This window comes from Draconibacterium mangrovi (genome assembly GCF_010586825.1).
Lineage (GTDB): Bacteria > Bacteroidota > Bacteroidia > Bacteroidales > Prolixibacteraceae > Draconibacterium > Draconibacterium mangrovi.
This window is the reverse complement of record NZ_JAAAGB010000005.1, coordinates 403,701-448,401: the sequence shown is the minus strand read 5'-3', so window position 1 is coordinate 448,401 and position 44,701 is coordinate 403,701. Positions and strand designations below refer to the sequence as shown.

Here is a 44,701-nt window from a genome sequence, read left to right as displayed (position 1 = left end):
TTCAACCCGTGCGCGGTTCCAGCTGTTTATGCCGTTAAATCGTTTCTGCTGGAGATTTGGATCATAAAACTTTCCGTTGGCCGGAATCAGATCGTAAAGGGATGCGAGTGTGCGGTTGCCCAGCACTCCTTTTTTTGCATCGGGGTGTTTTTTGTCGTCAAGGATCTGGAATTCGCATCCAATTGCTGAACCTTCTCCTTTGTTCAGGTTTCCCTGCACAAAATATTTTATTCCGCTGTTGGCACCTTCAGTCAGGTTAAAATCAACTTCCAGAATAAAGTTCTTATACATTTTTTCGGTAACGATATCGCCGCCATTTCCTGATTCTGCACCATCGGCTTTTTCAACCACCAAAGTGCCGTCTTCAGTGTGCCAGCCTCGTTGCGGGAAGTTATCCAGTTTTACTCCGCGCCAGCCTTTTGTGGTTTTTCCATCCCAAAGCAATTTCCAGCCATTGCTCTTTTCTTTTTCGGTAAGCGTATTGGTTAAATAACTCACTTCCCGAACTTCTTCCGGCATTGGCATACGGGCGCTTTCCAGGTCTTCAGTTTTAATTCGGATATTTTTCCAGCGAATGGTTTTGCCTTCCTTTTGTTTGTTTTTAATTTCGTGAATCTGAAGTGCGATAAAACCGTCGGCAGTTAAATCGTCAACCAGGTTGGCAACAGGCTGTCCGTTTATCCAGGTGCGAATGGTATTGCCAATGGCTTCCACACGGTATTTATTCCACTCGCCTTTTTTATAAGCCTTTTTCGCCGGCTGGTTGTATTCCAGCGGGTAAAGCCAGCCGCGGCGTGCCTCATCGTAAATTCCTCCCGACCAGCGTCTTTCTGAATCGTCGCACTCTACCTGGTAGCCGTGAACGCGGCCATCTCTGTAATCTTTCAGACTGTTGCTTCGAATTTGCACTCCTGAATTCAATCCGGCTTCCATTTTCATTTCGTATTCCAAAATAAAATCGCCGTAGTTTTTTTCAGTAGCTAAAAATGTGTTTGGAGTACCTGCTTTACTGGTGCCGATTATCTCGCCATCTTCAACTTTATACTCGGCTGTTCCGTTTAATACTTTCCAGCCATCAAGATTGTGACCATTGAAAAGCTTTTCCCACTTCTGGTTATTTTGTGGTATCGCCCAACTTCCCAGGTTAGTTAGAACGATTAATATTGACAAGATCAGTTTTTTTGAATTCTTCATTATTTAATTTTATTTACGTTACATATACAATTCTTATGATTTATATATAATCTCCGGGACCAGCTGTAATGGAATGAGAATAATTCTTGGCAGTAATTGCTTTTACAATTTCCAACAGTAAAGGTTTTAATTCAGTATTCCAGCTACAAAACTTTGTTTGACATTCACTAAAAACCAGTACGATTTATAACGCAAAGCATATTTTACCAAACCGCTTTCTTTTTGCAGGTTCTATTTATTTATCTTTTTAGAAAAAGCATATTTTCTCTGAATTTCGTATCGAATCCTGCTAACGATATAATATAATTTCCTGGAGACAAGTCACTAACCGACAAGCCCACAATGGTATTATTGGAATACACCCTCTGTTTTTGCATTGAAATTGCTTTTCCGGCCATGTCAAATACTGAGATATTGAGCTCAATGTCTTCCTGACTATTCAGTTTGATATGCACAATATCGTTTGATGTCGGATTTGGATACAAAACAGCGGAAAATCTCTCTTCCATCCTAAAATCAGTCACAGCTGTAGTCAATGAATCGGTATAATTAATACGCATTAACCCAAGATAATAAAATCCTAATGAGTTAGTATTATTTGGTCCCGGAGATACATTAATAACAATTGAATCACCGTCAGGTAGTATGTTCTCAACCATAGCGAATTCAGATGTATTTTTTGTTGTATTAAGCAATACTTCATCAGTGGTTTTACCAACTACCTGATATTTGGTCTCCCTGTTATCGTTAACCCCCATACGCGAAGCAAAAAAGGTAAATTTGTACTCAATGTTGGGATTTAAACCGTAGAGCGTAATTCCACCTGTTGGTTCTGTCTTCCCACCAAAAGCCCCTGTATTACCATAAAAACTATCACCTGTGGCAAGAGTATCAAATTCCGATGAAGCGTCAGGAGTCCTAGTCCCACTTGTATTGACTCCATTAAACGAGTCGTGAATTTTTAAGCTCATGCCTGTAGTGCCTAATTCGGAATTAGTCAAATTTACAATTGAAGTGTAATATGTAAATATGTTGTTCCAGTCTACCCCGGAAACCATTGCCGGGCCGCCAAAATCAACGTTAACGGTGTTTTCTCCCCCAGCAATAGCAGGCGTTTCAATATCTTCTAAAACATCCTTCTCTTTAACGCGATTAAACAATATTAGATGAGCTGTATCATTTAAATGAACTCCGTCACCCGGATCGAATAGAGGATTAATAGTGCCATCCTCACTAGCGAGATCTGTCCAAAAATCGATGGCATATTCCCCAAAATAGTTATTTATTGAGTCACGTAGGGCAATCGATTCATTTCTCTTCTCCTCTGTAAAATTTCTCGGTTGGGAAGTTGCAACGTAAAATTTTATACCGCTGGCTTCAGCTATATCACACAAGGCAATGAAATTACCCATAACTTCTTCTACTGAATAACCACTAGCTACGTCGTTAGTCGGCAAATTTACAATGATGACGTCAGGTTGATAATAAAGTGCTTTAGTAATGTTGTGTTCTACATCAACAACGGGACGCCCGTCAGGAGTATCAAAATCAGTAGGCATAACGTCGTAAGTTGTAAATCCTCCGACAGCTAAATTAATGACTACGTTTGACGGATCAGTGGGTGTTACATGATAGCGGTAACGATTTACCCAGGCGTTGTTAGTTTCGAAACAACCAGTACCAAACGCTGTTGATGATCCGATTACAACCACCCGACCGGCAATTGATGTTCCAACACAGAACATCATTAACATTAAGAAAGAACCAAGTAAAATCTTAAATTTCATAATTTTACTATTAAAAATTATTACTAATTAAATTTTGAAAAATTAACGCATCACTACAAATCGGCAATAAAAAATGTTTATTGCCTGTTAGGTGCATTTTCTAACAATACTTTTTTTATTCGATAATACGCTTGAGTTGGCTTACGTTCATCATCAAACAAACCGGCAAAAGAACCTTCTATTCTACGCCTGCGGTGTTTCAATGCCCAGCAATTAATTGTTACTGCACCTTTGCCAATTTTTTTCAGCATGGTTTCTGTGATTGCAGCATAAGTGTCAGCTATTTCCTTTTCTTTTTGAACGAAAATCGAATCATCAACATTTTTACCCACATTTACGTCAATTTCAGTGACATGAAACTCAAGATCATTCTGATAACACCAATCGATTAGCTCATTCAGCTGTTCCATCTTGCCATTCACATTTTCGAAACCAACAGGGACATGTGCCTGCCAGCCAATTGCATCAACGCGCAAGCCTCTATTTCGCAGATAAAGCACGGTTTGTTTTATTTTATCCCAGGCTTTCTCTTCCAGTTGTCCGTGATGATTATACAGCATTTTAACGTTAGGCGCATTTTCGTTCGCTATCTCAAAGGCCCGTATTATATATGTAGGAACGTTAAGTTCAGAATCGAATTCATACCCAATGGTTGTCCAGGGGTTTTGCCAACGGCGGTCACCGACTAATGGTCCGTACCAATCACCTGTTTTGTAGTGATATACTGAATCATAAATGTTACCTTCTGTTACCGTTTCGTTCACAACATCCATCCATCCGATAATATCACGATTGGCCTCTATAGCTTTGCTTACATGGTCCATATAATCCTCCATAACTGCCTGTAACTCCTCAGGAGTTCGATCATCTGCCATGGCCCATCTTGAACACTGTGGAGAAATTGGAGCGTGAGCGCGCATTATTTGGTTGCTTTTACGGGCCATTTCAATCAATCCCAGAAAATTATCATCTCTCCAATTGCTATCTGGTTCAGGATAGACTCCCGACTGTTTAAATTCGTTTTCAGGGACATTGTACGAAAACTCTTTCAGGTAAAAGGCCACGTCAGGATTATCTTCTTTCAAATAAATGGCCTTTGATATACAGCCAAAATTGAAATTAGTGTTGCCATAATATTTTTCGATTATCTGACGAATGGTCAAATCCTCGTCTGCAATATCTTTGTTTTTCTTTCCTCCGCCAAAAATAACTGCTGACTGGCTTACCACTAATAGAAATACAAGAAAAAGTCGTGTTGTTTTTAGTTTTTGATTATTCTTCATTTTAACAGTTTTTGATTTACATTTCCAAGAAATTATTCAATTTGACAAGCAAGTCTTTTCTTACTTTTGAGTACGATTTTTATCGATAACTTTCTATTAATTCTTTTATCTCGTAATAGGCGGGTTTTGGCTCGTAGTTATCATCAAAAAGGCAGCCATCCCTGTCTTTGTTTTGCGTATCGTTTGCACGAATATGCCAAAAGTTAATTCCCACTATTCCATTGTACCTGTTGTCGAGAACAGTTTTGGTAATTGCTTTAAAGGTTGTCGCCTGTTCGTTTATTTTTCCGGCATTTTCATCTTTTAGCCAAACGTTAAACTCAGTAATGTGAAATTCAAGATCATTGTAGTGGCACCATCTGACAATTTCACCCAAGCGCTCAATGTTACCGGGGATTTTCTCCCAGCCTAAATCAATGTGTGCCTGCCAGCCAAGTCCATCAATGCGAAGATTATTTTCGCGCAAGTAAGCGACTAAAGCTTTCATCTTCTCCCATGTATCCTTATCCAAAGCGCCATGCTGGTTGATTATTTGTTTGACATCGGGCGCATATTGGTTTGCAAGCGTGAAAGCTTGTTTGATGTATAAAGGTGGTTTTAAGGGATGCGATTCGTCGTATCCAATTTTGGGCCATGGATTTTCCCATTTGTCAGTTCCGGGTTTGGGGCCAAACCAATCGCCAGTTGTATTATCAATGGTTTCATTAACTACATCTAACCAATGGATATTCGATGTTCCGTTATATCTTGTCCAAAGCGCCATTATATATTCTTCAAGCATTGATTCCATCTCTTCGGCAGTACGGGCATCATCTTTTACCCACTGCGAACATTGCGGACTTATTGGCGCATGCATTCGAATTACCTGTGTATTTGTTTTACAGAACTGAACCCAATCATCCGATTTTTCATACTTATATTTCCCGGGTTCCGGATGAATATAGCTTTGCTTAAAATCATTTGCAGGTGTTACATAACTAAAATCACGTTTAAGGATTTCTCCCGATTTTGTTTCCATTAAGTTATGATGACAAGCCGCACCTATATAAACATTTCCTTCAGGAAAAGCTTCTGCAACCAATTCTCTTATGGAATTCGTTTCTTCTTTAGGTTCATCTAATGAAAAATTGGCATCATCGGCAGGACAACCGGTAAGACTTACCGAGACTATAAGTATGAGCAATGGTATTTTATTTTTCATTTTTCTGAATGGCATTGACATAACTTTTTTCAACTATTCAATTTTGTATAAAAGTCATTCGTCAACCTTTCCCCTAAAGAAGCCAAATTATTTATAGCTTTTTAATAAGTCTAATATCGCATAATAAGCTGGCTTTGGCTCATAATCTGCATCCCACATGGAACCATCCCATTCTTTAAAAGAATCACTTTCTATGTTTGAAATATTCCAAAAATTGATACTTGTAATTTTACTGTTTTGGTTGTCTAAGAGTACTTTGGCAATGGCTTTGAAAGTATTGGCTTGCTCGTTGTGTTTCCTTGCATCTTTTCCTTTTAGCCAAACGTTAAATTCGGTAATATGAAATTCAAGGTTATTTGACTGGCACCACAGAATTATTTCTTTTAAATAATCCAGATTTCCGGGAATCTTTTCCCAACCCAAATCGACATGTGCCTGCCAGCCGATTCCATCTACTCGTAAATTGTTTTCGCGAAGGTAGGCAACCAATTGTTTCATCTTAACCCACGATTCCTTTTCCAGCCCGCCATGTTGATTGATGATTAGTTTTAAGTCGGGGGCAAATTCATTGGCTATTTCAAATGCCTTTTTTATATACAATGGCGGTCTCAGCGGATGCGATTCATCGTATCCAATTTTAGGCCATGGATTTTCCCATTGGTCGGTTCCGGGTTTAGGCCCAAACCATTCACCTGATCTTTCAATGGTTTCATTCACCACATCAAGCCAAAGGATTTCAGGTATGCCATTGTATCGTTTACAAAGTGCTGTCATGTATTCAACCAAATTTGTCTCTAGTTCTTCCGGTGTTCGAGAATCGGTTCTTGCCCATCTTGAACATTGAGGACTAATAGGTGCATGCATGCGAATTACCTGGTTGTTTTCACGACAATGTTGCACCCAATCGTCTGCTTTTTCGTAATTATATTTCCCGGGTTCGGGATGTATGATGCTTTGCTTAAACATGATGCCTGGAGTGGCATAACTAAATTCACGATCAAATATTTCAAAGACTTTTGTTCCAAAATACTTATGTTGAGCTGCGGCACCAATAAATACATTTCCTTCGGGAAAAACTTCGGCAACAACTTCTTTAATCGATTGCGGGTTCTCTTTTGGTTCATCGGATACCACTGCTTCACTATCCGAACAGGTAGCAAGAATAGTAAGAGTAAACAAAATTGATTTAAACGTAAGTTTCATAATACTGAATTAATTTTTTCTTTCAAATTCGGAGATCTTGCCAAAATCGATATTGGTAATGGCGCGTAAATCATTAAGCGATTTATTATTGCCATAGTATTCCATTTGTTTTGCAAGATCAATTTTCATGTCTTTAATAATATCAATGTATTCCGGTTCATACACATGAGGGCAGAGAGCAAGTACTAATTAATTCCGGTCAAGGGAATAACTCCGTTCGTAAATACTAGTATGCTCTTGCCCTGGAGGGAAATATATCCCCGCTTTTTATTATTAATTGGGTTTTGTCTATAGAAATCAGTAGTGTTATTGTTTAGATATTAAAATTATTTATAGCTTTTTAATAACTCTAATATGGTATAATAAGCTGGCTTTGGCTCATAATCTGCATCCCACATGGAACCGTCCCATTCCTCTGCATTAACATCAATAGCTGAAATTCCCCAAAAGTTGATACTTGTTACTTTATTGTTATGGTTGTCTAAAAGTACTTTAGCAATGGCTTCGAAGGTATTGGCTTGCTCGTTGTGTTTCCTTGCATCATCGCCTTTTAGCCAAACGTTAAATTCGGTAATATGAAATTCCAGGTTATTCGACTGGCACCACAGAATTATCTCTTTCAAATAATCCAGATTCCCAGGAATCTTTTCCCAACCCAAATCGACATGTGCCTGCCAGCCAATTCCATCTACTCGTAAATTGTTTTCGCGAAGGTATGCCACTAATTGTTTCATCTTAACCCACGATTCCTTTTCCAGCCCGCCATGTTGATTGATGATTAGTTTTAAGTCGGGGGCAAATTCATTGGCTATTTCAAATGCCTTTTTTATATACAATGGCGGTCTCAGCGGATGCGATTCATCGTATCCAATTATAGGCCATGGATTTTCCCATTGGTCGTTTCCAGGTTTAGGACCGAACCATTCGCCCGATCTTTCAATGGTTTCATTCACCACATCGAGCCAAAGGATTTCGGGTATGCCATTGTATCGTTTGCAAAGTGCTGTCATGTATTCAACCAAATTTGTTTCCAGTTCTTCCGGGGTACGCGAATCGGTTCTTGCCCATTGTGAACATTGTGGACTAATAGGTGCATGCATGCGAATTACCTGGTTGTTTTCACGACAATGTTGTACCCAATCGTCTGCTTTTTCGTAATTATATTTCCCGGGTTCGGGATGGATGATGCTTTGCTTAAACATGATGCCTGGAGTGGCATAACTAAACTCACGATCAAATACTTCGAAGACTTTTGTTCCAAAATACTTATGTTGAGTCGCGGCACCAATAAATACATTTCCTTCGGGAAAAACTTCGGCAACAACTTCTTTAATCGATTGCGGGTTCTCTTTTGGTTCGTCGGGCAACACTGCTTCATTATCCGAACAGGCAGTAAAAACAGTCAGAGTGAACAAAAATGATTTAAATGTAAGTTTCATAATACTTAATTATTTTTTTTCAATTTCGGAGATCTTGCCAAAATCGGTATTGGTAATGGCACGTAAATCATCAAGCGATTTATTATTGCCATAGTATTCCATTTGTTTTGCAAGATCAATTTTCATGTCTTTAATAATGTCAATGTATACCGGTTCATTAATGGCATTGTTCAATTCGTTGGGATCTTTCTCCAAATCATAAAATTCCCATATATCTATGTTGTAGTAGAAATGAATGAGCTTATATCGCTCATTTCTGATTCCATAATGCGGTTGTACATGATGCCAAAAAGGGAATTCATAATAATGGTAATACATCGATTTGGTCCAATCATCGGGAGTGTTTCCCTGTAGATTGGCAAAAAAACTACGTCCCTGAATTTCTTCAGGAGGTGTAATTCCAGCCACTTCCAATAACGTTGGGGCAAAATCGATGTTGGTAATAATATCCTTGTTTGCTGTTCCTGCCTCTATTTTTGCAGGATATCTTACGAGAAAAGGCATACGAAGCGATTCTTCATACATGAAACGTTTGTCGAACCAGCCGTGTTCGCCTAAATAAAAACCCTGATCTGAAGTATAAATGACAATTGTATTTTCAGCGAGGCCGTTTTTATCGAGATAGTCCACAACTCTTCCGACATTATCATCAACCGATTTAATACAAGCCAGATAATCCTTTATATAAGTTTGAAATTTCCAGTTCCTGTTTTCTTCCGGGCTCAAACTTTTATCCGGGTAAACATTTTCATCTCTTTGATTTCCAAAACCATACCAAGAAGACAATTCTTTCCCTTTTAAATTTTCTGGTGGAGATAACTTCATGTCATTTCGACTAAAATCGTTCATTTCCATTTCTGTATCACCAGCAGTTTTTTCACGAGTTCTATAATTGTCATTGTAGGTGTCTGGGTAAGGCATACTGATATCTTTCCACAAATCAACATATTTTGTATCGGGCTCCCAGCTTCTATGAGGTGCTTTGTATTGAAGCAACATACAAATAGGCTGATCTTTTTTTATTGCCTGGTCAAGCCATTCGAGTGCGAAGTCAGTAGTCAGGTTGGTCGCATATCCTTTTTCGGTAACAGACACTCCGTTTTCGTTGTAAACCGGATTCCAGTAATACCCTTGTTGTCCCGCTCCTTCGTGGTATTTGAAAAAATCAAATCCGCGTGGTTCGGAGCCTAAATGCCATTTACCAAACAATGCAGTTTGATAGCCATTTTTTTGTAGCTCTTCGGGAAAAGTCCACTGATTTGCATTAAACTGCCCTCCACTTTCGTTTTTATAATAACCGTTTATGTGACTGTATTTCCCTGTTAAAATAGTTGCTCTGCTCGGGCCGCAAATGGCATTTGTGCAGAAAACATTTCTCATCATCATCCCTTCGTCTGCCAATCGATCTATATTTGGTGTTGGGGCCAGTGAATCATAAATGCCGCCGTAAGCAGAAATAGCTTGCGATGCATGGTCATCTGACAAAATAAATACGATATTCGGGCGTGCATTTGCGCCTCCGCCATCATTTTTTATTTTACAGGCACTAAGAAGCATCAAACAAAATGCTACCAAGTAAATAATCTGTTTCATAAATTTTATTTTCCTAAAAATCTTACAGTCCTTCATTTTAATTCCTCCTCTTTCATCAAAACATCGCTCGTTACAACCGATAGGCAGCAACTGTTTCCATTAAAATATTTAGCAAAGCAGGATGCCAAATTAATGGCACCCTTTTTTTACTAATTAACCAAACCAAACTATCTATTCTGAAAGCTGTATTGTAAACTCTTCGAAAACAACATTTCTATCTCTAACTACCAAGGTATCTTTTACAGCGTGTCTTTCATTGTTAGCTGCATCAGTATAGGTATAATCCAGATAAATAACATCATGTTCCTTCCCTCCCCACATATCTCCATTTTCAACAAATTTTCCAGAACCGGAAACATTGTAGCCATCATCACCAAAACTTCGAATGGTACAATTACCTTCATCGCTAAAAACCAATTCAATGTTAACATTACCCGGGCTTGACTCTGAGCCTCTGCGAACCAGATTTGACAATTCCACATTATTTTTACCTATAGTAGTAAGGGTAACCAATTCATCCTGCTCAACATACTTCGCGTGGTATGTGCTACTAACTGTTTCGCTCGCTGCATTTGTCATTTTATCTACGCCGCGACGTAAATAAATTGCCTGATACTTATTCATGAACTTGATACCAAATAGCGTATAGTCCTTTGGGGTTATTTCCCAATCTTCCGCGTTCACTCTTGAAGGATTGCTACTGATAGGAACACCTACCAAAAGTGTATCCAGGTTTTCGATCTCAGTGATTAAAAGAGGAATCGCATAATGTGCTTGATTTAATCCAGCAAATGAAAGCGTATCGTTAAAAAACTGGTCGGTAAGCTGAACTTTAATTCTACCTTTTATGGATCCTACCGGTATAGTTACCGGACTCTCTGTTTCGATGGTATAATAACTTGCCGGCAAGGCTTTTACATTTTCAACCCCTGAAAGTAATTCGGGAGCTACCTTGAAATGTACTTTTCTGTCTTCATCGTTGGTATAAATCCCAGCCATGGTCACACCAATTTCAAATCGATGATTGTTGTCGTTTTCATTATCCCCTAAATCATAATTACCCAAAATTAATGTCCTGATAGGAGTCTGAAAAGGGAAATAGACGGACGTAATGCCAAAATCTGCAAAGTCCAGATCCTGATTTTCGCAGGCAACAATGCTAAGCACTATCGCCAGAAGTATCAATAATTTTTTCATATCTAATATTTTAATCTTTTTCATATTGAATTCTCTAATCACTCCTACCAACCTTCATTTTGTTCCAGTGCTGAAAATTTCAACGTTTCGTTGTATGGAATTGGCATATAAGTTGCATACGAAGGATAACTTCTTGTTTCTACAGCAGGAAGTTCAACATACTCTGAGCCGTTGTAAAAATATCCGGTTGCAGTTTCATTTAAGGATAATCCCCATCGTCTCAAATCCCAGAATCGATGACCTTCAAAACACAATTCCAAACGGCGTTCGTTGCGGATAAGGTCCCGCATTTGTTCTTTTGTTGTCACCGTTTGTAAATATTCATCGGGTTGCGAAATTCCGGCTCTTTCGCGAATGGCGGCTATGACATCCATGGCTGACATCCCATTGATCTGGTGCAGCGGTCCCCCAATTTCATTGGCAGCTTCTGCAAAAATTAAAAAGAGTTCGGTATAGCGGAAATAGACGTTGAAATGCTTTTTTTCCACTCTGGTTCCATCGTCGTTTATTCGTACATCAGGACGAAGTAATTTCCGCAGGTAATAGCCTGTCGTCGTCGACTGTTCAGGAATAGAATCCGTTCGATCTACACCACCTCCTACGCCAGTATTAATAGTACCACCTCCAATGTAATGACCATTTAGTACAAGATATTTTGCCAAACGTCGGTCTCTGTTTGCAAAGGGATTTTGCGGATTAAAACCATTTTCAATAGTAGCCGGATACCCGTTTAACATTGGGAAAGCCATGGCTAAATTGTGAGTAGGATTAATTTCTCCATTTCCATTTCTTGATGGTGGAAAATGTCTTTCTTCCTGGTATGAGCTGTTGCTTCCTATCGAAGCCCTCCATAACATTTCATTACTGTTTATTCCATCGTCTGTTTTGTAAAATTCAAGTCCGTCAGCTGCTAATCCTGCCACTCCACCTATTGATTCCAGCACTTCTCCGGCAACATCTGCAGACTGTTGGTAATAGCCGGCACCATTTAAATACGAAGGACTTGCAGCAAACAGCGCTAGTCTTGCTTTAAGTGCCTTGACAATCCTTCCGTTGATTCGCAGATTGTATTGTGCACCGTTCACTACTTTGTATTTATTAAATTCTATTCCGGCATACCGGGGAAGAACATCAGCTTCATCATCAGAATACACTTCCGGTAACATTTCCAATGCTTTATCAAAATCAGTGTCAATGGCTTCTACTGTAGCTTCAAACGATAAACGCGGTTGATTAAAATCTCCGTCGGAAGGAACAAACTCCTTAAAATAAGGTACTCCCAATAATTCTCCGGAAGTTCCTTTCCCCGCGTGAGCTTGTAAAACATAAAAGTGGTATAAGGCTCTCAAGGCGATCGCTTCTCCTTTTAACCGTTCAGCAAAAAGTTGATTAATCTCCTCATCTCTGTTCCATTGAACAGTACCTTCGTCTACAATGGCAATAAATTTATTCAGGTAAAAAACCTCTTCATATTTATTCCAGCGTGAAGCAGGATTATACTGAGCAGTTAACTCGCCATTGGCCATTCGTTTATAACTATTATCCAATTGATTATTAACTGCATCATCGGTTCCTCCTTCTGAGAATGAGTATTGATTTATTAAACCGGTATATCCATGTAACAATACGCCCTCTGCCGATTCCGGATCTGTTCCGATATACTCGGTTGTTAGCCGATTCTCATCAACCGGTTCCAGCATATCACAAGAAAAGAAGCCTGCGAAAACCAGAACTGTTATGTATATTATTAACTTTTTCATTTAATCTTAATTTTTTGATTGAATTAAAATGATGTTCTTAAACCAAGCATAAAGTATCTGTATTGTGGATCTCCCCCAATGTTCAACTGGCGGATATCACTATTCTTTGAAACTTCCAGAAGATTTGATCCCGCAACATTTACACTTAGGTTCTTCATTCTCAGTTTCTGGCATACTTTATCCCCAAATTCGTAAGTTAGCTGAGCCCTGTTTATAGAAAAGAAGCTATTATCATACATCCAAAATGTTGAGGTTCTATAATTATTATTATTAACCCCGGCTGATAATCTTGGATAGCTAGCGATATTGGCGGTTTCCGGTGTCCAGCGGTTCATAACTACTTCAGAGTACTTATCGCTACCATCCACCCAATAGTAATCACCATTCATAATTGACTCTCCACCAAACTGGCCTGTACCCAATACGAAAAAGCTTAAGCCTTTGTATTGCAACCTTAGATTAAGACCATACGACCACGGGTTCGTCCATCGTCCAATGTTTTCTTTGTCGTTATCATTAACAATACCATCGTTATTTTTGTCAAGGTATTTTATGTCTCCGGGTTGCACTGCTCCATAAGCTGGAGCTGGCATATCATCTTTTAAGATGTATTTACCATCGTCGCCGATATTAAAATCGTTCTCCGAATAAAAACCTTGATCAACAAGACCATAAATACTCTCAACAGGATTACCAGCTCGATACTGATATTGGTATTCGTAAATTTCGTCGCGTTTTACTACTTCTGATTGCGCATACAATAAATTACCACCTAATTTAATGGTAAAGTCGTTGAAAGTTTTCGAATAATCCACTCCCAATTCAAAACCACGGTATGTATCTTTATTGTAATTATCGTAAGGTTTAAAAACATTATAGTAGGATGGATATTTATTATTCAATGTAACCAATTGTTTATCCATGTCGGTTTTGAAATAGTTAAATTCCAACCAAATTGATTTCATCAAATAAGTTTCAAAACCTAGATTCAAATCAACGCGTTCTTCATATCCCAGTAGGTTGTTTGCTCCCTGCGAAATGTCTTTTACACGATTTTGACTTGCGCCATCGGCCCAGTTGTACCATGCACCATCCGAATAGGTCTCGGCATACAAGTAGTAGTTATCAATTCCCAGGTCAGATTTTACAATCCCACCTGTTGCTTTTAACTTCAAAAAATTGATGAAATCGATATTTTTGATAAACTCCTCTTCACTAAGAATATAAGCAACTCCACCAGTTGGCGAGAATCCGCCGCGGTTACCTTCCGGCAATTTATTGGAATTTACATAAGCTGAACTAAAATCAACAAACAACTTATCTTTAAAAGCATACGAAACTTGAAGTCCCAAATGTGCATTATTGGTAGGTTGTATCGTATTGTTGGTCTTATGCGAATTTACATACCCTAAAAAAGTCGATTGAATGGAATGATTTTCGTTTATCTGTTTCTGATAGTTGATCAATCCATAAAACCCCAGGCGAGTTACATAATCAATAGTGTTAACATTTTCAGTTAAATCTTTCTGATCCACATCACCGTAAGGTGTCAGGCTGATAATTTCATCCACATCCCATGTTGGTTCGTAAACCGAATACTTGTTATTGACTGAAATCCTGTAAGCATCGTAAAAATCAAAACTTAAATATGTTTTTGCCGATAAACCTTCTGTTATCATGTCCAAATCAAAGTCAACACTATTGTTGAACTGTGTAGAACGGAACATTCTATTTTGATATCCCCCGGCAATTACATTGGCCACAGGTGTATCATCTTTAAACTGTTGTGATCCACCAAGAAGCATTCCTCCGTATATACCAGCTGCATTTAACTGTGCTGCCAGTGCGGGGTTACTTGCTGTATCAATCATCGATATCGGTAGCAATGGAGCGTAAGCATTGGGTTTGAAACTGGCCCCTTCGGATAACAGGTTACTTAATGATGATTTATTACTGCTTAATATCGCTACCGCATCAACACTACTTTTAATAAAATCGTTTACCTTAAAATCGATATTACCTCTAACATTAAATCTATTTGAACCAGCATTTGCATCCGGATTAATATCAACAAGAGACTGACTGTAGTTCCACCCCATATTCACATAATATTGAGTCTTGTCATTTCCTCCCGAGAATTCTGTTGTTATATCTGCAGTAGTTACCATTGAACGCAAATAATCGTCAGAATAGAAATCGACATTGGGATACCGATAGGGATTGGTGCTGTTTCTATATTCTTCAATAAGCACGGGATCATATTGAAGATCCAATCCATCATTTGTTCTGGCTTCGTTGTAGAGTGTCATGTATTCGGCAGAACCAAGGTAGTTGGGCAAGGAGATCGGTGTTTTGAAACCATAACGAACATTTACATTCGCTAATCTTCTATTTGCCAAACCTCGTTTCGTGTTAATCACGATAACCCCGTTTTTTGCCTGGCTGCCATACAATGCAACTGCGTTGGCATCTTTTAGAACCGTAATCTGGTCGACCTCTTCCATGTTCAGGATATTTGGGTCACGACCGATTACACCATCTATTACAAAAAGTGCATTACCCAGTCCTCTAATGTTTGATGATCCTTTTACACCAAGTAAAAGCCCTTCAATATAGTCTCTTACCCATTGGGTATTGTCGTAAGTCATATGGTTTTTAGGCGTAATTGTTGAAGTCGCCCCAACCATTTCGCGTTTGTTTTTAGTACCGATTCCAAGTTTTATTTGGTCTTGGGCAGATTGAAGGAAGATTACTTCTTTCAATGTTATCTTATCTGACAGATCTGAAATATTCAGCAATTCAGAATTATATCCATCTCTTTCAATTACGATGGAAGATTTATCTTTTACCTGTATTTCGAATTTTCCGTCTGCATCAGTTACAGTTGATTTACCATTGGGAGCGAATATATTCACCCCTTCTATAGGATTTCCTTGCTCATTAAAGATCGTGGCAGATATGTTTGAGCTTTGATTTTGCGCACTTGACGTAGCGGCAAAACAAAATATTGCTGCACACCCCAGGATAAGCAGTTTATATATTATTTGTTTCATTTTATATTCTTTCGTTAATTAAAACTTTGTAAGTGAAAATTACCAACCCGGGTTTTGCGGGAAACCTTCATAAAACTGCGTTTGATTGGTCTCAAATGGCAGCCAAAAATGTTTCGGATATTCGCATACCCTTGTTTTAAGTTCAAATTCCTGGAAGTACGAGTGGTCCTTTGGAAAATCAAGCCCGGTTTTCATTCTATACTTTAGTTGATCGGCCAACACCCATCTGCGAATGTCAACCCAACGGTGTGCTTCGAATGATAACTCCACACTACGCTCACGCCTCAATTCGTCCATAAATTTGGATGGATTACTTACTATTGAGGCAGAAACATGAGGAACACCAGCCCTGTCGCGCATGATATTAACCACTTGCTCTGCCGTTAGATTGTATGAGCCAGGTGCTGTAGTTGAATTGTTCTTTGCCGCATGTAAAGCTTCAGCGTACATTAAATACACATCTGTAAGCCGCATTCGAATGCGCCAGGGGGAATTGTTAACAATCATCCCCGTATTCCATTTACAGTATAGTGTAGGTAAAAACTTTTTATAAAAATATCCAGTCTTTGACCCAGTGCCAGAGCTGCGGTGCAGTCCTCCGGTGTAAAGTTGTGCTATGGCATTATTTCCGGCAGCTGGTTTATCTGATAAAACGTCGCCATCAACGGTAATCCATTTATAAAACCGTGGATCACGATTTTCGAAGGGTTTTGTTGGGTCGTAAGTAGGGGTGCCATAAGTGCCACTTAAATCGTCTTCGATAGAAAGACCGTTCGCCATTCCAAAATTATTATAAATAAAGTTATGCGTCGGGCTTATCAAGACAGCACTTCCACCTGTAAGTTTATTATCCAGGGTGACGTCAGCTAAAGCCCTGGTTCGGCCAGCGCTACCCCCCATTCCATTAAAAATAAATTCGGTACTTCCGGGCCAAACCTTTTTACCAGATTTCCAGAATACTTCTTCGTATCTATCAAAGGGGACAAGATCGTAAACTCCTTGATCATCCAGTTTCAACACTTCTGCAAAAGCGTCAACTGCCATACTCGCTAATTCAGTATCATAATCGTAAGTGTCAGTACTTCCTTTCATTAAGGGGCTGGCAGCCATTAGTAAGTTTTTGCCTTGAAATGCATAGGCTGCACCTTTGGTAAGTCTTCCTTTGTTTTCACCCAATGTTTTTTGCCCATAGCTATGGTCATCCCAGTTTACAGGTAATAATTGTGCTGCCTTTTTAAAATCTTCATTGGCTTCCAGGGCACATTCCTTAAAAGTTTCAGGTCGGGGTAGTTGATAATCATCTGATAAAACCTCCTTGATATATGGGAAGCGTCCCCAAAACTTCATGATTTCAAAATGAAAGAAGGCTCTAAAAAAATAGGCTTGACCAAGAATTACGTCTCTTTCTTCCTGTGTAGCATTGATCATTAAATCAATATTCGCTATAGCAATATTTGCTTTACGAATTCCCATTAAACCACCATCCCAAATACCTGGTCTGTTAAAAGGGGCTGAATCGTAGGCATGTCCATTTCTGCCGCTACCAACAACCAAGTATGAGAAGTTGGAATTCCGCCAAAATGTGAGATTTCCGTTGTCAATTGATGCACTGGGCATCCAGGTATTATTTACAATCGCATCATCGCCATATATGTAATCAGTTTGCCAGTGGCCGCCTGTTCCATAATCAACCACAAATGCATACATTTCTTCAATAAATCCCTGCGCATGATCGAAGTCTTTAAAAACTTCCTCAGCGGTTAAAGTTGATTCTGGTGCTTTATCTAAATAATCCTCGCATGAGAATAAAAACAAAACAGCCAAAATGCATATTGATTTGAATATATAGCTTTTCATATGCTTATTATTGTCCTTTTTAATTGCAACGCATGGAACCTGCTTTATACAATCATGCTCATTTGTGTCACAATTTTTTAATGCTTGTTTCATTGCTTTTATTTTAGAAGTTTAAGTTTAATCCGAAGTTAAATCTCTTCATTGTTGGATAATCTCCCCTGAAATTCGAGTTCAGCGTGTTATTCCCGTTAAATTCCCTATCATCCGGCAAATCGGTCCACAAATAGAGGTTGTTACCATTGGCAAAAACTTTCAAACCGCTAATTCCAATTTTCGTACATATTTTTTTCGGAATATCATATGATATTTCAACTGTTTTAAGTCTTACCAATGAAGCGTCGTAATAGTTGCCGTAAGGATCAGTGGCTCCCTGTGACAGAGACCAAGATGGAAGTGTTGTAGTTCCGGTTGGGTTGTCTTTTGACCAATAGCCTAACTTATGAGCAAAAAACAAGTCAGTCTGTTTTTCAAAAGTTCTTGTGTCGTATTGTCTGGTGGCATTTTGTGTCCCATACAATTGTACCATTATATTAAATCCTTTATACCCTGCTCCAGCGGTCAGGTTCCAGGTTCTTTCGGGACGATTAGTGTAACCATAAGGAGCGTTATCATAGGCACCATTATAAGCACCATCAGCATCAAAATCTACATAATCGTAATAACCAATTCGGCGATACCCCTGATTTGACGCAAGCGGCGTTGACATATAAACATCGTCCCAGCTGGTCATTAGATCACCTGCTATAGGTTTTCTTGTTTGTCCGATAGGATATCCTTCCGCTTTTTGGTAGAATGGGCGCAAGGCAGGATCTTCTTTGTAGATTATTTTGTCTTTCGCATCAGTAAAACTATAGTTTACCCAAGTTTTAATTCCATTTTTGAATTTATAATTAAATCCCAGAACCAATTCATAACCTCTTACCTCTACCTGTCCGCTGTTAAAGTCTGGAGGTGCTGTTCCGTAAAAGTCGGGGACACTGCGTTGATTGCCTGAAATCAGAATGTTATCCCGGTCTTCCATAAAGTAGTCAAAATCAGCAGTAACCATGTTTTCCCACAGGGAAACCTCAAGCCCGATATTCGATTTTATGGCTGTTTCCCACTGCAAATCAGGATTACCAACACTTACCTCTTTATACCATAAATAAGGTGATCTCCCATCAAACTGGCTTGGTACCAGAAACGCATAATTACCACTTCCCCATTGGGTCATATATTTCCATCGGCCTGAAAAGTTGTCGTCTCCAACCAGACCATACGAACCTCTAATTTTAAGTTTGTCCAACCAGGTCAGACCTTTCATAAAGGTCTCGTTTGAAACCATCCAACCCAAAGCTGCCGAGGGGAAAAGATCGAAACGATAGCCAGTACCGAATTTCTCAGATCCATTGTAGGCTCCGTTTACATCGATAAAATATCTTGAATCATAATTATAAGTTATACGGCCGACCCAGTCTTCACGAAATCGTGGAAACATATTGCCAATCGCAAATTCTTCTCTTTTAAAAAGGAAGAGTGCTGACAGATTATGTTTTTTTGCAAATATTCGGTTGTAGTTCAGCGATAACTCATAATTTAATCTACGCATTCGAGTGCCGTTCTGCACCTGCATATTGTTTAATGTCCAGGGTTGTACAACAAAATCGAAATCGTTTATCCCTGGAGGCGAAATAATTAATTCTTCATCGCCATTGTACACTCTAAAGACTAAGTTTTCATAGCCACTAATAGCCGGATCGCTCAATTGTTGACTGCTTGTCATATCATTGTCATAAGACAACTTCCCTTTAAAACTTAATCCTTCGGTGATAAAATCCAGTTTTTGATCCAACAAAAAGTCACTGTTGATCTGAACCTTATTATAAGTATTGTATCCTGCACTGGTAAGGCTTACTATTGGATTTTTAAGGTTCCAATCAAAGCTAACCTCTGAACCATAGTATCCATCGGGATATAAAGGGGTATAAATTGATGGTGCCAATTCGTAAATCGAACTTACTGCCAATCTCAGATCTTCCTGAGGCTTTTCCTGTATTCCTAAGAACCCGGAGAGATTAACCGAGAATGTTGTGGTTTTGGTAATGTTAAAATCCAGATTACTTCTATAGTTAAACCTGTTGTAATTATAGCCACTTTCGTAACCTTTTTTGTTCGGGTATTTACTTCCGTTAAAAATATCGTTTATTGCCTGGTAAGATAAACTGCCAAAATATTTGGCAAAATCAGAACCACCACGAACCGATAAATTAACACGATAATCTGTCGCAAAATCCTTTAAAAGTTCGTCGGCCCAATCTATATTTGGGTACTGATAACCTTCTTCTATTGATGCAGGATTGCGGTATTTATCAGCAATTGTCATCGGTGTGTACTGATCCCATGAACCTGGAGCGTACATTAGCTCGCGCATGATAGACTCATTACCTATCATAATTGCATCATATGAATCCAGCTTGTTAGGTAGTTTCGATGGCATTTTTATTGTGGAGTTGGCTGACAAGGTAAGTTGGGCCTTTCCTGTTTTACCTCTTTTGGTGGTGATTAGGATAACTCCATTTGCACCTTTTACGCCAAAAACGGCAGTTGCTGAAGCATCTTTTAAAACCGAAATCTGGTCGATTTCATTTAAATCGATGTCGCTCATACTACGTTCAACACCATCAACTAAAATAAGTGGCTGGCCTGAACCGTTCCATGAGCTCTGCCCTCGAATGAAAATCTGCGGATCGCTTTCACCTGGTAAACCACTCGAGTATATGGTGGTTACACCAGGCAGTCTACCTTGCAGAGCTTCCCCCACGTTGGTTACACCACCGGCTTGAAGCAGTTCTTCTCCTGTTGCCTGGGTAATCGCCCCCACCACACTTTCCTTTTTCTGTACACCGTAACCTACCACAACAACATCGTCAAGCAACTCCGTTGCATTCTCCATCGTTACAGAAATCACGGTTTTGCCGGTTACAGGTATTTCTTGAGATGTCATTCCAATAAAAGTGAAAACCAGAATGTCTTCCTCATTTTTCGAACGTATTGAGTACTTACCATCAATATCTGTAACTGTTCCGGTTGTAGTTCCTTTTACATAAACCGTAACTCCGGGCATAGCATTTCCTTCAGCATCAACAACAACGCCTGTAATGTTTTTTTCTGCTTGCTCGGAATAATCATTTAGCCGGTCAATATGCTCTGGTTTTCCATTAGCTTTTTCATGGTTTTCGTTTGCATTAACAAAAACCAGAGGAGCTAAAAGAAAAAACGCAATGCAAACAGCTTTTCGGCTAAATTTGTTTCCCTTCCCGGTTTTGGAAGAAGGAAAAAACGTTAGTTTTTCTTTCATAAATTCATTTTTTGATGATTAATTATATTTAGTTAAGTTCCCGGTATCAGTGGTACTTAGACCATGTTTTGCTATTTTGCTTATCGTAGTATATCCGGTTTTGGTTATAGCCTGTTATTTTTCGTTTTTAGTCTTTCGAAAGCGTTGCATTTTTTCCCTCCAACAAATGGTTCATCTCATCAACTACCTTCTTATATTCAGGCATTTCTGCCACGTTAATATTCTCGGCTGGATCATTTTTTCGGTCGTAAAGCATTTGTGAAATAAATCTCCCGTCTTTCAGCCAAGTGGTATACAAAAACTCTTCAGTGATCACTGATTCACCATTGATATATCTGCTAAAGGCTACTTCTTTATGCTTTATCTCAGGATCTTTTAAGACCGGTTCAAAACTTTTGCCGTCTAAATGTGCCGGTTGTTTCAATCCGGTTAAATCGCAAAGTGTTGGGTAGATATCTATAAATTCAACGAGGGTATTTGTTTGGGCACCTTTTGCTTTTCCGGGCGCCTTAACAATTAAGGGAGCATTTAAAACTTTGTCGAAATTACAATGCTTACACCATAAACCGTGTTCTCCCAAATGCCAGCCATGATCGCCCCATAAAACCACAATCGTATTATCTGCCAATCCTAACCGATCGAGTTCATGTAGAACTTTACCGATTTGATTGTCGGTATAACTTACACAAGCGTAATAACCGTGAATCAGCTTCTTCGCCAAAGAATCAGAAACAGGTCCTTCTTTGGGTATACCATCATACACGCGAAGTTCATTCCATTGGTGAATTGCTGCTTTAGGTGCATTTTCGGGTATATAAGGATTATCAGCTACCTGTATTTCGGCTTCGTTGTACAAGTCCCAGTATTTTTTAGGTGCATTAAATGGCAGGTGTGGTTTCCAGAACCCTACGGCCAGAAAAAAAGGCTCGCCTGTTTTCGAGAAATGCTTTAAATCCTCAATGGCTTTCTCGGCCAGTAAACCGTCTGGATATTTATCGTCTTCGACGTTTGGAGATTCATATGCAGGACCAATAATCCGGCGGGGATTTAACGGATCTTTGTTTGATTCAACAATTTTTTTCGATTCGTCAGTAATATAGCTTTGCCAACCAATACCAACAACAGGCAAATATGGAGTTTCCGACCACGAATTTATGTCGTCGTTGTTATGATGGTAAATTTTCCCTAGAGATAAAGTAGTATAACCATTATTTTTAAACCACATTGGCAAACTTGGCACATCAGGGGCATCTTCATCTTTTTTCGTATAATAATCGATAAAGCGTGTTGGAGTTGGACGTAATCCTGACAGTAAACTTGCCCTTGATGCCCCGCAAACCGGCACGCTACAATATGCTCTTGAAAAAACGACCCCCTCACTGCCAAGCTTGTCCAGAGTTGGTGTTATCATTTGTGACTGACCATAAACACCAGCTTGCAGTCGAAGATCATCAACCGCAATAAAAAGGACATTCATTTTATCCTTTTCGTTTTCATCTTGCCTAATATTTTTAAACGAATAGTTTATTGATTGTATGGGAAGGATGAGAATTAATAGAAATCTCATATATTTCTTCATGGTCTATTTAGTTAAATTGATTGCGTTTTTTAATTCGGATGTAAAAGTATCTTCAGGCGGGATTAAACATCTTGAGGATAGATTTTGGAATCTTGAATTTTCAACCAATACATATGTTTTTTAACATGTTATAGCATTGATGAATCATATTTAAAGATTTATGGATGGATTTTAAAGATGGACTTTAAATTCGCGAAACGTTTGTAGCAAATTCTCCATAGAAGGAGAAATAAATTTGTATTTTGGTGCTGTCGAGCCTAGAATATGAAAGATAAACTGATAACAAAACCTTTCTTACTGTTTTGTTTTGTTGTAATACTGTTTGTAGTCATTTCACCACAACTGGTTTTTTCAACTGAACGAGGCAAATACATATATTTTACGGACATTGACGGACTTCCGCGAAATTTAGTTACCTGTATAGAACAGGACAAATATGGCTATTTATGGGTTGGAACAGGTAATGGTGTTGCGCGTTACAACGGAAGTGTTTTTCGTAATTATGAGCAGTTGAACGGACAAATAATCAGAAAGCTCATCATTGACCCCGATAATAATCTTTGGCTCTCAAGTGACCAGGGCTTATATTCATACAACCGCTTAAAAGACCGGTTTGAAATAAAGTATGAAGGTTTTATCGAATCCTTATCCAACTTCAAGAACGCTATCTATTTTGCGTCCCAAAACAAGGTATGGAAAGTGGAACCCGATGGATTGATTGAACTAATATCAGGTACTTATATTCGTGAATTTGTTGTAACGGAGAAAGGGATATGGTACACAAATGGATATGATGGGATTAAATTTCAGTCTGGCAATTCAGGAAAAGGTATCGAAAAGAATTATCTGGAAGGCAAGTTAGTTCCATTGATCAGGGAAATTGATGGTATTCTTTTTTTCGGATGCCACAACGGGCAGTTATTTGTAATAAACGAAGATAATAAAGAGACGGAAATAAAAATTTCCAACCACCATTCTATTTTGGAAATAGAAAAAGTAGATGATGAATTTTGGTTGGCGACTGATGGCAGCGGAATTATTATACTGGATGAAAAGCTTAATTATATACGGTCCATAAAGCACGGATATCCAAAAAATTCGAAACTACAAAGCAATAGTATTTATGATATTTATCTTGGCCAGGATAATGAAGTATGGATAGCCACATATGGTGCCGGCTTAGTGTGTATATTGGATGATACGTCACCATTTAAAAACATCATTCCTGAACCGGGAAACCGGAATTCGTTGGTTGCTAAAGAAGGAGTTTCGGTTTTTAAAAAAGGTAATAGAATCTTTTTGGGCACCAACTATGGCCTGTCAATTCTCGAAGAAAACACGGGCGCATTTTCCAATTTATTCATGAACCGAATAAAAAAAGATTTGAAGGGTTCGAAAGTTACAGCACTTCATAGCCATGAAGAGAATAATTTTTGGATAGGAACTTACGACGGATTACTCGGAAAATATACTTCTGACTTAAAGCTTATTCGCAGTTACAAGCCGTGTGGCGAGGATGGCACAAATATGCAGCGTATTGTATCATTACATCAATGCGAGGGGGATAATCTGCTGATTGGAACTCATTATACAGACAAAAATCTTCTAAATTTTAATCTGAAGTCAGAAAAGGTGACACCAATCACATTAACCATCGACGGACAACCAAGAAAAAATCTTGAACCAACTTCTTTAAGGGAGAATCAGGAAGGAGAAACATTGGCTTTATTGAGGGCTTATGGCTTGTACACCGTTAATTTAGAGAAAGGTATTCTTGAAAACAATTTTCCGGAAATTAACAACAGAATCACTTTCAAATTAAATGATTTCTACCACGACAGAAATGGATATTATTGGCTCGCAACGCAAACACAGGGCCTTATTCGAATGTCGGAAAATGGACGTGAGTTTGACAAATGGACAAGTGAACAAGGTTTGCCCACCAACACCTTACTTCGAATAGAATGTACCGATAATAAATACTTGTGGATAAGCACCATCGCCGGACTTTGCAGGTTCGAGATGGAAACCGGGGAAATACTTATCTTTAATCATGAACATGGTCTTTCGGCCAATGAATTTTCAGCACGTGCATCGGTAATCACCGACGAGGGGAAAATTATTTTTGCTTCAAACGCAGGATTTACTTTTGTTGATCCTGAAAAAGTAAAACCTGATACTTCTCAAACCCAGGTAATCATTTCCGATATCACTTTTCATAACCAAAGCATTAAACAAATAGATGATATCCCGGTTTTAAATCGCCCGCTTGAAGAAACGGGGGAAATTCATTTACCGTACAACAGAAATTCATTTACAATACATTTTTTCTCTAAAGACAAAAATTTACCCAAATACAATAATTACCGGTATCGCTTACAGGGCCTTGAAGAAGACTGGATATACCTGGGAGAAACAAAACATACTACTTACACCAATCTTTCACCCGGTAAATATACTTTTCAAGTTAAATGCACGAATAAAAGTAATGTGTGGAGCGAGATCCCAACCCAACTGATTATTCAGATTAACCCTCCCTGGTATTTAAGCTGGTATGCAATTGTTGGTTATGTTATTGGTGTTATTGCAATAGTATTTGGATCGATGTATGCCTATACAAACCGGTTGAAGTTAAAAAAAGAGGTTGAAATGTCGGAGTTTAAAGTGAACGCCGAGCGTCAGTTGACTGAGAAGAAACTGGTATTTTTTACCAATGTATCGCACGATTTAAAGACCCCTCTTACCCTGATCGATGCACCTGTTAATGAATTACTGCGCTCGGAAAACATACGTAGTTCTGAAAAAGAAAAACTGCTAATAATAAAGCGAAATGCAAAGAGACTTTACAAATTGATTACCGACCTCCTTGATTTTAGAAAGCTATCAAATAACCAACTTCCATTAAAAGTAGGGGAAACAAACATCAACTTATTAATAGAGAATATATATCAGGCTTTTGAAAAGGAATTTAAAAACAAAGCAATTCACTTTGAGCGAAATTCAACCGTTCAGAATAATGTATATATCGATTCAAAAAAAATCGAACAGATTTTGTGGAATTTATTATCGAATGCAAGCAAGTATACAACAGCAGACGGTAAAGTATTTTTAAGCGCAGAAGAGGAGAAAGTTGACAACCATATTTATCTGAAATTAAGTGTAAAAGATACAGGTGTTGGAATTCCGGATGCAGAACACGAAAAAATATTTAACCGGTTCTATCAATACGATAAACATGAAGGAAGCGAAATTAAAGGTACCGGGATAGGGCTTTCAATTGTAAAAGATCTGGTTGAGCTTCATCGCGGAACTATAGCACTAAATTCAAAAGAAGGCGTTGGAACTACATTTACGGTAAGTATTCCGGCAGAAAAACATTTATTTGTTGAATCTGAAATCGAAAAAGCAGAAACCAGTTTGCCGTTCAAACGTGAAGACGATACAGAAAACACATATGACTTTGAAAAAAACAAACATAACCGTTACAATTTACCTAAAGTGTTATTGGTGGAAGACAATCAGGAACTTCGCGAATACCTGGTTGATTTCTTTGATAAAAACTTTAAAGTATACAGTGCAGATGACGGCCAGCAAGGGTTGAAATTAGCCAAAGAGAAGCTTCCTGATATTATAATAAGCGATATTCTAATGCCGAATATGAACGGTTATGAGCTATGCAATGAAATACGAAATAATTTTGACACCTCACATATTCCGGTAGTAATGCTTACTTCTAACAGCACAACAGAGCAACAAATAAAAGGCCTAACTACCGGAGCAGATGCTTATATTACAAAACCATTCTCCATCGATCTGCTGGAAACTTCAGTTCTCGCAATCTTAAAAAACAGAAAAAAACTTCGCAACCGTTTCTTAGGCGTTGAACAAAGCAATGGAAACGAAAATAAGATCAGCAAAAGAGACATTGAATTTATCGATGCGTTGAAGTTGTTTCTTGATGATAACCTTTCAAATCAGAACCTCAATGTAGAGACAATTGCGAGGCATTTTTCAATAAGCAGAACCCAACTAAACCGAAAAATTAAGTCGCTCACCGGACAAACACCTAATAGCCTTATTAAATCCATTCGGTTAAAAAAAGCGTTTGAACTGATTAAAAATGAAGGATTAATGGTTTCGGAAGCGTCCTATATGGTTGGATTCACCGATCCGAATTATTTCACCATTTGCTTTAGTAAAGAGTTTGGTAAGAATCCATCGAAAATCGATCGTAACTAAACAACCAAAGTATTGACATTATAATGTCCCTTAAATACCATAATAGGAAACCAACAATATAAAACATAAATAATACCATTATTCAAGGTCTTACAACTATAATTTTTTATTCCAATTTATGTAAATTTGTTACAGAAATAGTATTGAATAATAGGAGAGACTTTATCGAGAACAAAAATTTCCAACTCTTGCAACATACTGACTTTAAGAGCATAACAAAATACAAAATCTTCCTTTACGGGGCACCGAGAGAGAATCATAAGCCAGTATAGATTAAAGAATTATACTGGCTTTTATTTTAAGTCATAGCCAGACAGACAATCTCAACTCTACTTTAGCTTAATACCTCCTATATTTAAGTTTATAGAACTTAGTTGTTCTTATTACATACAGAAAACTCCACCTAAAATAACAGATACCGGCTCTGCGGCATTAATCATTAACGTATAAAACCTTTTAATCTTTGGCTTCATTATTTATAATAAAATATAATTTTGAAAATCGTGTCGGATTAATACGACAGAACCAATTGAACTATGCATAAATAAATTCTATAAATCAAAATAATGAAAAAACACAATCAACTTTTTTATTTCTTAAGATTAAACCGGGTAGAGTTGTATCCCTTACTATTTATTTTCTTTGTATCGCTCCTGGTCGGATGTCAGGAGAAAAATGAAACTTACACCCGTGGTATTGGAATTTACCCGGGAAATCCGGCAGAAGATGCTTCGCCTGAAATGGTGGCTGCTGATGAAAATTACCGAAACCTGGCCAAAAACAGGCCGGCATACCATTCTTCAAGCTATGATTACAACCTAACAGCTCAGCTTATTACTGATGGCATTATTGAAAAAGAAGAGCCAAACTGGATTTCGGTATCAACCAACTCAGGTGTTGTACCTAAAAATCAGAGGGAATACCTACTTGACCACAATGTAGTTACACCAATAATTTTGGAAGGCAATGAAGTGTGGATACAATTCGAAACAGGTGGAGACACCGCGTTTCCTGAGATATCAGAAATTGATGTGATCGGCATGTTGGTGGCATCCGATAAAAAGAAATCGGGTAAATGGCAGTTTGTTTGTTCGGCATCTGATGATGGTGAAAACTGGACCGTTCTTGATGAAAAGCGAGGATCGAACATGTCGGGCCAGGCGATGTGTAATGCTGACGAAACTAAATTAAGTATTTCCAATCTCGACAGAATGCTGGGAGATCAGAAAAAAATAATCAACTCATTTAGTTTTTCACCAGTCTCATACAAATTCTACCAAATAAAATTATCTGCTCCAAGCGCTGAACAATGGACAATTACCGACCTTGACTTTTTTAATAATCAGAAGCAGGTTGAAATGGCACCTTCTCATTATTTCAGAAGCGCCTGGATGAGTTCAGGCAGTGAAAACGAGTGGGTAAATGTTGATTTGGGTGCAGTGTGCTCCATCGACCAATTTAACTTGCACTGGATAAAAAAGGCCGGAAAAGGACAAATTCAGCTTTCAGATAATATTTCCAAAGGCTGGACAGATGTAACATCATTCGATTCTGATGAAATATCAAATGAAATCAAACTCGACAGTCCTGTTAATGGAAGGTTCGTAAAACTTAAGTTGCAGGATGCCGCTCCTGGCGAAAAGATTATTTTAAGCGAACTGGAAGTATATGGAAAAGGCGGCTTAGCTCCGGTAGCAAAACCGGCACCTGCCTCGAATTCCAACTCAAAGTTGAATTTAACAAGAGGCGGATGGAAATTACAACGAGCATCGGAAGTTGGAGGTAACGGTAGTGAGATCTCACAAAAAGACTTTGACGATTCAGGCTGGATTCCGGCAACAGTACCGGGCACAGTTTTGTCAAGCTATGTTAACACAGAAGCTTTGCCCGATCCAAACTATAGTGATAACCAACTAATGATCTCCGAGTCGTTTTTCTATTCTGATTTTTGGTACCGCAACGAGTTTGATGTGCCTGCAGATTTTAAAAGCGACAAGCTGTTTTTGAATTTTGATGGCATTAACTGGAAAGCTGATGTTTTTGTGAACGGCAAAAATGCAGGCAAGATTGAAGGAGCCTTTATTCATAGTAAATTTGACGTTACTGATTTAATTGAACCGGGGCAAACAAATTCACTTGCTGTTTTAATTCACAAAAATGATAATCCGGGTGTTATCAAAGAGCAAACTCAAATCACTCCGGATAAAAACGGTGGTATATTGGGGGCTGATAATCCAACCTATCACGCTTCAATTGGATGGGACTGGATACCAACCATACGTGGCAGAAACATCGGGATTTGGAATGATGTATTCTTGTCAACTGTTGGGCCGGTTAGCATCGAAGATCCATTTGTTACTACTGATTTAGCACTTCCTGATACCACAGCTGCAGACATCAACATTGAATTGACACTTAGAAATACTTCTTCGGAAAACATTGAAGGAATGCTTAAAGGTTCTTATGGAGACATCACTTTCGAAAAAAATATTTCGCTTAATGCCGACGAAGTTCAAAGTGTAAAATTAGATCCGTCAGATTACCCTGCCCTGCATTTCGAAAATCCAAAATTGTGGTGGCCAAAAGGATATGGAAATCCATACCTCTACGATGTGAAACTGGAATTTGAGGTTGCCGGAACTGTTTCTGACGTGAAGGAATTCAAATCGGGAGTGCGAGAAATGAACTATGATGAAGAAAACGGGGCATTGAGGTTATTCATTAATGGCAGACGTTTTATTGGCCGTGGTGGTAACTGGGGTTTCTCTGAATCGAACCTGAACTACCGTGGCAGAGAGTACGATATTGCCGTTGCCTACCATGCAGATATGAATTTTACATTGATTCGTAACTGGGTGGGACAAATTGGTGATGACGAATTTTACGAAGCGTGTGACAAGTACGGGGTTATGATTTGGCAGGATTTCTGGCTGGCTAATCCATGGGACGGACCGGATCCGGATAACAATAGCATGTTTATGGCCAACGCCACAGATATGGTAAAACGGATTAGAAACCACCCTTCCATTGCCATTTATTGCGGAAGAAACGAAGGTAATCCTCCTGTTGAACTGGATACTGCCTTGAACAACCTGGTTCTTCAATCACATCCCGGGCTACATTATATTTCTCATTCGTCGCGGGGAGTTGTTAGTGGTGAAGGCCCTTACCGTGCGCTTCCGGTAAAAACATACTATTCAATAAATGGTCTGGACAAGTTCCACAGCGAAAGGGGAATGCCTAATGTGATGACTTATGAGAGCCTTAAACAAACGTTGCCGGAATCGGCACTGTGGCCGCAAAATAGTTTATGGGGAATTCACGACTATTGTTTGGAAGGAGCACAGGGAGCTGCCTCGTTTAACCAGATTATCGAGAAAGCTTTTGGAAAAGCTGATGATGCAAAAGAATTTACCGAGCTCGCCCAATGGATTAACTATGAAGGTTATCGCGGAATGTTTGAAGCAAGGAGCCAGTACAGAAAAGGACTCCTGCTTTGGATGAGTCATTCGGCCTGGCCATCGATGGTGTGGCAGACCTACGATTATTACTTCGAACCAACCGCCGCCTATTTTGGCTGTAAAAAGGCTTGTGAGCCAATTCACATCCAATGGAATCCGGTTACAGATGAAATTGAAGTTGTGAATAATTTTGGTAGAGACAGAAGCGGGCTTTCGGTTAAAGCGGAACTAATAAACATGGATGGAAATGTTGCCTGGAAGTCTGACGCAAAAATCGACAGTAAAGAAGATTCAACAGAAAAATGCTTTAAACTGGAATTCCCGGATAACTTGTCTGACGTTCACTTTATAAAACTCAAGTTAACTGAAAACGATAAGGTTATTTCTGAAAACTTTTACTGGCGCGGCACGGAAGAAGGAAATTACCAGGCACTAAATACACTTCCAAAAGTGAATTTAGAAAGCAACACTTCCGTTTCAGAATCGAACATCACCTGGACGCTTACAACTACAATGAAGAATACGTCAGATACTCCGGCGTTAATGGTTCGGCTAAACGTGGTTGGAGCTAAGACAGGAGATCGTATGCTACCTGTAATTTATAGCGACAATTACGTTTCGTTACTACCTGGAGAAGAAAAAGTGATAACAATGAATTTGAAGAATGAAGATACCAATGGGAATCAACCAAATGTTGAAATCAGCGGTTTCAATGTTCAATAAATTAAGACAATATGAAAATCAAAAGCTGGCCTTATGGTGGGCTTTGGTTTTCTCAAACAATTTATAAAAGTTCGCCCCAAAGCATAATAAATCAAACCATACACCTTTTCTGATCACAAAAACAAAACATTAAACCATTGTAATTCTAGTAATTACAATGGTTTAATGTTTTAATACCCCCCGCATACATGCCTTAAAAATCAATTACAGCACATTTTCTGTACTCAACTCCTCATTCAATCCCCTCCAATCTATATGTAACATTATTGTAACATTCGGTAGGGTAATCCTTCCCTCTCCTGTATAAAACACAACAATAAATTTTATTCACAACGTATGAAAATGAAGCAAAAAACAATTTTGATCTTACTGGGAACCCTCCTATTCTCATTCTCATTCTGGGCGTGCGATCTTACATCTCCAATAGTTGATGACGAAACTGATGATACAGAAGAAGCCGCAGCTGCCGCTGACAATGAAGATGAAATAACAGATGCAGAAGCCAACAACGATGGAGACCATGAAGAGACTTCAGATTATACATGGAGCAGCTCGGATGTTAAATCGATTACTTTAAATGGAAGTTCGGTTAGCGAGAGTCTAGATGATGTTGAAGTGAGTGGCAGCACAGTATCCATAACAGCAGCAGGCACTTATAGTTTTAACGGCAGTCTGAGTAACGGGCAAATTATTGTTAATGCAGCGGAAACCGACCTAGTTCGCTTGCTACTCGATGGCGTGGATATTAGTTGTTCAAACAGCGCTCCCATTTATATAAAGAGTGCGGAGAAAGTAATTGTAGTAGCTAACGCAAATACCGAAAACACACTTACCGATGGAAGCTCGTACGACTACGACGATGTTGAAGACGAAGAACCGAATGCCACTATTTTCAGCAAAACCGACCTTACGCTTTACGGCGAAGGCAAGCTGGTGCTGAACGGGAACTTTAACGACGCAGTTAACACGAAAGATGGTTTGATAGTAGATGTAAACCAATTGGAGATTAATGCCGTTGATGACGGAATCAGGGGAAAAGATTACCTGATTATAAAAGATGGAACCATCAACATTAATTCCGGTGGAGACGGATTAAAGTCGGATAATGACACCGACGAAACACGAGGTTACATAGAAATACTAACCGTCGATATCGATATTACTGCTGGTGGCGACGCCATCTCTGCGGAAACCGATATTCTGATTGAAAATGGAACCTTCGATCTTACTACCAACGGTTCCGGTTCATACTCCGACACGTCATTAAAAGGGCTGAAATCGGGAGTAAATATGATCGTAAATGCAGGAACGTTTTTGATTAATTCAGCGGAAGATGCGATTCATTCTGATCAAACCATTACGCTAAATGGCGGAACGTATACCATTTCGGCCAGCGACGACGGGATTCATGCAGACTACGACCTTACAATAAACTCGGGAGATTACACAATTACAAAGTCGTACGAAGGAATAGAAAGTACGTCTGGAGATTTGGCTATCAATGGCGGTACGTTTGATATTGTTTCGAGCGACGACGGGCTGAATGTTGCAGCCGGTGGCGACAGCATGGCAGGTGGCCCCGGAGGATGGGGTAAATCAGCCACTGCAAGTTATACCTTATACCTGGCACCCGAACGTTTGGTCGTAAATGCACAGGGAGATGGCCTCGATTCCAACGGATCGGTTGAGATGAGCGATGGTTTGGTGATCGTTAACGGACCAACAGGAAGTGGCAACGGAATTCTCGATTACGATGACTCTTTTGTACAAACAGGCGGAACATTAATAGGTGCAGGTAGTTCAGGAATGTTGCAGGCTCCAGGGTCTTCATCGAGTGTAAACTGCGTTGCTTTAGTTTTCCGAAGCACCCAACAGGCGGGCACGTTGTGCCACATCGAAACCAGTAATGGTGATGAAGTAGTGACATTTGAACCGGCAAAAGACATTCAGGCGTTTATTTACAGTTCGCCGGAACTGAAACAAGGCGTAAGTTACAATTTCTACAGCGGTGGCAAGGTAACCGGAACCGCTCAAAACGGTTATTACACCAATGCAACTTATACGGCAGGAACATTGCAAAAGACCTTTACGCTATCGCAACGGATTACAGGATATCAATTAAGCAATTAAAGCATGATATCAATAATTGCACTTACACAACAGTTTGATGCTATTTCGCTTAATGAGATGAACGAGGTAGCCTTACTCAACCGTTTTGATTCAAAATATCAGCTGTCGGCTGGCAAATTATACGAAGTCCTCGAAGCTATAAAAGACGATTACTACATTTTAGAAATAGACGGAAAACGAAAACACAGTTACCAAACTTTGTACTACGATTCGAGTGCAGATAATTTATACATCAATCATCATAACGGGAAATTAAACCGTATGAAGATCAGGAAGCGGGCCTATATGGATTCGGGCCTTGTTTTTCTGGAGATAAAGAAAAAAAATAACAAGGGTAAAACGAGAAAGCTGCGAATGATAGCAGAAAACAAAAATGCTTCGTTCTCGGCAAAAGAACTGCATTTTTTAAGCGAAAATACCGACTTCGATTTTCACCTGTCGAACTTTACGTTGCCGGTTAAAAATACCAACTCATTCGAGCGCATTACACTGGTTAATAAAGATTTTTCGGAGCGTTGCACGATCGATATTCACCTGGTTTCGTATTCCAGTTCAAAGAAACTGGAATTGGGAGATATAGTCGTGGTGGAACTAAAACAAGGAAGTATAAACGAAAAAACACCACTTTGTTTAGCACTGAATTACTTCAGAATTAAACCCGGTGGATTTAGTAAATATTGTATTGGCCGGGCTTTTCTGGAACCCGGTTTAAAAAGAAACTTATTTAAAGAACGATTGATTCAGCTTAGAAAACAATTTAAAAACGAAATCGCGTTAACAGCCCTGCACAAAAAGTCAACATTAACTTTCATCGAAAACAAAAATTATGGATCAGATACAGGATACGATTATCAGCGAGCCGCTCAGGTGGCTGGGCATTAAGGTTATTAATCCCGAAGATTTTACACAATTATTGGTACGTTTTGGATTAAATCTGCTGGTTATATTTGTAGTAGTTAATTATATCTACTCAAAAAACAGCAACCGTAAAGATTTTTATTTCAGCTACATTTCCATTAGCATCACCATATTTGTGCTTTGCTTTTTACTGGAGAGCGTAAAACTCGAGCTGGGATTTGCATTCGGTTTATTTGCCATATTCGGTATTATCCGTTACCGTACCGACCCCATTCCCATTAAAGAAATGACCTACCTTTTTGTAATTATCGGCATCTCGGTAATCAATGCCTTATCCAACAAAAAAGTAAGCCATGCTGAATTAATTTTCACCAATGTGGTTATTATGCTCACCCTGTGGATTCTGGAGAAGATACTGATTTTAAAACAGGAAATCTGCCTGGTAATTAATTACGAAAACATTGAGAACATCAATATTAAAAAGAAAGCAGAATTATACGCCGACATTCAGGAGCGCACCGGGATTAAAGTAAAACGAATTGAAATTGAAGAGGTAAACTACCTGCGCGATGTGGCCAAAATAAAGGTCTATCACGATATTAATGGTGCCAACGGCGAATCAAATACTTTTTAGTACATGAAGAAGATAATTTTAGTGCTGAGTGTTACACTCGCCTTTTTCCAGGCCTTTTCGCAGGATACCTGGTTCGAGACCGAATTTTCAACAGAAATTGTGAAAGACCTTGAATTCTCGGTTTCGCCCGAAATACGTTTTAAAGATAATTTTGAGCTGAACGAGTATTTTCTGCAAACAGGACTGGAATATAAATTCAGCAAATATTTTAAGCTGGGAGCCGGTTACCGCTTTGGTTACAACATAAACGGCGACGATGAACACGAATCCTTCGGGCGGTTCAATATCGACGTAAAAACCGGATTTAAATGGAAGAATTTTAGTCCAAAGTTCAGACTGCGTTTTACCAACGACGATGATTTTGCCGACAACAATGAAGCAACAAATTACCTGCGTTACAAAATCGGGCTGGAGTATAAAATTAAAAAGCTGAACCTGGAACCTTACATTCTAAATGAATGGTATCACGATCTGGACGCCAAAGAATTCAGCAAATCACGTTTTGAAGGAGGTTTGATGTACAAGATCAACAAACACAACAAAATAGGTGCTTATTACCGCATAAACAATTACCTAAATAGCACAAAGGACAACAAAAATATTCTTGGACTATCATACAGGTTTAGCCTGTAAATTAGAGTTATTATCATAAGTTAGTTTGAGGAGGCCAATGCGCCTCCTTTTTTTTGCAGAAGCAAGGCATATTGTCCAGGTTCATTTCCATTTTCCACGCTTATAATTAACCCTAAATCCACAAAAGGAACTTTTGCAGTGCACATAGAATAGTTTCGGACGATATTTGATACCAAAGATCTTATTCTCCTCCACCCTTATGCAGGTTTAAGATGGATCAGCTCAGCTTTCACGGGGATAGCCGGTAAGTTTTAAGCCCCCGGAATTTACTTTCTGCCCATAAACATTAGTTTAAAGCCCAAAAGGAACACCCGACAAGACTTAAACAAACCTTTAAGCCCTGAAAGGAACGCCGGAGAGCGTTTAAAACTTATGTTTAAGCGTCAAAAGGAACGCCGGAAGCAAATAAACAAACCTTTAAACGCTCGCCGGAGCTCCGCCAGCGTTTAAACTAAAGTTTAATCAAAAAAAATGTATTCTGCTTTAAACTTTAGTTTAAGCCACCAAACAGTTTTTTCTACTCTTAAAGTAAAACAATATTATTTCATTCAATATGAAACCAGAAGCTGTTTATATCCGCAACTTTCCCCTGAGGGAAGCATAAAAAAAGCGCTTATTGCTAAGCGCTTTTTATTCACAAGAAATATATAACTAACTGTCCTGTTCAGACATTATTAATTATCCTCATCATACTCTTTTCCCGGATCAAAAGTCCAGATATCATCGAAGTAGTAGGTTGAACTTCTGCCGGTGGTAATGTAACCTCTCGAACCAATTGCAAATCCTACAGCTTCTGTTCTTGATGTACCTTCAAACGATGTTTTTTCAGACCACAAATCCTGCTGCGGATCGTACTCCCAAATGTTACTTATCATCGATCCGGTACTACCGGTTGCAAGGTATCCTAATCCGTTAAGCGAAAATCCAACACCATTAATACGTGCAATCGATAAATATTCATCGTCATAGCTCAAATCGTCGTCATCGTCTGATATAGCTCGTTTTTCGGTCCAGTATCCGGTTGACGGATCGTACTCCCAAAGATCGTTTTCATAAACGCCGTTATCCAAACCCGACAATACATAAGCTTTGCTGCCAATTACAAAACACGAGGCATCGCGTCTTTTCGATCCGCCAATACTTATAATCTGCTCCCAGCTGTCACTTTCAGGAGAATAGGCATAAAAATCTTTCAGGTAATTTCCGTCGTAACCACTGCCGATATACCCTTTGCCGCTAACCGCAAAACCAACAGCACCATAACGTGCGCTTCCCATAAAATCTGCTTTCTGCGTCCAGGTATCAGTCGATGGGTTGTATTCCCAAAAATCGTTTAATTCATCTTCTCCACTATATCCGGTGCCAACATATCCTTTTCCGTCGATACTAAAAGCAACAGCTCCGTTCCTGGCGGCTCCGGGAAATGAAGCAATCTTTGTCCAGAAATTATTATCCGGATCGTACTTCCAAAAATCATTCAGGCGATCATCGCCATCGTATCCCAAACCAATGTAGGCATTATCATTTATTTCGAAACAAACGGCATCGCTACGGGGCACACCATCAAAATCCGACATTTCCCACCAGTCGCCGTCGGTAATTTCATCATCATCGTCGTCGGTGCACGAAACCAGCGTTGCCAGTACTATAAATAATGCATATAAAAGAATGTTTTTTCCTGTCTTCATCATGACTAAAAAATTATTTTAATTGTTCAATTCTGTTAGGCAAACCTAAGTCTGTTTGCATTGATAAAAAAGGAATTTGGACTATGGCGGAATAAGTATAGATGAACGGATGGTTTTTATCGTTAATCGCCGAATAATTGATGATTCACCCATATTTTATCGTTAAAAAGTTCTAAAAGAAATAGATTCCACCGAATGGTCTGTAACAATGTCCGTTTGGTATATATTCTTTTCCCGTACGGCATTTCTTTTCTTCATTTGAAACCGAAAACAGAAAATATACAATGAAGAAAAAAGCAATTATTGTCCTGGTTGGCTGGTTATTTTTATTGTCGTGCCACGATGATGAATCACTAATGGTCTCACTTGGCGACAACTACATTAATAACCAAACAAATGTTGCACTTATTGATACGATACAAATCCTTTTATCAACCGTAAAAATGGATTCAATCCCCACTTCCGAGAGCAGCTATTTATTGTGTGGAAGTTACACCGATGCCGATTTAGGAAAAATAAGCGCCACTGCCTATGCTCAAATTGGTATGCCATCGGCCGATATCGACGACGATGAAATTTTTGACTCGATAGTAATTTGTATGAACTACAGCGGAATGGCTTATGGCGACACGCTTTTACCACAAACTTTCAGAGTTCATCGTGTACGAGAAGACATTGAACCAAACGACGATTACGATGCCGAACCTTACCTTTATAATACCACCACCTTTAACTACGACGAAAATCCTTTAGGCTCGCAAACAATAGTTCCGAAACCCAACTTCCACGATACACTTGCCATTCGGTTGAATGATGCACTGGGACTGGAATTCCTGTCCTACCTTCGCGACGATGATGATGAACTGCAATCGACAAGCGAATTCCTTGATTATTTCCAAGGAGTAGCACTGGTTCCGGGAGATGAGAATAACTCGATATTAAGTTTTGATGTCGATACATCTTTTCAAATAAGGATTTACACTCACATTATCAAAGAAACCAAAGTAAATAAGTCGTACACATTTGTACATCAAAGCACATCGCACAATCATTTCAACAATGTTAGCAACGATGTTAGCGGCATGGCTCTGGAGCAAGCCATAACTCAAACCGGGGAAGTTTCTTCAGGCCTGTTAAACAAACGCTCTTACCTGCTGGCAAGCTTGGGTTATACCACGCGGATTGATTTTCCGGGTATCAGTAAAATTCTGGAGGTACAATATAAAAACATATTGTATAAAGCAGAATTGGTACTTAAACCACTATCGGGAACTTACAAAAATAAAGGAGAATTGCCTGAAAATCTCATTCTGTATACTTCCGACAAAAAAAATAATGTTGTTGAGGAGCTGACAGACCAAGATGACTATTCAATTCCGGCCACCTTTTATTACGATGAATTTTACGACGAATATACACAGTACATCTTCGATATTACCGATTTTATTTACACCGAGTTGAGCGATGGTTACGTTGATCCGGAAGACGGATTACTGGTAATGTTGCCCGAAACCGAATATGGCGGCACGCTCGACAACATTGTGTTTGATGCCCGCTCACTTTCCAATTACCGTCCTACCTTAAACCTGTACTACGTTTTTTACGAATAGCCAACAGGCTTAAATTGAATAAAATGAACAGATTAATTTCGATTGCTTACATCAGCATTATTTCTATACTTTTATTGATTTTACCATTTCTCGGGAACGCACAAAATACGGTATCGCCCTACTCTATTTTCGGGCCTGGAGAAATTCGCAGCGGAGGCTTTGGAACCAACTTAGGCATGGGGGGAACAGGAATTGCTCTCGAATCGGAGAATAACCTGAACTCGCTCAATCCGGCTTCTTACGCCGGAATGGACAGCCTGAAGCTGATTTTTGAGTTTGGACTTCAGGGGAAAACTTACAACATCAGCAACTCCAATCAATCACTTTCGGGTTTTGAAGCCAACCTCGCCTATTTTGCGCTGGGTTTTAAATACACGAGCTGGATGGCCGGCTCATTTGGAATGATGCCTTTCAGTACAGTTGGTTACTCAATAAACCGATCGAACTACATTGAAGGTACCAATGAGCAATATACCTCCAACTATGTTGGAAGTGGCGGAATAACCCGCTTTTACTTTGCCAATGCCATTAAGCTACTAAAAAAGTTATCGCTCGGCATAAACACTTCGTACCTGTTTGGGCCGCTCATTCAGGAAGAATATATAACGGGCTCGACGCTTGTTCCGGAGATGATGATTGAACGAAAAGATTTTCTCCGAAGCTTTTACTTCGATTTTGGACTGCAATATCAATTTAATACAGCACATACCAACTACTCGCTGGGTCTGACTTACGCACCTGAACAAAGTTTAAGCTCCAAGCACCTTATTACTGCCTACGACAGCGACTACTCGATTATACAGGGACAACAATACAATACCGAATACCTTGTTATTCCGCAGATTTTTGGCGCAGGAATTGGCTTAACACGCGACCGTTTAAAACTGGCTTTTGACTACACTTTTCAACAGTGGAGCAATGTTGAATACCCAATACAAGCCGAAGAGTTTAGTGATTCGCACCGGTTCTCGCTGGGAATTGAAACCAACCCGTGGGAACGCCGCGCAATAAATCCTGGATTCAAGAACTGGACCTATCGAATGGGATACAGCCACGAATCGTCGTACCTGAAATTCGGAAATACCACATTGGGAAGCAATGCTTTTACCATTGGTGCCGGAATTCCTTTATACGGAGCAATTTCGAATATGGACTTGTCGATAACCAGAGGAACTTACGGAAGCAACGCCGGCCACCTTACAAAAGAGAAATACCTGCTTTTCAATATTGGTTTTAGCCTGAATGAGATTGCGTTTATGAAACGAGTGATTGATTAATCGAACGATGAATATTGATTAACGATTGCACATTTAGGATTGTAAAAGCACAGCAAAATATGCTGCAACGGTTAATACATGAAGTAGATTTTTGGGGGTAGTAAAGAATATGCAAATTTTTTTAGATACGCAATTCTTCCATCCGCTGACTAAATACCGAACGATAACTTTCCCCAATCGGAATAAATTTGTCTTTTATCATTACCTGGGTTTTGTTGATAGCGTTAATATGATCGAGGCCAACAATGTAAGATTTATGTACTCTCGAAAATCGATCGGCAGGTAGGTTTTGCTGCAGCCTTTTTAATGAATTAAGCGTAATAACAGGCTTGTTATTTCCTGACGTATAAATTTTTATATAGTCTTTTAATCCTTCGATGTACAAAATATTGTTCAACTTAATCAGAATGGTTTTGTAATCAGTTTTAACCAGGATCGTTTTATGGCCTGCCTCCTGATGTTCAGGCTCCGAAACAAACTCCGAACGTTTTGTTTCTGTGGCACAACACTCGTAAGCTTTATTTGCCGTTTTCAGAAAACGATCGAAGCTCAAAGGTTTTAAAAGAAAATCAAGTGCATTTAGATTATAGCCTTCAACAGCCAACTCCGGCTTGTCGGACACAAACACAAAAAGCGGCTTTTGATCGAGGCTTTTAATAAAATCAATACCTGAAATTTTTGACAATACGGTATCTACAAATACGATATCAATTTTTTCTCTTCGCAAAATTTCGTAAGCATCAAAAACCGACGAGCAGTACGACATCAGGTGAAAATAAGGCACCATATTTACCATTTCTCGTAACGAACTTTGCGTATGAGGTTTTTCAAGTATAATACAATTCATTTCTCCAGTGGTTTTCAGTTTTTTGTTTGGCATTGCAAAATTGAAAGTTTGGCAACGCAATTTATGAACTAATACAGGCATTTTCCTAAACACCACACCCCAAAAAACCTTAAGATGTTTTAACAGGTGTTAATCGTTATGTTATTCAGGCCAAAAACATTTCCCAAGTGGAAAAAACAATCCGCCGGGTGAGGCGGATTGTGAACCAAACTGTTTCTAGTCTTCGGCCTCTGCCTGAAAACATCTATAATACAGGTAAGAATTTTTTTACCCTACCCAAAAACAATATTTATTTGATCCTTTTTACCCTCTCTCCTGTCTCTCCCTTCTTGAAGGGAAAGACGATTGGCCTCCACAAGTAACGACGAACATGAATTAATTGATTTAGACCTTCGCTGAACCACCAACCCATCGTCCTTCCTTACTTGCAGGGAAGGATAAGAGGATGGGTATAAATACATGAAGTAACAACACATTCCTAAAACAGCAAAAGCACAAATCCTCTTCAACAAGAAGAAATGTACTTTTGCAAAGTAGAGTACTTTTCGATCTTATGTTTCTACTTTTCTGTTTAACTAAACCTTTCTATGAAGTTTTTAAATGCTTATACCTTTATTACAGGCCTACGCTGAAATACCCTACTGTATATACAAAATTTCTTTTTAGAAACTGAAATTGACAAAAAAGTTAAGTGTAATATCCTGGGCTTTTATGCCGACTACATCGGTAATGTTTTCTCCATTAAAATTATATTCTCGAACATACACTCCCAGGTAATTCTCGGTATTAAAGGCATTCAGGATCGACAATCCCGGTTTAATATTTACCTTCTTTATGTTGAAGTTATAATTGGCCGAGAGATCGACTCTAAAATAATCAGGCAAACGTTTGTAATCACGTGTTACGTTAAAATCATCGTCTTCCGCTGTAGGTTCATAGTACGGATGTCCTGTGGTATATTGCATTACGGCCGAAAAATTCCATCGCTTATACGACAACATGTTGGTCCATTTTAGCTCGTGCGTTTGATCAAATGAAGCAGGAATGTCTGCGCCATCATTTATCTTATCGAAATTACGTATCGACTTACTTAATGAATAAGCTACCCAGCTACTAAAGTTTGCCGCCTGGTATTTTACCAGAAAATCAATTCCATAAGCTTTTCCATCGCCGGCAATAAATAGACTCAAAGGCTCCTCGCCGGGTTCTACTGAAGGCGTTTCTCCGGGAGTTCTGTCAGGCGCTTTGAATAAATATTCCTGGAGACCGCTCACACTTTTATAATACCCCTCAACATCGAAAAACAATTTCCCGGCAGTTATACTGGTACCTAAAATAAAATGATTAGACGAAACTACCGGGTTGCGGTCGCCATCAGCCAGAATCCAAAAATCGCGATTGTAACCATAGGTTTGTTCAGTTTCCGATTTATTCAAAAACTGGTAATATTTGCCGGTGGCCATTTTTAGCAGAATATTTTCATTTGCCTGGTAGTTAACGGCCAGCCTGGGCTCGAAATAAAACTTATCGGTTTCATCGTAAAAATTTATACGAAAGCCCGGTTTTACGGCCCATTTTGTGCTTAATGAGATTTTATCCTGTACAAAGCCGGTATACAACATAGCCGATTTCTCGAGCCTACTGTAAATCACATCTTCCTCGGCATCTTTGTAATAATTAAAGGTCGTGTAACGCGATGCTAAACCAAACTCCAGTTGATTAGCCGTATTCAGAAAGACAGTATTTTTATACGACAGAAAATAGTCGAGCAACTTATTCTCCTCGTTGGTTGCAGTATGTTCCCTTTGGTCAGGCACAGGAATTTGCTGATCGAGCGAATCGGAAAAAGTAGTATTATTGTAATAATCGTTGTAATAACCTGAATGCCCCAACTGTAGTTCGCTGAAATAATTGGCTTTGTGTTGTGTTTTCCAGGTTATTCCAAATCCGTAATTACCCCACTTATTTACATCTTCCGTATTAATCTCAACATTATTGCGATCCATTAAGTTGGAACTGTTCAAATTATCTTTTGCACCGTAAACACTGAAGGAAACAATATCTTTTTTGCTAGGCGTCCAGGTAAGTTTGGTATTAAAATCACTGAAATAAAATTCAGGTTCGATGGTATTATCGGCATCTGGCAAACGATTTCCCCGGCCTGTTTGTTTAGCCAAAATAGCGTCGGCCAGCCAACTGGAATATACATCGGAATATGCCCGGCGTCCGGCAGCTACTAACGATAGTTTTTCAGAAATCGGGATCTCAGCAGTCAGGTTTCCACTAATCATGTTTATACCACCATAAATTCGTGGTTTTGTTTTATCGCCACTCTTCCCGGTTATCTCTACAATGCCAGAAACACGTTCTCCATAGCGCGAATCAAAACCTCCGCGGTAAACCTGAATATCTTTAATTACATTAGGATTGAGTGCGGAAAAAACACCAAAAAAATGATCTAGGTTGTACAACGTAAAACCATCAAAAGTAACCAGGTTCTGGTCGGCAGAACTTCCCCTGATGTTTAATTGCGATGAGTTTTCCTGAGTGCTAATTCCCGGCAAAAGTTGCAGGGTTTTAAACACATCAGGCTCTCCAAAATTGGGTAAATCGGTAAAACGCCTCGGATTAAATGTAACATGACCGGCATCGTTACTTACTTCCAGCATTTCGAGTTTATGCCCAGGTACATCAATTGTGGCAATATTTTGTAGTTTTTGCTGCAATGCAAAGTTTAAAGCAGTATTCGCTGAGTTTATTGTAATTATGGTATCCAAAGTTTGATACCCCAGGTAGCGCACCTGGAAAAGACATTCTTCATTTTCTTTCAGTTTCACACTGAAAACACCATCAACCGTTGATGGAATAACTGCATTTTTCTGTCCAACAAATACGGTGGCATATGGCAAGCGCTCACCCGATTCGCCATCAGAGATATACCCCGACACATGAATTTCGGAAGGTTCCTTCTTTTGCTCATCCTCGCCGGATTTATAAATCAGCCAGGTATTGTATTTGAATTCTGCACGGTAGCCGGTTCCATCCAATATCCAGTTCAGCACAGTAGAAACACTGTCAGTTTCCAAACTATCATTGATTAAAAACTTTTCCATATTTCCGACATCAAAAGATATACGAATGTTGGTTTTGTTGGCCACCTCAAGCAATGCAGAGGAGACAGGTGTTTGATGGAAAGAAAATTTGAGTTGCTGAGCAGAGCTAAGAACAGGAAACAGCAACAAGAATAATACGACTAAAATATTAGGTAAACTATTTCTTTTCTGATATCGTAATTTTGTCGTTGTCAACTTCATATTTTAGCTCCATCGGGATACACACAACATCTAAGGCTTCCTGAAGATCTTTGTTGGAAAAGTCAATCGTTGCTTTACGTTCCTCGTTTCCATCGAAGAAAATCGTAACGTCGAATTGTCTTTCCAGCTCAGCAAAAATAGTGCTAAGCTTTGTTTCTTCAAAATGCAATATCCCCTCTTTCCACGATGCAGTGTTTTCTATCGTCTCTGAAGTTGTTTTTTGTAGCTCCTCGTCATCCAAACGAACCATTTCTCCGGGAGTAATTATCTGTTCGCTATCCTGGTGCCGAACACGTACTTTCCCTCTCAAACAGCTCACCCAAAATTCGTTACCCCTTGAAAATACGTTCAGTTGTGTTCCCAAAATTTCAACCTCGCCGTTTTTTGTTTCAATCACAAACTCATTTCCTTTCTGAACATCAAAAAAGGCCTCGCCTGTGAGTGTAAGGTAGCGTTTATCAGTAAAGTTTCGTTTGTTCCATTTTAGTTTCGATGCCGAATTCAGAATCACCTCCGATCCGTCGGGCAAGGTAATTTCCTGCTGCTCGGCGTTGGCAGTTTTAACTTGCTGGGCAAACAACAGCCCCGGAACCACTCTTACGGTTAGCAATATTATGGCTACAGCAGCCGCAACTTGCAGGTAACGTATAATCGGAAGCGTGCGCGTTGGCGAGTCCTCCTCCATTTTATCAAGAAGTTCGTTTAAAATGTCGTCCTGTGGTCTACCCTTGGGCGGAACAAAACCACTGGCCACATTCAGGATCTTATCCTCCGAACTCATTTTTCCGAATTCTTCCTGTGTTA

Annotated in this window: 25 protein-coding genes (1 of these 25 running past the window's edge); 8 read left to right on the top strand and 17 right to left on the bottom strand. The window is 39.2% G+C overall.

From position 1 onward, the window contains the following. The 13 genes from G4420_RS15105 to G4420_RS15045 form a co-directional block, all read right to left on the bottom strand. Window positions 1–1,194, bottom strand: a 1,194-nt coding sequence (locus G4420_RS15105) for a 3-keto-disaccharide hydrolase (protein WP_163324763.1), incomplete at its 3' end; no start/stop codon positions are given. A gap of 239 nt (window positions 1,195–1,433) precedes the next feature. Further along, window positions 1,434–2,981, bottom strand: coding sequence for a GDSL-type esterase/lipase family protein (locus G4420_RS15100; RefSeq protein ID WP_163324762.1), 1,548 nt, complete (start codon window positions 2,979–2,981; stop codon window positions 1,434–1,436). A 77-nt stretch (window positions 2,982–3,058) separates the two neighbouring features. Beyond that, complete coding sequence (locus G4420_RS15095; RefSeq protein ID WP_163324761.1) at window positions 3,059–4,264, bottom strand: endo-1,4-beta-xylanase; 1,206 nt, start codon at window positions 4,262–4,264, stop codon at window positions 3,059–3,061. A 79-nt stretch (window positions 4,265–4,343) separates the two neighbouring features. Beyond that, a complete protein-coding gene (locus G4420_RS15090; protein ID WP_163324760.1) occupies window positions 4,344–5,480 on the bottom strand; it encodes an endo-1,4-beta-xylanase in 1,137 nt (378 codons plus the stop codon). Between the two features lie 72 nt (window positions 5,481–5,552). Beyond that, window positions 5,553–6,668 (bottom strand): endo-1,4-beta-xylanase, encoded by a 1,116-nt coding sequence (locus G4420_RS15085; protein WP_163324759.1) that lies wholly within the window; start codon window positions 6,666–6,668, stop codon window positions 5,553–5,555. Between the two features lie 326 nt (window positions 6,669–6,994). Beyond that, a complete protein-coding gene (locus G4420_RS15080) occupies window positions 6,995–8,107 on the bottom strand; it encodes an endo-1,4-beta-xylanase (protein ID WP_163324758.1) in 1,113 nt (370 codons plus the stop codon). Window positions 8,108–8,116: 9 nt separating this feature from the next. Further along, window positions 8,117–9,700, bottom strand: a complete 1,584-nt coding sequence (locus tag G4420_RS15075) for a sulfatase family protein (RefSeq protein WP_204273706.1) — start codon at window positions 9,698–9,700, stop codon at window positions 8,117–8,119. Between the two features lie 171 nt (window positions 9,701–9,871). Then, window positions 9,872–10,897, bottom strand: a complete 1,026-nt coding sequence (locus G4420_RS15070) for a DUF5627 domain-containing protein (RefSeq protein ID WP_163324756.1) — start codon at window positions 10,895–10,897, stop codon at window positions 9,872–9,874. A 44-nt stretch (window positions 10,898–10,941) separates the two neighbouring features. Continuing rightward, window positions 10,942–12,657 (bottom strand): RagB/SusD family nutrient uptake outer membrane protein, encoded by a 1,716-nt coding sequence (locus G4420_RS15065; protein WP_163324755.1) that lies wholly within the window; start codon window positions 12,655–12,657, stop codon window positions 10,942–10,944. 23 nt (window positions 12,658–12,680) lie between these two features. After that, entirely contained in the window at window positions 12,681–15,710 is a 3,030-nt protein-coding gene (locus tag G4420_RS15060) for a SusC/RagA family TonB-linked outer membrane protein (protein WP_163324754.1), read from the bottom strand. A gap of 39 nt (window positions 15,711–15,749) precedes the next feature. Beyond that, the gene (locus G4420_RS15055) at window positions 15,750–17,660 is read right to left on the bottom strand and encodes a RagB/SusD family nutrient uptake outer membrane protein (RefSeq protein WP_163324753.1); all 1,911 of its coding nucleotides are present in this window, start codon (window positions 17,658–17,660) and stop codon (window positions 15,750–15,752) included. A 10-nt stretch (window positions 17,661–17,670) separates the two neighbouring features. Next, the gene (locus tag G4420_RS15050) at window positions 17,671–20,904 is read right to left on the bottom strand and encodes a SusC/RagA family TonB-linked outer membrane protein (RefSeq protein ID WP_163324752.1); all 3,234 of its coding nucleotides are present in this window, start codon (window positions 20,902–20,904) and stop codon (window positions 17,671–17,673) included. Window positions 20,905–21,031: 127 nt separating this feature from the next. Beyond that, window positions 21,032–22,483: a sulfatase gene (locus G4420_RS15045; protein ID WP_204273705.1), complete on the bottom strand. Its 1,452-nt coding sequence runs from the start codon at window positions 22,481–22,483 to the stop codon at window positions 21,032–21,034. A gap of 264 nt (window positions 22,484–22,747) precedes the next feature. Here G4420_RS15045 and G4420_RS15040 point away from each other — a divergent pair, with 264 nt between their 5' ends. The 6 genes from G4420_RS15040 (at window position 22,748) to G4420_RS15015 (ending at window position 35,161) form a co-directional block, all read left to right on the top strand. Next, entirely contained in the window at window positions 22,748–26,722 is a 3,975-nt protein-coding gene (locus G4420_RS15040; RefSeq protein WP_163324751.1) for a hybrid sensor histidine kinase/response regulator, read from the top strand. Between the two features lie 566 nt (window positions 26,723–27,288). After that, window positions 27,289–30,906 (top strand): glycosyl hydrolase 2 galactose-binding domain-containing protein, encoded by a 3,618-nt coding sequence (locus G4420_RS15035; RefSeq protein WP_163324750.1) that lies wholly within the window; start codon window positions 27,289–27,291, stop codon window positions 30,904–30,906. A gap of 342 nt (window positions 30,907–31,248) precedes the next feature. Next, complete coding sequence (locus G4420_RS15030; RefSeq protein ID WP_163324749.1) at window positions 31,249–33,036, top strand: carbohydrate-binding domain-containing protein; 1,788 nt, start codon at window positions 31,249–31,251, stop codon at window positions 33,034–33,036. A 3-nt stretch (window positions 33,037–33,039) separates the two neighbouring features. Beyond that, window positions 33,040–33,918 (top strand): polyphosphate polymerase domain-containing protein, encoded by an 879-nt coding sequence (locus G4420_RS15025; RefSeq protein WP_163324748.1) that lies wholly within the window; start codon window positions 33,040–33,042, stop codon window positions 33,916–33,918. Then, window positions 33,863–34,528, top strand: coding sequence for a DUF4956 domain-containing protein (locus tag G4420_RS15020; protein ID WP_163324747.1), 666 nt, complete (start codon window positions 33,863–33,865; stop codon window positions 34,526–34,528). Before G4420_RS15025 ends, G4420_RS15020 begins: the two co-directional genes overlap by 56 nt. Before the next feature lie 3 nt (window positions 34,529–34,531). Next, on the top strand, window positions 34,532–35,161 hold the full coding sequence (locus G4420_RS15015; protein ID WP_163324746.1) for a DUF2490 domain-containing protein: 630 nt from the start codon (window positions 34,532–34,534) through the stop codon (window positions 35,159–35,161). Window positions 35,162–35,835: 674 nt separating this feature from the next. Here the strand turns inward: G4420_RS15015 and G4420_RS15010 are convergent. Next, the gene (locus tag G4420_RS15010) at window positions 35,836–36,852 is read right to left on the bottom strand and encodes a Kelch repeat-containing protein (RefSeq protein WP_163324745.1); all 1,017 of its coding nucleotides are present in this window, start codon (window positions 36,850–36,852) and stop codon (window positions 35,836–35,838) included. A 281-nt stretch (window positions 36,853–37,133) separates the two neighbouring features. Between G4420_RS15010 and G4420_RS15005 the strand changes: the two genes are divergently transcribed. Both G4420_RS15005 and G4420_RS15000 read left to right on the top strand, forming a co-directional pair. Next, window positions 37,134–38,459, top strand: a complete 1,326-nt coding sequence (locus G4420_RS15005; protein ID WP_163324744.1) for a DUF4270 family protein — start codon at window positions 37,134–37,136, stop codon at window positions 38,457–38,459. A gap of 23 nt (window positions 38,460–38,482) precedes the next feature. Beyond that, window positions 38,483–39,736 (top strand): hypothetical protein, encoded by a 1,254-nt coding sequence (locus G4420_RS15000; protein ID WP_163324743.1) that lies wholly within the window; start codon window positions 38,483–38,485, stop codon window positions 39,734–39,736. A 121-nt stretch (window positions 39,737–39,857) separates the two neighbouring features. On the opposite strand, the gene G4420_RS14995 is transcribed toward G4420_RS15000, so the two are convergent. From G4420_RS14995 to G4420_RS14985, 3 genes are all read right to left on the bottom strand, one after another. Then, a complete protein-coding gene (locus G4420_RS14995) occupies window positions 39,858–40,583 on the bottom strand; it encodes a LytR/AlgR family response regulator transcription factor (RefSeq protein ID WP_163324742.1) in 726 nt (241 codons plus the stop codon). 662 nt (window positions 40,584–41,245) lie between these two features. Further along, window positions 41,246–43,696, bottom strand: a complete 2,451-nt coding sequence (locus G4420_RS14990) for a TonB-dependent receptor (RefSeq protein ID WP_163324741.1) — start codon at window positions 43,694–43,696, stop codon at window positions 41,246–41,248. 157 nt (window positions 43,697–43,853) lie between these two features. Further along, window positions 43,854–44,701: the 3' portion of a FecR family protein gene (locus G4420_RS14985; RefSeq protein ID WP_163324740.1), read on the bottom strand. 25 nt of this gene lie beyond the right edge of the window; the window shows 848 of its 873 coding nt (coding positions 26–873); its start codon lies off the right edge, out of view — the gene reads right to left on this strand; it ends in the stop codon at window positions 43,854–43,856.

Coding starts and splice junctions, on each gene's coding strand:
- G4420_RS15030 (WP_163324749.1), top strand. CDS start 31,249: ATGAAGCAAAAAACAATTTTGATCTTACTGGGAACCCTCCTATTCTCA.
- G4420_RS15055 (WP_163324753.1), bottom strand. CDS start 17,660: ATGAAACAAGCATTAAAAAATTGTGACACAAATGAGCATGATTGTATA.
- G4420_RS14995 (WP_163324742.1), bottom strand. CDS start 40,583: ATGAATTGTATTATACTTGAAAAACCTCATACGCAAAGTTCGTTACGA.
- G4420_RS14990 (WP_163324741.1), bottom strand. CDS start 43,696: ATGGAAAAGTTTTTAATCAATGATAGTTTGGAAACTGACAGTGTTTCT.
- G4420_RS15005 (WP_163324744.1), top strand. CDS start 37,134: ATGAAGAAAAAAGCAATTATTGTCCTGGTTGGCTGGTTATTTTTATTG.
- G4420_RS15065 (WP_163324755.1), bottom strand. CDS start 12,657: ATGAAAAAGTTAATAATATACATAACAGTTCTGGTTTTCGCAGGCTTC.
- G4420_RS15095 (WP_163324761.1), bottom strand. CDS start 4,264: ATGAAGAATAATCAAAAACTAAAAACAACACGACTTTTTCTTGTATTT.
- G4420_RS15035 (WP_163324750.1), top strand. CDS start 27,289: ATGAAAAAACACAATCAACTTTTTTATTTCTTAAGATTAAACCGGGTA.
- G4420_RS15050 (WP_163324752.1), bottom strand. CDS start 20,904: ATGAAAGAAAAACTAACGTTTTTTCCTTCTTCCAAAACCGGGAAGGGA.
- G4420_RS15075 (WP_204273706.1), bottom strand. CDS start 9,700: ATGAAACAGATTATTTACTTGGTAGCATTTTGTTTGATGCTTCTTAGT.
- G4420_RS15040 (WP_163324751.1), top strand. CDS start 22,748: ATGAAAGATAAACTGATAACAAAACCTTTCTTACTGTTTTGTTTTGTT.
- G4420_RS15100 (WP_163324762.1), bottom strand. CDS start 2,981: ATGAAATTTAAGATTTTACTTGGTTCTTTCTTAATGTTAATGATGTTC.
- G4420_RS15015 (WP_163324746.1), top strand. CDS start 34,532: ATGAAGAAGATAATTTTAGTGCTGAGTGTTACACTCGCCTTTTTCCAG.
- G4420_RS15010 (WP_163324745.1), bottom strand. CDS start 36,852: ATGATGAAGACAGGAAAAAACATTCTTTTATATGCATTATTTATAGTA.
- G4420_RS15080 (WP_163324758.1), bottom strand. CDS start 8,107: ATGAAACTTACATTTAAATCATTTTTGTTCACTCTGACTGTTTTTACT.
- G4420_RS15045 (WP_204273705.1), bottom strand. CDS start 22,483: ATGAAGAAATATATGAGATTTCTATTAATTCTCATCCTTCCCATACAA.
- G4420_RS15070 (WP_163324756.1), bottom strand. CDS start 10,897: ATGAAAAAATTATTGATACTTCTGGCGATAGTGCTTAGCATTGTTGCC.
- G4420_RS15060 (WP_163324754.1), bottom strand. CDS start 15,710: ATGAAACAAATAATATATAAACTGCTTATCCTGGGGTGTGCAGCAATA.
- G4420_RS15090 (WP_163324760.1), bottom strand. CDS start 5,480: ATGCCATTCAGAAAAATGAAAAATAAAATACCATTGCTCATACTTATA.
- G4420_RS15025 (WP_163324748.1), top strand. CDS start 33,040: ATGATATCAATAATTGCACTTACACAACAGTTTGATGCTATTTCGCTT.
- G4420_RS15020 (WP_163324747.1), top strand. CDS start 33,863: ATGGATCAGATACAGGATACGATTATCAGCGAGCCGCTCAGGTGGCTG.
- G4420_RS15000 (WP_163324743.1), top strand. CDS start 38,483: ATGAACAGATTAATTTCGATTGCTTACATCAGCATTATTTCTATACTT.
- G4420_RS15085 (WP_163324759.1), bottom strand. CDS start 6,668: ATGAAACTTACGTTTAAATCAATTTTGTTTACTCTTACTATTCTTGCT.